The following is a 56,744-nucleotide window of genomic DNA, read 5'->3' as shown; positions in this document are numbered from 1 at the left end:
TCGGCGTCACCACAGTTTTTCATGGGCACTTCCGGCGTCGCGCGCGACATCACCGAACGCAAGCGCACCGAGGAAATGATCACCTTCCAGGCCTTCCACGACCTGCTCACCGGTCTGCCCAACCGCACGCTGTTCACCGACCGGCTGGAACTGGCGCTGACCCAGGCGATGCGGCGCAATCAGCGGGTCGGGGTGATGTTCCTCGATCTCGATCGCTTCAAGCTGATCAACGACACCTACGGCCACCCCGAAGGCGACAAGCTGCTCAAGGATTTCGCCCAGCGCACCCGCAACTGCCTGCGTTCCGGTGACACCCTGGCCCGCCAGGGCGGCGATGAATTCACCGTGTTGCTGCCCGATATCGAGAACCGCGACGACCTGGTCCTGATTGCCAGAAAAATCCTCAACGAATTGAAACAGCCGTTCACCGTCGCCGACCAGGATTTCACCGCCACCGTCAGCATCGGCATTGCGATGTTCCCGGAAGACGGGGTGACGCCGGAGGAGCTGATTCGCAATGCCGACATCGCGATGTACCAGACCAAGGCACAGGGCAAAAACGGTTACCTTGAATTCAATCCGGCGATGAACACGACGCATGTCGAACGGCTGTCGCTGGAAAACGATCTGCGTCTGGCCATCAAGCAGGGCGATCAGTTCGAGCTGCATTACCAGCCGCAGATCAGTCTGTCCCGGCGCCGGGTGGTCGGACTCGAGGCGCTGATCCGCTGGAATCATCCGACCCAGGGATTGATCAGCCCGGATTCGTTCATCCCGCTGGCCGAGGAAACCGGCATGATCGTGGCGATCAGCGACTGGGTGCTGCAGACCGGTTGCGCGCAGTTGGCGAAGTTGCAGCGCCAGGGCTTTACCGATCTGAAACTGGGCATCAATCTGTCGCCCCGCGAGTTCGAGCGCAGCGACTTGTTCGAGCGGATTACCGGCCCGATGGGCGAACATGGCTTGCCGCCGGAATCGCTGGAAATCGAAATCACCGAGAGCCTGCTGATGAAGGATGCCGAAACGGTGATCGCCAAAGTGCGCCAGTTGCGCCGGGCCGGTATCCGGATCTCGATCGACGATTTCGGCACCCGCTATTCGTCGCTCAATTACTTGCGCCGCTTTTCGGTAAACAGCATCAAGGTGGATCAGTCCTTCGTCCGCGATCTCAGCTCGGCACATGGTTCCGGGGCGATTGTGCACGCCATCATGGGCCTCGCTCAAAGCTTCGATCTCGGCGTCCTCGCCGAAGGAGTCGAGACCCCCGCCCAGCTCAAGGCGCTGGCCGACCTCGGCTGCGACCAGATGCAGGGCTACCACTTCAGCCATCCGCTGCCGGTCGGCCGCCTGGAAGAATTTCTCACTGCCAGCCCGATGTTTTGAGGGCGGGCGCCGGCCCAGGCCAACCACGCGCCGCTTAATTCGTGCCGGGAGTTCCCAGCATGGCCGGCAAATCACGCTCCAGCAGCGTATCGACCGCAAGATTCATCTCGATCACCTGCTTGAGCAGTTGCCGGGCGCCATCGCTCAGATCGACGAATTCAAGCCCGACCAGGTTTTCCCTGCGGTAGGCCATGAGGGCTGTCGCACTGCAGAAACCCGATTGACCCGCCTGAAAAATATCCAGGCAGCACATCTGGCCGTCTTCCACGCCAAACAGACTGTCGGCCCTGAACAACGCGCCTTTCAGCGAAACATCCAGGATCATGCCCTGATGCACGCCCCCGGCGACACTCAGGGCCCCTTGGGAATGAAACGGAAAACGGGGAAAGCGACGGCGTTCTGAACTGGGCATCTGACACCTGCAAAAGAAAAATTCCGGAAGCGTAAGCGGCTTATGTTACGAGACTTTTTCAGTGAGGCAAAGTTTGGCCTGCGGGAGAAGAACCACCCGATTAGCTAGCGCTCCATATCACTGACGATGGGCGATCTTTTCGCTACGCGCGAATTTATCGGCAAATTTCTCAAGATCCAGATCAAACGTCCTCCTCAATGCCTTGGCTCGCCTGCGGATAGTCTGCCAGCAAGGGGCAAAATCGCGATTATTGAAAGCAATCGCGATATGGTTGTCATCGCGACCAACCGGGACGGCAAGCGTTCGTTCGTTGAAAAAGTCGCCGAGCATTTTCAGATGCACCTTTCGCTCTTCTCGCCGCCCGGCCAGATTGGCGACAAGCAAACCGTCAGCGGCGAGCAATCGGCGGAGGTTGAAATAGAACTCGCGGTTGCATACCGTACTGGCAAAACCGTCCTTGTCGAACGCATCGGTGACGATCACGTCGAAACTGGCAGCGCAGGAAGCCACATATAGCGCGGCATCGCTCAAGACCACCCGAAACCGATCGCTATCGGGAGGAATTTTGAACTCGTCCCGGAAAGCCACGACATCGGGGTTGATTTCGACCACCGTGATTTGCGTGTCCGGAAAATGGTGATGGCAGAACTTGGCCAGCGAACCGCCGCCAAGACCCAGCATCAGTATGCTTTTCGGCTGCGGCGTAAACAGCACAAAACTCATCATCTTTCGTGTGTAGGCAAGCTCGAGGGAATTCGGCTGACTTAGCCGCATGGCGCTCTGGACAAAGGAAAACGAAAAATAGAGGGCGCGCGAATGACCATCGTCAACGACATAGGGTTTTTCGTAGCGCCCATCGAGCAGGCGATTCAGCAAGATAGACGGATCCGCATCCGGCGCTTCGAGAACCTTGATGACGCCATTTACGGCAAACGGACTCGGAATCGATAAAACCTTGGGGGAAACGGTGTTCAAGTCATCTCCGCCATCAGGCCATGCCATAGCCGGTTTTCCACGGCGAGAACCGGGCACCCCAGGTCGCGGCCAGTTGGGGATATTGAGCCAGGATCAAGGGCAACTCTCGGGACAACAGGCGCTCCGAAACAAAACCGTCAGCCCCCTTGTGATTGGCCCGGGCAAACCCGGCAAACTCCGTCCAGTTGGCGACAACGACTATGCGTATTGCCGGGTGCTTCCTTTTGGCGTCCTTGATCAGGTGGCCCAGTACGCGATCGGGCAAGGGCGCGACAACGAAAACCAGATCCGGCTGCAGATTGGCAATGGCTTTCAAGCCAGTCATGCCGTTATAGCAATCCGCCAGCAGGGAAAAATCCTTGAAGGTCTGCAGGCAGCCATGAATGCTCTGGCGCATTGCCGTATCCGAACTGATGATCAGGGTACGGAATGGCGGCTGAACAGGCGAATCTGTGGCGATTTTTCTACTGAATAACATCGGCTGGCTTTTGGATCATGATTTGTCTGTTTATTTGATACCCGCCCCTACCCTCTGGCTGTTGCGGGCACTACTGCTGGTTTCATTGCTGCTCAGCCACCGCCTCTTTGCCCCGCCAGGAAAGCCGAGGCGACTTGCCGCTGTCGGATCAGAAATCACGCACAGAAGTGCGCATGGTGTTCGTATAGAGTTAGAATTATAGGCGTGCATGGTTATATAGCAATTATCATTTTATTAACATATAACGCACACAACCAGTAGTGAACATCGAACCGCACCCTGCATGGCCTTGATCGACCTGCCCGAGTAGTCGATTCGCAACACAACCAGTCAAGAAGGTTTTCGATGGAGTTTATTTCTCGCATTAGCTTGCGCCGCCATGAAATGGGCGAAGCCGGAGAGGACACCCCGGCTCAAGCGCAGGGGCAGTCTTTGATCATTTTTCGCGTACTCGGCAAGTCGCCAGAGCGCGCTCTCAAATTGCTGCGCACGGAAACCGCCAAGGAACCGGACCGGATCGTCGTTCTGGCCATTGCCGGCAAAACGCTGTCCGAGGACGAGAAACGCATCTGCGAAGTCGTGATGGCCGAAGGTATGCGGCAATCGATCAAAACGATATTTTGCGGCGGCGACCCCGAGCAAATCTTTGGCAAGCTGCCTGTCGCAAGTAACGCATCACGATGGTTTTCCAACATTCCAGCGTTCATTTCAACGCTGGAAATTGGTGGTGGCCGGCAAACCGCCAATCGCCTCTGACAAAGATCTCCGGCATCATTTTTCGAGCAGATAAAAAAAGCCCGGCAAGGCCGGGCAAAAGAGAGAAGCGTATTAACGCCGTTGCCGGCGAATTATTGTGTTTTCTTGCGGCTCTTGTTGCCAACGCTGGGCACCGTCTTTTTCTCCGTGAGGCTTTCGGAAACCTGGCGGATCTCCTGCTCGACTAAATCAACCGCCTGAATCGCCGTATTGCTTATTCCGTGCAAAGTCTGTTCTGCACTTTCAACAGTTGCCCGCACGGCCTTCAATGCAACCATGCCTTCCCAAGGGCTGCCTTTGCTGACACGGTCGATGGCCGAGTAAACCATCGTATCCAAAATACCGACCTGAATCTGGGTAGCCTCGATTATTGCCTTGTGGGTATCACCGGCGATTTCGTAAACCTGATCAATCAAACGCACAGCCAGCGGACTTGTCAGCGCAGACATCCCCGCTTCGCGGTGAGAGAAGGATTCGCTGCGGACATCGGCAAGCAGTTCAAGCAGGCGATGACCCGCATCGAAACAGGCGCTGGAAAAACCAAGAAGATTATTCAGCGAATGCTCGCGAGAGCGCTCTATCTGCGGGGCTGTCAGCAACATCGGGTTCTCCGGCACACAATGAATTTACGCCAGCGTAGCGCGCCACTGTTGCAAAAATATTAAGCACAAGGGTCCTTAAATCAACGGTGATTCAACTGCTCATTTGTAACAATTCTGAACAAGACGACCGAGAAATTCATATGCTAAAAGTCATACGTTTATTCTCGGAGCACTCACCCATGGTTTTCTTTGAACTCTTTGCCAACAACCCGAACATCGTTCATGTCGATGCCGGAAAAGCCCTTTTCAACGAGGGCGAAGACGGACATTTGATGTACGTACTGACGACCGGAACGGCCGACGTCATCGTCAATAACCGCGTCGTGGAAACCCTGCAGCACGGCAATATCGTCGGCGAAATGGGCCTCGTCTCACCCGGGCCGCGTTCGGCCAGCGTGCTGGCCAAAACCGATTGCCAGTTCGTCGCCATCGACGAAAAACGTTTCCTCTATCTGGCGCAGCAGACGCCGTTTTTCGCCACCCAGGTCATGCGGGTACTGGCCGAACGACTGCGCGCCCTCAACCAGATCGTCGCGCCACGCCAAGTGGCCTGACGCTCTTCCACCTACCGATAATGAAGGGATATTCCTGATTTAATCTTTTTGACATGTTGGCTTTCTAGAATGGTCTTTCGGCTGTGACCGCATTCATTCTCAAAAAAGGAAGCTCCTTCGATGTACGCCAACAAAGTTCAAAAGATCCTTCCCCCACTGCTCGGCGCCTTGCTCGTTGTCACGCTGACGGCCTGCGGCGACGACAAGGGCGGCGCCAAAGCCGCGGCGACGCAGGTTGCCGCAAAAGTTAACGGCGCGGAAATCTCGGTACATCAGATCAACGGCTTGCTGGCCAAGGCCACCGGCGTCACCAACGACAACGCCCCGCGCGCCCGCAAGGAAATTCTCGATCGCCTGGTCGACCAGCAACTTGCCGTCGAACAAGCCCTGGCCAAGAAACTCGACCGCAACCCGGACGTGCTGCTCAACATCGAAGCCGCCCGCCGCGAAATCCTGGCGCGCAGCTACGTCGAACAGATCGCCGCCGCCCAGCCCCGCGCCACCGATGAAGAGGTCAAGCGCTATTACGACGAACACCCCGATCTGTTCGCGAAGCGCCGCATCTACAACATCCAGGAACTGGATATTCCGAAGAATGCCGGCTCGCTCGACGAGCTGAAGAACTATGTTTCCTCCGGCAAGTCCTTTGAAGAGATCGCCGGCTGGCTGAAGAGCAAGAACATCCCGGCCCGTGGCAGTGCCGGTACGCGCGCGGCGGAACAACTGCCGATCGAACTGCTGCCCCAATTGGCCGCAATCAAGGATGGCCAGACCGCTTTGATCGAAGGCCCGCAGATGTTCTACGTGATGCGCGTACTCGCCTCGCAGTCCGGGCCGGTCGATGAAACCACGGCCAAGCCGCGGATCCAGCAGTTCCTGCAAAACCAGCGCAACACCAAGGCGGTGGGCGAGGAAATCAAGAAGCTGAAGGAAGCGGCCAAGATCGAATACGTCGGCGACTTTGCGACGGCTGCCGCAGCGCCGGCCAGTCCGGCGCCGGTAGCGGCCGCCCCGGCAGCGGCGAACGAGACCGGCAAAGCCGCCCCCGGTGCGGCGAACGCCCTCGAAAAAGGCGTCGCCGGCCTCAAATAGGCCGCGCTACCCAAACCAAGGAAATCGTCAATGATCAAGGCAATCCACCGTCTGGTGTGCTGTCTCGGCATGCTACTCGCCGTGTCGCACGGCGCAGCTGCCGACAACCAGAGCAAGGTTGATTACAAACTGGGCCAGGGTGATGCCATCCGCATCGTCGTCTTCCAGAACCCTGACCTCACGCTCGACTCCCGCGTTTCCGAAAGCGGCACCATCACCTACCCGTTGATCGGCACCGTCGAAATCGGCGGCCTGTCCATCGAAGCCGCCGAACAGCGCATCGCCAGCGGCTTGAAGGAAGGCGGTTTCGTGCAGAAGCCGCAGGTCAACATCGTATTGATGCAGGTACGCGGCAACCAGGTTTCGGTCCTCGGCCAGGTCAACCGGCCCGGCCGTTTCCCGCTTGAAACGGCCAATACCCGGGTCTCCGACGTGCTCGCCATGGCCGGCGGCATTGCCCCGATGGGGTCGGACACGATCATCCTCACCGGCATCCGCGACGGCAAACCATTCCGTCAGGAAATCGATTTGCCCAGCATCTACATCGGCGACAAGAGCGCCGATGACATTCTGGTGGCCAGCGGCGATGTCTTCTACGTCCACCGCGCCCCGGTCTTCTACATTTACGGCGAGGCCCAGCGCTCCGGCTCCTACCGCATCGAACGCGGCATGACCATTCAGCAGGCGCTGGCCCAGGCCGGCGGCCCCACCCTGCGCGGCTCGGAAGACCGAATCCGGGTGCACCGCCGAATGCCGGGCGGCGAAGTCGCCAAGATCTCACTCGATGCCCACGAGGCCGTCATGCAAGACGACGTGATCTACGTGCGCGAAAGCCTGTTCTGACATGCCGACCTTTGACCTGCCAGAGCAACACCGGGGATGCAGGACAGCAGCCCGGTCTACAAGGATGCATCCATGACCCTGCAACAATTTCTGCTGATTCTCTGGGCGCGCCGCAAGCTCGTGCTCTTCACCTTCCTGGCCACCGTGCTCACCGCCACTGTGGTCAGCCTGCTGCTGCCGGAGGAATACACCGCCAGCACCGCCGTCGTGCTCGACGTCAAGTCGCCCGACCCGATTGCCGGGGTTGTCCTGCCCGGCCTGATGGCGCCCGGCTACATGGCCACCCAGGTCGACATCATCAACAGCGACCGGGTGACGATGCGCGTCATCAAGATGCTGCGCATGGATGAAAACCCCAACATCAAGGAGCAATGGCAGGAATCCACCGAAGGCAAGGGGCAGATTGCCCCCTGGCTGGCGAGTTTGCTGCAGAAGAAACTCGACGTAAAACCCTCGCGCGAAAGCAATGTCATCTCCATCAGCTATTCCGGCAGCAGCCCGGCTTTTGCCGCCGCCATGGCCAACGCCTATGCCCAGGCCTACATCGACGTCAATCTCGAACTGCGCATCGAGCCGGCACGCCAGAATGCCAAATGGTTCGACGAGCAGAGCAAGCAGTACCGCGAGCGCCTCGATACGGCCCAGAACGCCCTCTCCGACTACCAGCAGAAGTCCGGCATCGTCGCCACCGACGAACGTCTCGACTACGAGACCCAGAAGCTCAACGAACTCTCCACCCAGCTGACGATTGCCCAGGCCCAGGGCACCGACGCCAGCAGCAAGCGCCGAAGCAGCGGCAGCGCCGACACCATGCCGGAAGTGATGCAAAGCGGCCTGGTCAGCCAGCTCAAGGGCGACATCGCCCGCCTGGAATCGCGCCTCAAGGAAGTCTCCGGCAACCTCGGACAGAACCACCCGCAATACCTGCGCTCGCAGGCCGAGCTGGAAGAACTGAAAAGCAAGATGAACGCCGAAATCGGCCGCATCACCAGCTCAATCGGCACCGCCGGCAACATCAGCAAGCAAAAGGAGAGCGAACTGGTTGCCGCGGTCAATGCCCAAAAAATGCGGATTCTCGAACTGAAGAAGCAGCGCGACGAGATCAATCTGCTGGTCCGCGAAGTCGAAACCGCCCAGCGCGCCTTCGACGCCGTCGGCCAGCGCACCACGCAGAGCAGGCTTGAATCGCAGAGCATCCAGACCAATGTCGCGGTGCTCAATCCAGCGACGGAGCCACTCAATGCGTCAAAACCCAAGGTTATGCGCAACATCCTGCTGTCGATGTTCGTCGGCATTCTGCTTGGCGTTGGCACCTCTCTCCTGCTTGAGTTCAGCCAACGGCGCATTCGATCCAGCGAAGACCTGATCCAGACATTAGGCATTCCCGTTCTTGCCGTCCTTGAACCAGAACAAAACAACCAACACTGGACAAGCGTCTTTCCGCGCTTGAGCCGCCTGTTCCTGACGCGCCAAGCACGCCCAGCATGAGTGAAAGAGCAATGAACTTCGCCCAACCCAGTGAGACCATCATCACCCGTGCTGCCCAACATCACGGCCTGGCTTCCCGCTCCATCGGCACGATCTTGATGGATGCCGGACGACTGAGCACGGACGCGGCCGAAAGCATCATCAAGCTACAAAAGGAAGGTGGCCTTCGCTTTGGCGATGCGGCCATTCAACTCGGTCTGCTGACCGAAGCGGATGTCCGTTACGCCCTATCCCATCAGTTCGAGTACCCCTACCTGATGCCTGGCGACACCAGTCTCAGCGAAGAGGTCGTCGCCGCTTACAAACCCTTCAGCCCGATAGTCGAAAAACTACGCGCCTTGCGCAGCCAACTGATGCTGCGCTGGTTTGACGGCGAGTCCGGCAACAAAATGCTGGCTGTGACCAGCCCCGAGCGGGGGGAAGGACGCAGCTACATCGCCGCCAATCTGGCGGTCGTATTTTCGCAACTTGGCGAGCGCACCCTGCTCATTGATGCTGACCTGCGCCACCCCCGGCAACACGAAATTTTCAAACTCGGCAATCGCAACGGCCTATCTGCAGTTCTTGCCGCCCGAACCGGGATGGATGAAGCAATCGTCCGCATTCCCGACCTGCTCGGCCTCTCGGTGATGCCGGCTGGCGCAATACCGCCCAACCCCCAGGAACTGTTCAACCGCCCACAGTTTTTAACCTTGCTGGAAAGTGCTCAAAGACAGTTCGACGTCATCCTTTTCGACACATCGATCGGCGGCGCCTATGCCGACGCCCAGATGATCGCCTCCAGAGCGGGGGGGGCCATCGTACTCAGCCGGAAAGACGTCACTCAAGCCGCCCGCCTTCGGGAACTTACCGACTCGCTGCGGCACTCCGGCGCGACGGTGGTTGGCTCGGTTCTCAACGGGAATTAACCGGGGTGAAACTCGTGAATACCTTGAGCAAACCGCTGCCAAGTCCATTCATTCAATGGTTCCCGGTACTCCTGGGCATTGCGATGCTGTTCTTGCCGACCTTTGTCGATTTGGCACGCACTGTTTGGCGAAACGACGATCAGGTTCACGGGCCGATAGTTCTCACGGTCGCCCTCTACCTCTTCTGGAGCCTGCGCCACGACCTCCTGGACGCACCGATTGATCCACTACCCACCATCGGCTGGCCGCTCCTGGTCATCGGTCTAATCATTTACACGCTTGGCCGCTCCCAGGGGCTCGCCCTCTTCGAGATTGGCTCGCTGCTTGTCGTTTTACCGGCGGCAATCGTATTGATGCGCGGCAGCAAGGGACTGAAGGCCGTCTGGTTTCCCATATTTTTCCTCTTCTTCATGATTCCGCTACCCGGCGCCATTGTCGATATGCTGACCATGCCCATGAAGATCGCGGTCTCCTACGTCACCGAAAACATCCTCTACACCGTGGGATATCCAATCTCACGCAACGGCGTCATCCTCTATATGGGTCAGTACCAGTTGCTGGTCGCCGATGCCTGCGCCGGGCTACACACCCTGTTTTCACTGGAAGCGATGGGCTTGCTCTATCTCCACATCATCAAGCATGAATCCTGGACGCGAAATACCGCCCTCGCCGTTCTGATCGTTCCAATTTCGTTCACCGCAAACGTCATTAGAGTCATCACTCTGACCCTGATCACTTACTACTTCGGAGACGAAGCCGGCCAGGGATTCATTCATGGTTTTGCCGGCATGGTTCTGTTCGTTTCCGCCCTGATGCTGATCATTGCAACGGATTCACTGCTGCGCTTCAGCACCCAGAATAAAGGTTTGCAGCCATGAACAAAGCGCCCGCGCTGCCGGCCTTCTGGCCATGGATGAAGTCATTCGCCATCTTGCCGACAGCCATGCTGATCTTTGCCCTGATGGCCTGTGCCGCGCTCGGCAGCATTGCATTGACACCGACCCGGCACCTCGCCGACAGCACACCAAAAATCGACATCGCCAGCAGTATTCCAAAGACGTTTGGCGACTGGAAGATTGACGAAAGCATTGTTCCAATCAACCCCTCACCTGCCCAGCGGGCTACGCTGGAACAGATTTACGACCAGACCGTCAGCCGCACCTACGTCAACAGCAAGGGGCAGCGGATCATGCTTTCCGTTGCCTATGGGGCTTCGCAAACAAGGGAGATGCGAGCCCATAGACAAGAGGTTTGTTATGCCGCGCAAGGCTTCCAGATCAACAACTTGAAGCACGACGTAATTGCCATCAGCGGCGCTCAGATTCCAGTGACACGCATGGTCGCAGTTCATCAATACCGTACGGAACCGGTCACCTACTGGTTCACCATGGGCAACGGCATCGTGCGCAGCTATGTGGACCGCCAGCTGGCCCAGATGAAATACGCCTTCTCCGGCCTGATTCCCGATGGCTATCTGTTTCGTGTTTCCAGCATTGAAACCAACCCCGAAATCGCCTACAGCCGTCAAATCGAATTTGCCAATCAACTACTTCAGGCGACGCCCCCGGAGTTGCGCCAGAAACTACTCGGCAGATCGGCCAACGACTAAGCCAATGAACAATCGACAACTGCTTGATTCAAGACTTACTCACTCAATAGCGTTGTAGCAAATACAGGAAATTTCGACATGGCGAGCCTGATCGCTTCTCAAAAACTCATTGCAGAAGCTTTTCAGCGTTTACCGCCAGCCCGCTGGATATTGCTGAGCCTCGGCTATGCCTTCATGGTCGTCTTTTTCGGGATGGCCATACCCATCGCCGGGATCATTGTCCCCGCCTTTATCGTAGGCCTCATCTTCCTGGCCTGGACAGCACTCGATTACCGGGTTGGTACCGTGCTGGTCCTCGTGCTGATCCACATCTCCGGAACCGTTTTCATCCCCCGCGAGCTGCTCGGCGTACAAGGGCTGAATCCGATCAATCTGCTCATCCTCGGCACCATCTTCAGCTACACCATCAGCCATGCCGGAAAGCTTTCGATCCCGTGGACACCTTCGCTGATCTACGCCTATCTGCTGCCATTCATGCTGGCGGCGCTCCTCGGCACGACCAAGGTGCATCTGATTCCCCAAGCTTTCGAGACCATGAAGCTCGTCAGCTTCAGTTCCGGCTTTGGCTACTTCCGGGACCTGTTCATCAAGCCGAACTTCGTGATTCTCGCAGCCTTTCTGATGGCCCTCGTCATTCAGGAAGCCAGGCACCCGGCCCGTTACGTCCACATCATCTCGGCTGGCTGCGTCATGCTGGCCGGCGCAGTGCTCGGTGCCTTCATCATCTCCGGCGCCTCGATCAGCCTGCTCTCGGGCGCCAACGCCCGCGGCTTCCTGTCGATTCTCGGCATGCATGCCAATGAAATCAGCCTTTGTCTAAACCTCGGCTACGCTCTGCTCATCTTCTCGCTGGCCGGCCACAAGGGCTTTTCCCGCGCCCTGCTCTTCATGGCTCTGATTGCCATAGCCATTGCCGTCCTGATGACATTCTCCCGGGCGGGTATCGCTGCCTTCATTGTCATCAATGCCATCTTCCTCGTTCGCCGCCGGCAAATCGGCACCATGATCGTTTTCCTCATGATCGCCGCCGTTATCGGCCTGGTCTTTTTCGATCCCATCATGGAACGCCTCGGAACCGGTGTCGAAACTGGCAACCGTGCCGAAATATCAGCAGGCCGCCTCGACAAGATATGGCTGCCCTTGCTCGACGATTTCTCGTTGACCTGGCTATTCCCGCATGGCCCCTCGGCCATCATGTGGTCACGCCCCCTGCTGAATGGCACCATGCTTTTAGCCGGTCACACCCACAGTGCCTACCTCGGGCTTCTCTACGATTACGGGATTCTTTTCGGTGCCCTGATCGTCGGCTTCCTCATTTACCTGTTCAGGCAGTTCTTACACTACTCAAAAAATGATCCCGACCCTGGCATGCGCCATCTCTTCGAAGGCGCATGCGTGGCCATGCTGGTCCTAGCCCTGCAAGGGATCAGCGATGACCGCTTTACACCAACCGTTGCCCAAACCCCCCTTTGGTGCGCGGTCGGCATGTTGATCGGGCGTGGCGGACTGAGAGCGCGACCCAAGACTGAATCTCTATCAGAGAACCTGAAACTGCATATCCCGAGCCAAGCGACATGAGTAAAGTCTGTCTCGTAAGCTATTTTGCTTGGCCTGTCCTGTCTGGCGAGCCCGTACCAGGAGTCAGCCCCGGTGGCGAAGAGGTCCAGCACTCACTGCTTGCTAGAGTGCTCGCTCGACGAGGTGCCGATGCCGCCTTGGTAACCGGAGACTTCGGCCAAGCTCAGGAAACGCGAATCGAGAATGTTCGCGTATTAAAAACCTTCCGCGCTGACGCCGGGCTACCGGTACTGCGCATGATCTACCCGCGTTTGACCACGCTCTGGCAAGCCCTAACGACAGCCGACGCAGACACCTACTACGTCAGCTGCGCCGGAAGTATCGTTGGCTATGTGGCGGCATTCTGCGCACGTCACAAACGACGTTTTGTTTTCCGGGTTGCCTCCGATGCAGATTGCTGCCCGGACCGCCTTCTTGTCTCGAATGCCCGTGACCGTTGGCTATACGAATGGGGTATCCGAAAAGCAAGCTGCATACTGGTTCAGACAAGGCACCAGCAAACGCTACTGAAAACCAACTATGGCCTTGATTCGGAAATTGCCGACATGCTGGTTGATATTCCTGATCAACCAGCCCCCCAGGCAAGCCGTGACATAGATGTACTCTGGCTCGCCAACTTGCGTTCGGTCAAACGCCCCGAATGGGTGATCGAATTAGCAAGGTCGCTACCGCAGGTCAAGTTCGTCATGGCAGGCGGCCCGTACACAAACCAATCCGAGTTATTCGACACGACAAAAAAAGAAGCATCACAACTGCCCAATCTCGATTTTCTGGGCAGCATCCCGCATCGCGAAACAGGACAACTGTTCAGCCGTGCCAAGCTGTTTCTCAACACATCCGAACTGGAAGGCTTTCCAAACACCTACCTGCAGGCATGGGCGAATGGAACACCGGTTGTCGCCACCTTCGATCCGGATGGCCTGATTAAAAAAAAGCATCTCGGGAGCGCGTGCGTCACGCAAAACGAGACGGCCTTGGCCCTGCAGGGGCTTCTGCATGACACCACCACCCGCCTGGCAGTTGGACTTCGGGCCCACGCCTTTGTAAATGAGCGCTTTGGTGCTCCTGCTGTCAGCAGCTATGAAAATCACCTATTCAAAACGCACGGGCACAACTCTGACCAGCCCACACAAAGCGCCCCATAGGAGTATTGCTTTGGAACGCACACCCAAGATCAGCGTCGTCATGCCGGTGTACAAGGTTGAGCGCTATGTGGCGCACTCTATTCAGAGCGTTCTCGACCAATCAATGGACGATTGGGAGCTGATACTTGTCGACGATGCATCACCGGATGCCAGTGCCGAAGTCATTGCAAAATTTACTGACCAGCGCATTCGTTACCTCAAGCACGAGAACAACAAGGGGTTGGCCGAGGCAAGAAATACCGGCATCCATGCAGCACAGGGCGACTACATCGCGCTACTCGACTCCGACGACGTTGCATTGCCAGATCGCCTAGCCAAACAAGTTCGTTTTCTCGAAAACAACCCCGGCGTGGGATTAGTGGGCACATGGGCGGAGCTCATTGATGAGGCGGGAAACAAGGCCGGTCTGCGCAGCAATCCATATCCGGACAACCTGCTGCGCCCGATGCTTGTCTTCCGGAACCCCTTTATCGCGTCCTCGCTGATGATCCGAAAAAACGCCCTTCCGACTGATCTGTTCAGAACCATGCTGGCAGAAGATTACGACCTTACCAGCCGCATTGCCGAGAACTGGGATATTGTCTATCTACCAAACTACCTCATTCAATATCGCATCAACACTCAAGGGCTGATGGGCACGCGCTGGCCACAGATCAAGGCAGACTGCTGGACTACTCAGCAACGCCTACTGACGCAAGTCGGTATTTCTGCAAACAACGCAGAAGCCAAACTCCATCAAAAGATCTCCCATGCCACTACCGATGGAATCGAATCGACTGAAGCAAAATGGGCCGGGCGCTGGATGGTAAAAATTCTCCAAGCCAACGAAACCAGCCGTCTCTACGACCAATCCTTACTGCGCAAAGTCTGTGAAGAAGTCCTGTTAAGCCTGTGGCGGGGCGCGGCCAAAGAAGGTATCTCGACGGTTTTCAAGGCGCGAGCCTCCCTGTCTGAGCTAGGTCAAGCACCGAGTCTTAGGCAAATGGCCCGTCTAGCCGGTCGAGCCTTGCGAACACCACGATGATGTTGCCGGGCACCGGTTCGGGCGCTAACTCCAGATGAGTCTCCTCCGCGCATCTATACATTCGCTTGTCCAGACCGCAGCCCGCCTCGGTCTCGGTTTGCTCAATGTAAAAATTGCCGCCATTTACCTTGGCCCAGTGGGCGTTGGCTTGTACGGGCAGTTCTGGAGCCTGTTCAGCGTCTTCAGTGGTCCACTGGTAGCCCCCATCGCGACTGTTCTGACAAGAGAAATTGCACGTATTGACGATACTGCAAAGAGACAACAACTGGTCGGTGAAGCGATCCGTCTCTCATTCCTGATCGGGGTTTTTCTGACCGCACTCACCATCCCCTGGGCTGGCGAAATCTCCGTGTGGCTATTTCACTCGCGAGAATATGCACTACAGGTCGTGTTCGCCGCGCTGGCGCTGCTCCCGGTATTTTTCAATACCACATTCATCGCCACGGCACGCGGCACGCGTCGCTTGAAATCGCTGACAGTTAGCGAATTGCTGATCGCCCTCTCTGGCACGATCTCTGCCGTGATCATGATTCCGCTCTGGGGTATCCACGGCGCTTTTTGGTCGCTGGCGCTGTCGGCAACGCTGGCCAGTCTGCTGCTGCTGGTTCAGTACCGAAACAGCGGTTGGCTGGCTCAGTTTCTTTCATTACGGAGCGATGAAAACTTTCGGCGCAATTTTCTGCATTTTTTTGCCTCTTCGATCATCACTGCGACCACCATTGCCGTTGTTCCCATCCTGCTGCGAAATGCAATCGCCAGCCAATTGGATCTGGAGCATGTCGGCTACTGGCAGGCTGGAACGCGCCTCGCCGATCTCTATTTTTCGGTGTTTTCAGCACTCTTTGCCATGCATTACCTGCCACGCTTCGCCGAAATTCATAGCCGCAAGGAAATGCGCTCCGAACTGCAAAGGGGCGGCACACGGATCATTCCGGTGGTTATGGTAGGCGCGCTACTAATCTATTTCCTCCTCGATCTACTGATTCCCCTGCTCTATACCGCCGAGTTCCTCCCGTTAAAACAAATCATGGGATGGCAACTCGCCGGCGTTGTCATGCAGGCCACTGCCTGGTACATCCGCTACGTGGTCGTTGCCAAGGGATTTACCTGGTGGGTTGCCGCAACCGATATTGGGTTTTCACTAATGTGGCTAGGCATGGCAGTCGTTCTTTTGCCGTTTTTCGGACTGGCGGCAGTCTCAATGGCCTACTGTCTCCGGTATGTACTAGACACACTTTACTCAATAGTGAAATGTCGTCAGGTCATCATTGGCCTACCGAATGCCTAGGTCCCCGCTAATGCATACCCTAAACACCGTTCAGTCATGAAAATTCTATTTATCGCCGACCACCTTAAATTCGGCGGTGCCGAGCGTCATTTGGTCACTGTCGCCACCGGAATGAAGGCTCTTGGCAATGAGGTGGCAGTTGCCTACATGAAGCCTTGCGACGAGCTTTCTAGCGAACTGCATAACGGCGGCGTCAGTCTGGTGATCTGCTGCAATTCAAGAGGTAGCTTCGACCCGGGTGCCATACGCCGCTTAGCAGCACTGATTTGCGAGTTTCGCCCGAATGTACTGATCTCGACATCGCAATACTCGCTCGCCATGGCAGCCCTTGCCCGCCTTTGGGCTAGGCACACCGTGTCATTGCTATTTATTTGTCACAGCATGGATGTTGTGCGGCGCAACCGTAGCGACCGCCTGCGTTTTGCTGTCTACCGCCACTTTTACAGAATGGCCGAGCGCATCGTTTTTGTTAGCGTTATGCAACGGCAGTTTTTTCGGCAGCTTGGCATCCGCCCACGTAGCGACGAGGTTATTCACAACGGTATCGACCTCAACCGCTTTTCAGTCCCCTCTGTGGCAATTGAAGCCAGTCAACTGCGGCGTGCCTTCGGTTTTACTGATAGTGATCTGGTCATCGGTATGTGCGCTGTCTTCCGAGAGGAAAAGTGTCAGATTGACCTACTAGAAGCCTTGCGTCGCCTACGCGACAAGCAGTTGCCAGCCAAGGTTCTGCTAGTCGGCGACGGCATCATGCGCCCGCAAATCGAAGCCCGGCGTGATGAACTCGGGCTCCAGGATGCCGTCGTACTGAGTGGTTTCCAACAGGACGTCCGACCCTACGTTGCTGCCTGCGACATCATGGCGCTGACCTCGCATGCCGAAACCTTCCCGATTGCCACACTGGAATACATGGCTCTCGGCAAGCCGCTGGTCGCCAGCAATGTTGGTGGCCTCTGCGAGCAAATAACAGATGGCCACAATGGATTGATGTACCCCGCAGGAGATATCGACGCCCTTTCGGATCAATTAATGAAGCTCGCTGACAGAAATACACGAACCATTTTAGGTTCGACCGCGCGTGATGTCGTCGAAACAAAATTCTCTCTAGGGAGAATGATTGACTCGTTCCAGGCCACCTGCAAAGCGCTGTCAACCAAGCAATTAATAGGCACTCACACGTGTTGAATGAACGCCAGTGAAAGCACTTTCATTATGAACAAGCTTCAGCGTCTGAGATTGATCGCCATATGGAAATCTGACCTGCACCGACACATGCAGGGAAAAAGTGATCTTCGCACAAGTCTAAAGGCGTATCGATTGCTTCCAGGTTTTCGATTCCTAGTTTGGCTGCGTTTGGCAGCTTCCACCCAGAAATCAGTAGGTCTATGGAGCTTTGTCCATCGCGTGGCACGCATAGGTCACAAGCACTATCTATACAAGTATGGAATTTCGATCCCTTATCCGACAAAAATCGGCTCCGGTTTTTATATTGGTCATTTCGGCGGAATCGTTGTCAACGAGGCCGCTGAGATCGGCCGAAACTGCAACATTTCTCATGGTGTCACGATTGGGCAGTTAAATCGCGGCGAACGTAAGGGAACCCCAAAAATTGGTGATGAGGTCTATATCGGCCCAGGAGCGAAAATCATTGGTGCCATCCGTATCGGCAACGGATGCGCAATAGGTGCCAATGCCGTTGTAACAAAGGATCTTCCTGACAAAGCAGTAGCAGTAGGAATTCCTGCGCGGATTATTTCTTACGCAGGGGCAGAGGGCTATGTCGAGTATTGCGATTACCCACCGATAGAGGCAGGGAAATTATGAAAAAAGCCCTAAAAAAAGCCCTCCCCCACCTGCCCCGCCCCGTCCAGCACTGGTTGCGCTCGCTGGCCGAGAGCAAGCGGCAGGCAGACAAGGCAAAACGCAAGGAGCGAACCCAGGTTCGACTGGAAGACTTGCTGGCCCGGCTGGATGATTTCGGTTTGCAGGGGGATGTCATCCTCCATTCATCCCTTTCAAATATCGGCAAATTCGACTGTTCGCCGCAGCAAATTGCCGCTGCTTTTGCCGAACAGCTGGTCGGCCCCGGCCGCACCCTGCTGGTGCCGGCACTGCCATACAACACGACCATGAAAGAATATCTGGATGGCGTGACGGATTTCGATGTGCGCAGCGCACCGAATGCGATGGGGGCGATACCAAATATTCTGATGGTCCGGGAAGGTGCATTGCGCAGCGTGCATCCCAGCCATTCGATTGTCGCGCTTGGCGAACGGGCGGCCGACTACGTTCGTCATCACGAGCGGGATGCAACGCCATTCGGGGCGAACAGCCCGTACCGCAAGCTCACTGTCGCCAATGGTTCGATTCTGATGCTCGGGGTCGGGTTGAATTCGGTGACCAATTTCCACGTTTATGAAGACTTGCTTGGCGAGGCGATGCCGATCCAGGTCTATCTGCCGTCGCCGCGCAAGGTGCCTTGCGTGCGGGGCGACGGCTCGCCCATTGAGGTCAATGCGGTTTGCCACGACCCCAAGGTTTCGGCGATTCGCGAATGCGAACGGGCGCGGCCTTTCCTGCAAAAGGAAGGGGCGATCCGCAGCGTACCTTTTGGTGAGTCGGAATTGTCGGTAATCGATGCCAAAGGTTTCAGCCGGACCTTGTTGAAGATGCTGCTGGCCGGTCAGTCGATCTACGGCCCGGTAAGCCTGAATAGGGCGCAACAGCAGGCAGTTGGCTCGGCCTTGGAGTTTCTGGCGTGAACTTCCTGATCTCGCTCGACTATGAATTGTTCTTCGGCCGGCGTACCGGCTCGGTGGAACATTGCCTGGTCGAGCCGAGCGAGGCTTTATGCAAAGCGGTTCATCCATACGGCGGCAAGCTGAGCTTTTTTGTCGATGTCGGCTTTTTGTTACGGTTGGCTGCCGAAGCGGGCAAGAGCGACGTGCTACGCCGGGAATACTCTGAGCTTTGCCGGCATTTGGAACGTCTGCAACAACAGGGCCATGAATTGCAGTTGCACATTCACCCGCATTGGGAGGATACGCACTGGGTCGATGGCAACTGGCAGATCGATACGCAGCGCTACCGCCTGCATGATTTTGCCGAGGAGCAAATTACCGAGATTGTCAGCCGCTACTGCAAGGCGCTGGCAGCTTTTTGCCCAGCCGGGTCGATCTGTGCCTTCCGGGCCGGCGGCTGGGTTTTACAGCCTTTCTCGAAGCTGGCCGGGGCGCTGGCTGCGAATGGCATCGAGATCGACAGCACGGTTTTCGAGAACGGCCAGAGCGAAAGCGATACGCATCTTTTCAATTTTTGCGGTGCGCCGCAGAAGTCGTTCTGGCGCTTCGACGATGACCCGCTGCTGGAAGTGGCGCAAGGGCGTTTTCTCGAAGTACCGATTGCTGCTCATCCGGTGACCCCTGCATTTTTCTGGAAACTGGCTTTCCTCAGAAAGCTCGGCCGCCAGACCGACAAGGCTTTTGGTGACGGCACAGCGATCCCGCTCGGCCGCAATGATCTGTTGAAAAAATTGCTATCCCGCACGTGGAGCGTGGTTTCCATCGATGGGCGCAAGGTCGATTTTCTGGAAGCCGCTTTCGAGCGCTATGCCCGGCTCGGGCGTAACGATTTTGTCGTGATTGGTCATCCCAAGGCGCTAACCCGTCACTCGATCAGGCGTCTGGAACAATTTCTGGCCACGCGGCGCGATCTCCGCTTCGTGAATTATCAGGACTACCGGCCGGGTTTCGGAACTCAAGTCCGCCCCACCTACCTCGCGAAAGATTGACGATGCCAATTGAAGACTGGATTCACCCCCTGCTCAAGCATTACACGGCCGCCCCGCAATGGGTCAAATCGTTCGTCGGGACGGCGTATTCGGCAGTACCGGTCGGCATTCGCTACGGCCGGAAAGCACCGGAGTTTCTTGACGAAATCGCGATTACCGACCCGGAGATCTTGCGTCGGCGGGCCGGCGAGAAAATGTTCGCGCTTCTTGATGCGGCAACGCAGCATGTACCGGCGTACCGGCATCTGCGCGATGTCGTCACCAGCCCCGGAAGAACACCTTCGGAAATGCTCCAGGCGTTTCCGCTGCTGACCAAGCAGGAACTGAAAGCGAGCCTGGAGGATTACGTTTCGGCCGGCCTGCCGGAATCGATGCGGATGGCAACATTTACCGGCGGCTCGACTTCGGTGCCAATGAAGCTTTACTGGCATCGCCACGTCACCCGCCCGAAGAGTTTTGCCTACAACGGCGAATTCGACCGGATTGCCGGCATCGGTGACCGGGACGTGACGCTGGCGCTACGTGGCCGGACGGTACCCGGAGCCGGACAGCCCGGGCAGCCGTTGTGGATGTACGACCCGATCAAGCGTTATCTGCATTTGAGTTCCGACCACCTGGAAGCGGAACACATCCCGGCCTATATCGCGGCGATCGAGGAATGGCAGCCAACTTTCATTCACGCATTCCCTTCCGCCATCACGCCGCTGGCGAAATGGCTGGAAGCCCATCCGGTGCCCGCCATTACCGCGCGGATCAAGTGCATCCAGTTGTTTTCAGAGAATATCTACGACTATCAGGTCGAGTTGCTAAAGCGGGTTTTCGGCTGCGAGGTACTGTGCGACTACGGCCATTCCGAGGGCGCCATCAAGTCGATTTCGCTGCCCGGTGACAGCCGCTATTTCTTCTGGCCGCTGTACGGTCATGTCGAATTAATCGACTTCGACGGCAAACCGATTAGCGAACCGGGCGTGCTGGGTGAAATTGTCGCCACCGGCTACGACAATCTGGTGATGCCGTTGATTCGCTACCGTACCGGCGACATGGCGATGTGGACGGCACAGCCGAATACCCTGCGGCCAGGTTTCCAGGTAGTGGACCGCATAGAGGGGCGCTTGCAGGAGTTTCTGGTTTGCCGTGATCATCGCCTGGTTTCGATCTGCACCATTGGCGCCGCCCACTTCGAGCAACTAGCCGACGCCGACCGCATGCAGTTCGAGCAACATGAAACCGGCCGCGCCACGCTCAAGGTAATCTCCCGAGAAGACTTGCCGGCGAACGTCAAGACGGCCCTGGCCGACGGTATCCGCAAAAAAACCCAAGGAGGACTGGAGGTAGAGGTCGTCCGCGTCGATGAAATCCCGCGCACCCGCATCGGCAAACACCGCTTACTCGTGCAGCATCTCGATATTTCCAGCTACCTCGGGGCTGCCCATATCGACAACGAGGAAAGGTCCGAATTATGAAAAGCGTCGTGATGATTGGCCCCTGCCCTGACGCAAAAGGAGGAATGTCTTCAGTGATTGCGGTCTATCGCGCCCACGGACTATTTTCTGAAGGGGACTGCCGTTACTTGATTACGGCAACAGAAGGTAATACCTGGCACAAACTTTGGGTTGCTACTTCTGCTTTTGGCCTATTTGTCAAATTACTGGCTCTAGGCCGCGTCAGCGTGTTGCATGCACATGTCGCTTCGGGTGTTAGTTTCTGGCGCAAATCGCTATTTATAGGGTTAGCTTACCTATTCGGTTGTCCAGTTATTTTTCAACTACACGGTGCAGAGTTCAGAACCTTTGTCGCTCAACGATTAACCGGTTGGCGAAAAAATTTAGCTTTCAAGCTGATGCGAGAATCTTCACTTGTCTTTGTTTTATCCCGTGATGCAGAGGAATTATTGCGCACAAATGTTGGGTTGAGTCGCATCGAGCTATTTCCAAACCCAATTGCGACTCCGAAATGCGTCAATAGGGCTCGAACCAATGACGTCGTATTTCTTGGTCAAATAGGAAATCGAAAAGGAGCGTTCGATTTGATCAAAAGCTTCTCTGAAGTGCACAAAAAAATTCCATCCTCACGGTTAATTCTTGCTGGTAATGGGGAAATCCAAAAAGCAAAAGAATTGGTATCAGAACTAAATCTCGGTCACAGCGTCATTTTTTCTGGTTGGGTTAATGAAGAACAACGTACAAAATTGCTCAGCGAGGCTGGGGTTTTCGTTTTGCCGTCGTACAACGAGCAAATGCCGATGTCTGTACTCGAGGCAATGGCTTCTGAAGTACCAATTATTGCCTCCACTGTCGCCGCAATACCCGACATGTTGGAACATGGAAAGTGCGGAGTATTGATTCCCCCTGGGAATATACAAGCTCTAGGGGAGGCTATTGCTGAATTGCTGGCAGATCCTAAACGTGCATCAGACCTTGCCAAACGAGCTCATCAACGTGTTCATTTGCATTATTCCGCAGATGTAGTACTCAAACGCCTACGCTGGCAGTATGGGCAACTCGCCCGATGAGCCGCTGGCTATACAAATTGCTGCTGTGCGCCCTGCTCGGCCATGCGACGCTCGCCTGTTCGGCTGATGATCCGCGTTTCAGCACTGTCGCAATCGCGTCCGCCCTGAGCGCATTCGAGCAGACCGCAAAAATTGGACACCCGCGGCTGTTTCGGGGAGGGGCAGATCATTCGGGGATTGTCGAGGCGGCTTCGGCAGAGCGGGCCGGAGGGGTAAAGGCCTTGTCCGATTACCTGCATCGGACGTCGGTGCGCGTCGTGGATATGTCGTTTATTTCTGCGGCTGAGCCACTCAACTCACCAACGAACCTGAAGAACTGGTTCAAGCAGGAGCGAACACTGGAAGGACTGGCAGAGTCGGCTGTCAGCTGGTACTTCACCCGTGACAGCTGGTTTCTTGACGAACTGCGCGCGCGCATGGCGATTTTTGGCCCATTGGTGATCGACAACCAGTGTCACGGCGAGTTGATGCAGGCACGGGCATATGCCTGGTATTTTGCGCTGGCTTACGATTTTGCCTACCCGGCGCTAAATGCCGCAGAGCGCGAGCTGGCGCGCAACGTAGTGAAAACTTGCGCTCTTTCGGCGCTGCCGAGCGCGCTCAAGAATGTGAAGGCCAACCCGCGCGATGGCATTGCTTTCCACGCGCTGGGCAAATTCATTGGTGCCTTGACGATAGTGCTGGGCGAATTGCCGGAAGCCCGTGGCTGGCTGGAGCCCGCTTTACAAACCTACCTCGCCACCCTCAGCCCATGGGGTGGCGACGATGGGGGTTACGCCAATGGCAGCAGTTATGTGCTGTGGGATACGGGCGAGTCCTTGCTGATATGGGATCTGATCGAGCGTGCGCTGAGCCTGCCGATATACCAGAAAGCATGGGTTGCACAGTTGCCGCGTTTCATTGCCTACACGCTACCGCCAGGCACCCCGGCCGGGGTTTTCGGGGATGGTGCCGAAGTGAACCGCAAGGAAGAATGGGCGCGCTTCGGCAAGGCGATCATGAGTCGCTATTCGACACCACTGGCCCGCTGGTATGAAAAGCAATTGTTCGGTGAGGATATCGCTCGCCTGCACGTTCTGCTCAGCCCGCGCCAGCCGTCCGGCAGTGCCCCGTGGCCGGAGGGCGAAGCGAATAGCGCCTATTTTCCGTCGGTCGGCTGGGCCGCCCTGCATGATTCGCTGGCCGACCGCGCGCGGGTTTCGGTGTATTTCAAGAGCAGCCCATACGGTTCGCTAAACCACTCGCATGCGGATCAGAACGGATTTCTGCTCTACGCCCACGGCAAGGTGCTGGCCATGGACAGCGGCTACTACGACTACTACAACTCGCCGCACTGGCGAAACTGGTACAAGCAGACCAAGGCCCACAACGCGATTACCTTCGACGCCGGCAAGGGACAAGGCTTGGGAGCCGATGGCCTTGGCAGCGCACAGCTTGCCGGCAAAATCACTCGGTTTGTAACAACCGCCGATTACGATCTAGTAACTGGTGATGCTGCGGCCGCCTACGACGGACAAGTGTCGCTGGCCAAGCGAACCTTGGTCTTTGTGCGCCCGGCGACGCTGGTGGTGATCGATCAGTTGCGCAGCGCCACGCCTCGGCAGTGGGAGTGGAACCTGCACACGACAGCGCCGCTGCAGACCAACGCTGCAGGCTACAAACTAAATCTGGAGGGAGCTGAAATGTGTGCCGAAGTTAGCGCGCCAGATGGCCTAGCGCTGGCGACACAGGCGGGATATACGCCGGCGCCTCAATGGGCAGCAGCTACCACCCCGCATTACTGGAACCGCTTTTTTTACAAAACGCCGAAACCCTCCGCCTATTTTGTTGCGGTATTGCGCATGGATTGCACCTTGCCCCGCGCCCAGGTTTCCTTCCCGGCAGGAAAACCGGTGGTCAATCTGGGCAACCGACAAATATCCCTGGTCGGCACCGAGATTTCGGTCCGTTAATTAACTCAGATCCCTTTCTTCAGAACGCTCATGGCCAATCCACTTATTTACCTCGTCGCCGGTGCCCGGCCGAATTTCATGAAAATTGCCCCCATCGTGCGCGCCATTCAGGCCCACGGCTGGCTTGAGTTCCGCATCATTCACACCGGGCAGCATTACGACCGGGAGATGAACGAGGTATTTTTCGAGGAACTGGGCATCCCCGAGCCGGATGTTTTCATGGCGGCCGGCGGCGGCAGCCATGCACAGCAGACGGCGAAGATCATGGTGGCCTTCGAGGAGCTTTGCCAGGCGCAACGGCCGGATGCCGTGCTGGTGGTCGGCGACGTGAACTCGACGCTGGCCTGCTCGATAGTGGCCAAAAAGCTGAACATTCCCGTCGCCCACGTCGAAGCCGGTTTGCGCAGCGGCGACATGACGATGCCGGAAGAAATCAACCGGCTGGTAACCGACAGCATTTCCGACTGGTTCTTCGTCACCGAACCCAGTGGAGCGACGCATCTGCGCCGCGAAGGCAAGGCCGAGTCGGCGATCCATTACGTCGGCCATGTGATGGTGGACAACCTGCTCTATCAGGCCGAAAAGCTCAAGGATGCGGACACTGCCGGCTTCGAAACATCGGCCTTGAAGGCCGCCCAGCGCAGCTACGGCGTGGTGACGCTACACCGGCCCAGCAACGTCGACAGTGCCGAGATGATGGCGCGCATCGGCGGTGCGCTGCGCGAGATTGCCGCCGAATTGCCGCTGATCTTCCCGGTCCATCCGCGCACCCGGGCCAATCTGGAAAAATTCGGCGTCGATCTCGGGCCCAATGTGACGCTGACCGGGCCGCAGGCTTACATGGCATTCCTCAACCTGTGGAAGGACGCGGCGGTCGTATTGACCGACAGCGGCGGCTTGCAGGAAGAAACCACGGCGCTCGGCGTGCCCTGCATCACCATCCGCGAAAATACCGAACGGCCGGTGACAGTGGATGAAGGCTCCAACGTGCTGGCCGGGACGGACCCGGTACGCATCGTCGCGGAAGCCCGCAAGGTGCTGCGCGGCCAAGGCAAACAAGGTCGCCGGCCGCAGCTGTGGGATGGCAAGGCGGCGGAACGCATTGTCGAGATTCTGGCCAAGGAGCTTTCCCGATGAATCGCCGCATTGAAATGATGGGCTGCCAGGTAGATAACCTGTCGATGGAAGAAAGCTTGCAGACGATCGAGGGTTTCATCCACAGCGGCAAGCCGCACCAGCACGTGGTGGTGAATGTAGACAAGCTGGTCAAGGCCAGCCGCGACCCGGAGCTACGCCAGATCATCAATGACTGTGCGCTGATCAACGCCGACGGCATGCCGGTGGTGTGGGCCTCGCGCCTGCTCGGCAAGGGGCTGAAAGAGCGCGTCGCTGGCGTCGATCTGTTCGAGTCGCTGATGCAGCGCGCGGCGCAGAAAGGCTGGCGGGTTTTCCTGCTCGGCGCCCGAGAGGAAGTGGTTTCCGGCGTCAGCAATATTTACCAGAAGAAATACCCGGGCCTGACACTCGCCGGTTACCGCAACGGCTACTGGAAGCAGGAAGAGGAAGCCGGCGTCGTCGAGCAGATCAAGGCGGCGCGCGCCGACCTCCTGTTCGTCGCCATCAGCTCGCCGAAAAAGGAACAGTTCCTCGGCAAATACCAGGCCGAAATGCGGATTCCCTTTGCCATGGGCGTCGGCGGCACCTTCGACGTGGCGGTCGGCAGGGTAAAACGGGCGCCGGTCTGGATGCAGAAAAGCGGGCTGGAGTGGTTCTACCGCTTCCTGCAGGAGCCGCGCCGCATGTTCAAACGCTATTTCATCGATGACATGGCGTTCTTCTGGCTGCTGCTGCGCGAGGCGACGGCGCGTCGTTAGGTCTTGCTGCTTGGCCTCCACCAGCAGCAAACTATGGACAAGCCCGCAGCCGGCCTTCGAGGTACTGGTATGAGGCTGCGGAATCGATCTGCTGCTGATCGGCGACGATGCCATCCTTGAGGTTCTTGAGCAGCGGCGCGATCAGTTGGTCGGCCTGCCGCCGCAAGGTTTCGTCGGCTTCGGCCGGGGTCCTGAAATAGGCGGTCTCGCCGAGTTTCCTTCGCAACCGCGCCTCCAGCATCCGCGCCGCCACCCGCAAGTGATTGCGCCATACCGCGACATGCTCCAGCTCGTGCTCTTCGACCATGCGCCGACGGCAGGAATCCCGGAGTTCGCTGGCCAGGTACACCTGCAGGGCGGAGAAACCGAGCCTCAAGCGCAGTGAGGAAACGCCGCAAACCTGGCCATCGACATCGGTCAGGATGCGGGGCATGACGTCCAGGCTGGCCGTCGGTTCGGCTTGAGTCAGTCCGAGCACGCTGTGATAAGGGTTGGTGCCGGCGCCGGACAGCCGCTTCAGGACATCGAGCTGGCGGCTATCGTCGCGGCTGACTGGCCGATCCTCGAAAACCACGCGGATTACCGCTTCGCTGGCCAGCTTTTCGCAGGCGGCCTCAAAACCGGTGCCGCCGATCACGGCCGGCGGCAGAAAAAACAGCAGTGTAGCGACAACAATGTTCCGGGCCGGTTGCCCGACCGGGGGGCCACCCGCTATTGCAGGTCTCAGACCGGAACGACGTCAGACATCGAAACCGTCAGCCGCAAGTCCCAGCCGTAACAAACCAGCTTGCGCATTTGCCGGCTGACCGAAGCAACCAGAAAATAGTTTTCCACGAACTTGCCTGAGCGATCCGCCTGTTCCTTGATCTTCTGGAAAGCCGCCTTGTTCAGGCGCACGACACATCCCACGTACTCTTCGAGCTGTTTTTTCATCTTCGGCTTCCGGTTGTCTCACTCTCATCTCCCACGCCACTCGCAATGCTTCGCGGCGGGAGGCCAATACTATATGTAGTACGCGGGGCGGAATTATCGAGAACTATCTTTACAGTTTCGTGAAAATTTCCATCGCCCGCACCAGCTTTCACATTATGCACTATAGATAAATTGCGGACAAAAGTTGGTTTTTGCCCGGCCATCGAGCACCAGTAAAAAGAGCCGGGAAATTCCCGGCCCTTTTGATCTTCAGTTACCGCCAGATCAGCCGCGCTTGGTACGCCGGCGGGCCACCGCCCCCAGCATGCCGAGGCCGGCCAGCAGCATGGCGTAGCTTTCCGGTTCGGGAACCGGCTGGGTATAGGTCAGGTTGTCGAGCACCACGCCGTCACCGGCGATGGTGACGCGGGCGATATTGGCCGTGTCGCTGACATAGCCGAAGCTCTGGAACTGGTCGTAGGTGTCGGCACCAAACGGCGAGAAGATGAACTTGGTGGTCTTCAGCAGCTTGTTGTTCAGATCGTAGTAGCGCGCCGTCAGGAAGGCCGAGCCGTCGAGATCCTGTTCATAGATGCTGTAGTCGAAGGCAAAGCCCTTGGTGGTCTGGCCGTTGAAGCTGATGTCCAGCGTCATGCCGCCGACGTAGTCGAACGACAGGAAATGGTTGCCAGCGCCCCAGATGCCGTTTTCGCCGAGATCGGCAATGGTCTGGCCGACGGTGAATTGCTGGTTGGCGGTGATCGACAGGCCGCCGGAGTTGAAGGTGGCGGCGTCGAAAATCTGGCCGTCGTAGCTCTCGAAATCGAGCACGCTGGCTGCGGCCGGCACATCGGCCCGGTCGACAATGACTGCCGCCTGGGCAGTGGCGGCGCCGGCGGCGAACAGCAGGCCGGCGATCAGGTTGAGTTTGTTCATGTGAAATATCCTTTCAGATTGAATGCTCCCCGGCGCACCGCCGGGGAGTGGCAGGTATCGATCAGGCGCCGACGATGCCGCCATCGTTCTTGGTAATGACCACCACGCCGCTACGCGGACGACCGGCCGGCAACGGGGTCACGCCGTCGGCCCGGGTCGCCCACTGGCTGGACGGCCAGTTGGAGAACTGGGTCGGGTTCGCCGCCAAGGCATCCTCACCCGGGTGCTGGATGCCGACGAACAGGGTCTTGCCATCCGGCGCCATGGTGATGCCGGTGACTTCGCACTTGTTCGGGCCGGTCAGGAAGCGGCGGAACTGCTTGGTCACCGGGTCGGCACAGGACAGACTGTTGGCGCCGAGATTGACCCAGTCGCCGGTGGCATTGCCAAGCTGGTCGGTCTGCACCCACAAACGGCCGAACGGGTCGAACCACAGGCCATCCGGCGCGCCGATATCGGCCGAGCCGTCCGGCGTGTCGTTGATGTTGCCCTTGTAGTCGTTGGTCGGCTTGGCGGCCTTGCTGGTCGCGGTATCGCCGCACTGGGCGAAGATGTCCCAAGTGAAGCCGGTGGCCAGAACCGACTGGCCGTTTTCGCGCCAGCGGATGATGTGGCCGTAGATGTTGTCTTCCATCGGGTTGGCGGCATCGACCGGCGGACGGGCCGAGGCGGCGGTCGTCGAACCGTCGATCTTGTTGGCCGAGGCGGTGGCGGTCCCGCGCCGGTTGTTGTTGGTCAGCGTGCAATAGACTTCGATCTCGTCGTTGCCATTGACGCGCGGACGCGCCCCGGTCCATTCCGGACGGTCCATCATCGTGGCGCCCACAGCGTCGGCGGCCATGCGGGTCTTGATCAAAATCTTGGCCAGCACTTCGGCATCGTCGGCCCCGACGAAGTTCGGGTTGTCGCGCAGTGCCACGCCATTCACCCCGATGGTTTCCGGGCGCAAGGCCAACCAGGTGCCGCTCAGGTCGGCATCGAAACGCGCCACGTAGAGCGTGCCTTCGTCGAGCAGGTTGCGGTTGGCGGCATTGTTGCCGGGGTTGTACTTGCCGTCGCAAACGAACTTGTAGATGTATTCGTTGCGCTCGTCGTCACCCATGTAGAAGGCCAGGTGATTGGCGCGGTCGACCACGTACTGGGCGCTTTCGTGCTTGAAGCGGCCGAGCGCGGTGCGCTTGACCGGCACCGACTTGGGATCGAGCGGGTCGATTTCGACAACCCAGCCGAACAGGTTGGTTTCGTTCGGATTGACCGCCAGATCGAAGCGCGGATCGACGGTGTGCCAGCGATAGCCGGCGCCGGCGGCCGCCACACCGTAGCGGTTATAGAGCTTGCCCGCCTCGGTCGTGGCGTTCGGCAGCGCGGCGGTCGCCCCGAAGTTGCCGTTCCAGTTTTCTTCGCAGGTCAGATAGGTGCCCCACGGCGTAACACCGTTGGCGCAGTTGTTGACGGTACCGTTGGCGGTCGTGCCGTCCGTGCTCTTGCCGGTGGCAACGGAGCCCGTCGGGGTGACGTTGTACTCGTTGCTCTTCAGCAGCGCATGGCCCGCCGCCGGGCCGGCAACGCGCATCGGCGTATTGGCGGTGATCCGGCGGCCGTAAACCGAACCGGGCACGACCGTCCATTTGCCATTGACCCGGCGGATTTCGGTGACGGAAACGCCATGCGCCGACTGGGATTTGCGGCACTTTTCGATGGTGTAACCGGCGCCGAGCACGTCGCTGCCGGTCTGGCCGGCCGGGAAGAGCACTTCCTCGTGGGTATATTCGTTGTTGGCGCACAGGATGCCGCGATCACTGAGGATCTGGCCACGGCTCGGGAACGGGAAGAAGTGCATGCCGTCGGTGTGCATGCCGTACTGCTTGGTTTGTTCGGCGGCAGTGTTGCTGGCGTCGGACTTGAAGGCAACGCCACCCGGCATGATCGGATCGCCCCAGGCGACGAGCAGCTTGGCGGTGTAGCCGGCGGGCACGGTGACCACGTCGGCCACCGGGGCCAGGCTGGCCGGGACGGGCTCGAAGCCGATGCCGACGACCGGTGCGGCTGCGGCGGCTTCGACGGTATTGACGATGCCGGACAGCGTGATGCCGCCGGCGGCGGCCAGCATGCCGGCGCTGGCGCTGCCCTGGACGAAGCGGCGACGGCTGACATCGAGACGGCTGATGACATCGAGAATGGACTCGTTACCGGACGGGTTGAGCGTCAGGTCGTTCCGGGGGTGGCTTTTGCCTTTCATGGGAACCTCTCAGTGGGTAGTGATCGAATGGTCGTGATTGATGTATCCGCAGGTAAATCGCTGCAGCTCAGGACTGGCGGCGCAGATGCAGATCGGTCTGCAGGCCGGCAGGGAAGCGGCACGAAATCCATGGCAGACGGCCGGGCGATGTTGCCATTGGCGTATTACAGAAAACCCATCGCCAGCGATGCCGGTTTGTAGTCCGATCGGATCAGTGCGCGGCGGCCGGTTTTCACAGTCCGCCGCGCCGGCTGCTCACGGCGCCAGCCAGGCATCCACGTCGACGGCCAGCAGCGGCCGGGCAAAGAAGTAGCCCTGCCCTTCCAGGCAGCCGAGTTTCTTGAGGATCTCGTGCTCGCTGCTTTTCTCGATGCCTTCGGCCACCACCTCGAGCGACAGGCTTTCGGCAAGGGCGATGATCGAGCGGGTGATCGATTCGTTGGCCGGCGTGTTTTCGATGTCGCGAACGAAGGACTGGTCGATTTTCAGGCGGTCGATGGGAAAACGGCGCAGATAGTTGAGGCTGGAGAAGCCGGTGCCGAAATCGTCGATGGCCAGCCGGATGCCCATGCCCTTGATGCGTTTCAGGCTGGTCAGCACGCCCTCGACGTTGTGCATCAGCACACTCTCGGTCAGTTCCAGTTCGATCAGGCAGGGATCGACCTCGTAATCGGTCAGGGCATCGGTCAGCACATCGGTGAAGTTGCTCTGGTGAAATTGCACGGCGGAAATGTTGATCGCCATGCGAATTGCCGGCAGCCCCTTGGCTTTCCACTCGCCGAGCTGGCAAAAGGCACGGCGCATGACCCATTCGCCGAGCTGGACGATATAGCCGCTCTCTTCGGCGACCGGAATGAACTCCATCGGCGAAATCGCCCCGCGTACCGGGTGCTGCCAGCGCAGCAGGGCTTCGACGCCCTGAATCCGGCCGCTGGCGAAATCGACCTGGGGCTGATAGACCAGCGACAACTCGTCGCGGTCGATGGCCTGGCGCAGATCGTTTTCCAGCGACAGCCGGGATGGATTGTAGCCGGCGCTGGCTTCGCTATACATCCGGAAGCCGTTGCGCCCGTTGGCCTTGGCTTCGTACATCGCGGAATCGGCCTTGGCCAGCAGGCGGCTGAGATCGCGGTCGTCGTGCGGATAGACGGCGATGCCGATGCTGACCGTGACGATCAGCGCATGACCGAGCAATTCGAAGGGCGGCAGCATCGATTCGACCAGACGCTGCGCGACATCGTTGGCATGGTCGGGGTCGGCCACGTCTTCCATCATGATGATGAACTCGTCGCCGCCGATCCGCGCCACGGTATCGGTTTTTCGGGCGGCCATCTTGAGCCGGCCGACCAGCGCCCGCAACACGGCATCGCCGGCGCGGTGGCCGAGCGAATCGTTGATCTGCTTGAAACGGTCGACATCGACGAACAGCAGGGCGACCGAACTCCCCTTGCGGTCGGCATCGAGACAGGCCTGGCTGATCCGGTCATTGAGCAGGGTGCGGTTGGGCACCCCGGTCAGCGGATCGTAATGCGCCAGGAAATACAGTTCGGCCTGTTTGCGCTGGGTAATCAGGTTGAGCAGGTCATGGCCGTTGGCGACGCCGATGTAGCGTTCGTGACTGGTCACCATGAAGCCGGTGACCAGATGCTCGATGCCCGAGGCAATGATGATCTGGGCGGCATCTTCGACGCTGCAATAATCCTCGACGACAATCGGGATCGAGGCATGGTAATGGCCCGAGTTCAGGAAGGCGTGAATGCCATCCCGGCCGAAAATCTCCCGGCTGTAGGGCTTGGTGAAAAACTCGATGTAGCCCTTGCGGTCGACCAGCGCCACCGGCCGGAATTCCGCATCGACGACAGGCAAGGCATAGATCGCCGAATCGCCGAGAAACCGGCTCATCACTTCCTCGCAGGTGGTCTCCGGCAAGGCCGGAGACATCGAACGGAGCAGGCTGCGGACGGTCGGCGCCTCCTGCAGACGGTCGTCCTTGATAAAGACAAATTGCCGCCCGACCTTGCTGGCCGGCGTATCGACGAGATTCGAGATGTTTTCTGCCTGCATCAGAATTTCCATATGCCAAAGGTCATATCGTCGAGGGTACGCCGGCCAAATGACAGGTTTGTGACCGGCCGGGAAAACCCTTCGACCGCCAGAGCCAGCGGAATTCCCCCGCCGCGCGGCAGGCCGCCTGATCCGTTCGGCATAACTCGGCGGCAGTCTTGCTGTAACAAACACTATCGATACTGCCCGACAGGCCAACATGGCACGGCGCGTCGTGCCGGCATTTCACTTTCAGGGAGAAATCATGTCAGTCGTTGCAGTCATCGGCCTCGGTTATGTCGGCCTGCCGCTCGTCGTCGAGTTCGGAAAAACCGGGCGCACCATCGGCTTCGATATCAGCGTAGACAAAGTGGCGAAGTGCCGGGCCGGCAGCGATCCGTCGCGGGAACTCGACGACTCGGCGCTGGCCGCCGCCGTGCATGCCGAATATACCGACGACCCGGCCAGGCTGGGCGAAGCCGACATCATCATCGTCGCCGTGCCGACGCCGGTCGATGCGGCGCACATCCCCGACTTCAAGCCGCTGATCGGCGCCAGCATGTCGGCTGGCCGGCACATGAAGACAGGGGCTATCGTCGTCTATGAATCGACGGTCTATCCCGGTGCCACCGAAGAAGTGTGCATCCCGGTGCTCGAGCGTGAATCCGGCCTGGTCTGGCAGCGCGATTTCTTCGTCGGCTATTCGCCGGAACGCATCAATCCAGGCGACAAGGAACACACGCTGACCAGCATCCTCAAGGTGGTTTCGGGCGACATGCCGGAAACGCTGGCCCGGGTGGCCGCCCTCTACGAGCGCATCGTCAAGCCGGGCGTCCATCGCTGCCGCAGCATCAAGGCGGCCGAAGCCGCCAAGGTGATCGAGAACACCCAGCGCGACCTGAATATCGCGCTGATGAACGAGCTGGCCATCATTTTCGACCGCCTCGCCATCGATACCAGCGAGGTGCTCGAGGCGGCCGGGACCAAGTGGAATTTCCTCAAGTTCAAGCCGGGCCTGGTCGGCGGCCATTGCATCGGGGTCGATCCGTACTACCTGACGCACAAGGCCGAGATGGTCGGCTACCACCCGCAGGTCATCCTGGCCGGCCGGCGCATCAACGACGGCATGGCCAAATTCGTCGCCGAGCAGACGGTCAAGCAGATGATCGCCGGCGGCAGTTACGTCAAGGGTGCCCGCGTCAATGTGCTCGGGCTGACCTTCAAGGAGGATTGCGCCGACCTGCGCAACTCCAAGGTGGCGGACATCATCGGCGAACTGAAGAGCTACGGCGTCGAGGTCTTCGTCCATGACCCGGCGGCCGACCCCGAAGAAGCGCTGCACGAATACGGTGTACAGCTGTCGGCCTGGGACGACCTGCCGCGGGCCGACGCGGTGATTGCCGCCGTGGCGCACAGCGAATACCTGGCGCTGGGCAGCGAAGATCTGGCCCGCCGGATGGTCAAGGGCGGCTGCTTCATCGACGTCAAGGCAATGTTCGACAAGGCCATGCTGGAAGCTGCCGGGGTGCGGGTCTGGCGCCTGTGACCGCGCAGACCGGCCAGCAGCGGGGCACTGACGATCCTTGGCGAACGAATGCGTCGGCTTTCACAAATATTTAATGAACGCGGAATAAGCTGGCCCGGTTCCCGTTCTTCGTTGACCGCCAGTCAGACCGGCCCCGTCGCCGCCCCGCAATGACCAGCTGGTTTACCTGAGCGACATCCAACAGCCGGCACTTGCACTCTTGCCTCGGCAGAAACGAATCATGACCGCCATTGCCTCAACCACCTGCCCACCACCAGCGACCACGGCCCCCGCACCGTATCTGGGCAGCACCTCGCGCTTCAACCGGGTCGCCAGTCTGCATATCGGCCGCGACAACCTGATCAACGTCATCGAGGTGGTCCTCGATCCGATCGTCCTGACCTTTTCGGTGTGGATGATCAGTTTCATCGAGGAAGGCGAACTCACCCTGCCCTACCTGATTGTCTCGCTGATGGCCTTCTCGCTGACCTTCCCGGCCCAACCGCGGCTCGAGGAATCGTTCGTGCGCAGCCTGCTGAACATCGTCACCGGCTGGCTGTTTCTCGCTTCGCTGATCGTCATTTTCGGCTATGCGACGAAAGCCCTGAGCCTGTATCCGGCGCGGGCGATCATCACCTGGCTATGGGCGGCGCCGCTCTGCCTGATCGTCGCCCATACCCTGTTCCGCCTGGCTGCGCCGATGCTGCTCCGGGCCCAGGGCGCCAAGCGGGCAGTGATCATCGGCATGAACGAGCAAGGCGCGCAACTGGCCAGCCGGCTGGCCGAGAGCCCGTACAGCGACCTGCAGGTGCTAGGCTTTTTCGACGACCGCAATATCGAGCGCCTGCATGCCAGCGGACATGGCCGCCCGCTGCTCGGCCGGATCAGCGAGGCGGCCGAATACGTCAAGCAGGCCCAGGTCAACCTGATCTACATTTCGCTGCCGATGGCCACCCAGCCGCGCATCATGCGCCTGCTCGACGAACTGCGCGACACCACGGCATCGATCTACTTCGTGCCCGACCTGTTCGTCACCGACATCATCCAGAGCCGTATGGAGACGATCTGCGACATGCCGGTCGTTTCCGTCTGCGAAACGCCGTTCACCGGGACCAACGGATTGACCAAGCGGCTGTCCGACATCGTGCTGTCGCTGCTCATCCTGCTGCTCATTTCGCCCATCCTGCTGGTCGTCGCGGCCGGCGTGAAACTCTCGTCGCCGGGACCAATTATCTTCAAACAACGCCGCTACGGGCTGGATGGCCAGGAAATCGTCGTATACAAATTCCGTTCGATGACGGTCTGCGAAGATGGTGGGCAGATCGCCCAGGCGCGCAAGGGCGACCAGCGGATCACCCGCCTCGGCGCCGTCCTGCGCAAGACCTCGCTCGACGAGCTGCCGCAGTTCGTCAACGTGCTGCAGGGCCGCATGAGCATCGTCGGCCCCCGCCCGCATGCCGTGGCGCACAATGAGCAGTACCGCAAGCTGATCAACGGCTACATGGTCCGCCACAAGGTCAAGCCGGGCATCACCGGCTGGGCGCAGGTAAACGGGTTGCGCGGCGAAACCGAAACGCTGGACAAGATGAAGGCGCGCGTCGAATGCGATCTCGACTACCTGCGCCACTGGTCGCTGGGCCTTGATCTTTACATCATTCTCAAGACGGTCGGCGTCGTCTTCAAGGATCAGTATGCCTACTAGCCCGGCCTGCCGCCGGCTGGCGCGGTGGTTCGGCAGCATCGTGGTACTTGCGATTCTTGCCCTGCTTTTCGGCTTCGGCAGCACGCCGGGCTCGGCCAACCTGATTTCCCATCCGTGGGACAAACTGCTGCACTTGGCCATTTTTGCCGTACTGAGCTTCGGGCTGCGCCTGGCGCTGCCCAGGATCCCGCTCTGGATGCTTATCGGCCTGGCCCTGGGCATCGCGCTCGCCGACGAATTGCACCAGTTCTTCGTACCGCAGCGCCAACCGGGCTGGGATGACGGATTGGCCGACGCCATCGGCGTCCTGTGCGGGCTCTACGTCTGGCACCATCTCCGGCGCACCTGGCCGGGGCAAAGCCCATGCGGCACCTGATCGCCCTCGCAGCCGGCTGGCTGATCCTGCTGCCGCAGGCCAGCGCGCTCGACCCCGAGAGCTATCGCCTGCAACTGGGCCATGGCCAGCAATACCGCCTGGCAGCCAAGCCATCGACCCTGGCCCACCCGGCGCTGGCCGCCAAGCCCTACGCCGAAGAAATTACCGCCGCGGCCCGCCAAGCCGGACTTGACCCGGCGCTGGTCCATGCGCTGATCCAAGTCGAATCGGCCTACCGGGCCGATGCCGTCTCGGAAAAAGGGGCACGCGGCCTGATGCAGTTGATGCCCGACACCGCCCGCCGCTTCGGCGTCGCCGATGCCGCTGAAGCCCGCCCCAACCTGCTGGCCGGCACCCGCTATCTGCGCTACCTGCTCGACCGTTACGACCAGCGCACCGACCTGGCCCTAGCCGCCTACAACGCCGGCGAAGGCGCGGTAAGCAAATATGCCGAGACGATCCCACCCTACCCGGAAACCCAGCGTTACGTACCGGCGGTGCTCGAGCGCTTCAACGAATGGCGCAACGCGCCAGCCAGGGCCATCGATTACGTCGCCGGCACCCGCCTGATCTCCGGCGAAAGGCCGCCGCAGGGCCGTGCCGCGAGTTCGGCCGCCAGCGCGACCAAATACGTTGCCGCATCCCGGATGTAGGCTCAGTCGCCCGAACTGCCACAATCATCAGGCCGAAAATGGAAAGGCGAAAAAGAAAGACCCGCTCACGCGGGTCGGTATGTGCTATTTGCTGCCTTGCTCGGTGCAGGCTTGCCTATCGCTCCATCAGCGGCAGCGGCTCGAGATCCGAACCGCACAAGCCAGCCAGTTCGGCAACGACACGGTTGATGCCATTGCCAATCAGCCACCAGACGTGACCATAAGGGTGTACCGCAATACCGCGAGCGGCGCAGAGCTTGATCGCCTGGTCTCTCAACTGTTCAGTTTGCTCATTCATATAATCCTCAACGCTTTGACTTGCTACATTTATTCTTCAACGTGGCCTCGGTCTGCCTTGGCCTATATCAATCGGACTCATTGGATGCCGTTGTATTCTCATCGCGTCCCATTGCAGTTTTATTAAGCGAGTTGGTTGGCAAGCGAAATATTCGGTTTGCCGGAGCGCTCGCCATCCTGCCGCCCGAAATTTTCCAACCCAGACCAGTGCTGTGGACCTAGCGCCAGCGTAGACTCGTCATATGAATTCAAAATTTCTCCCTTGGGTTTCGCTGAAGACCCGGGTTACCTTATTTACCCTGGCGATCTTTCTGATCAGCCTGTGGTCGCTGGCTTTCTATGCCAGCCGGATGCTGCGCGAGGACATGCAACAGCAGCTGGGCGACCAGCAGTTCTCGGTGGTTTCCTTGATCGCCAAGGCAGTCGACGACTATCTGGGCGATCGCACCAAGGCCCTGGAGCAATTCTCGAACAGCATCAGTCCGCAAACCTTGGCCGATACGGCCAGGCTGCAGAAGCTGCTGGTCGGCCAGCCGGTACTGCACACGCTGTTCAATGGCGGCTTGTTGATCACCAACCGGAGTGGCACGCCGATTGTCGAAGCGCTCCACAATCCGGGACAGGTCGGTTTCTCGGTCATCGATCGCGAGGTGATAGCCAGCGCACTGGAGGATGGCCGGTCGGTGATCGGCTCCCCGGTGATGAGCCAGCAGCCCGGTGTGCCGATCTTCGGCATCGCCGTGCCGATCCGCGATGCGGATGGTCGGGCGAGCGGCGCTCTGGTCGGGGTAATTGCCCTGCAAAATCCGGACTTCCTCGACCATCTGACGCAAAGCCAATATGGCAAGACCGGCAGCTATTTCCTGGTGGCACCGCAGGAGCGGCTGATTATCGCGGCGACCAGAAAAGAACGGGTCATGCAGCAGCTGCGCCCACGCGGCGCTATCCCGGCCATTGACCGCTTCATCGATGGCTTTGACGGCTCGCAGATCTATCTGAATCCGCAAAGGGTCGAGGTACTCAACTCGGCCAAGAGGCTCCAGTCCGTCAACTGGGGGATTTCGGCATCGATCGCCACGGCCGAAGCCTTTGCCCCTATCCAGGCGATGCAGCAGCGGATGATCGTGGCGACGCTGTTACTCACCCTGGCGGCCGGCTTGATCACGCTGTGGATGCTCAGGCGCCAGCTGTCGCCAATACTCGAGACCGCCGACATGCTGGCCCGCATGTCGGCTTCCGATGCGCTGCGCCAGCCCCTGCCCATCGTCAGAGAGGATGAAATCGGCCAACTGATCGGCGGTTTCAATCATCTGCTCGGCACCCTGGCGCAACGCGAAGCGGAACTAAAAAGACAGGTCACGCGCTTCTCCGCCTTCCTCGACGCCCTGCCCAATCCGATTTTCGTCAAAGGCAACGACACCGTCTTCATCGCTTGCAATACGGCTTATGAGGAGGCTTTCGGCATCAGTCGCGAGACGTTCGTCGGCCGGACGGTGCTTGACCTCGACTATATCCCCCAGGCGGAACGCGAGGCATTTCAGGCGGCCGATCTGAAATTGATCCGCGAAGGCGGCCAGACCAACGAGGAAATCAGCATCGCCTTCGCCGATGGCGTACGCCGCACGGCGCTCTATCAGCGACGCACTTTCGACCCGGGCGATGGTGAGGGCGGCGGCATGCTCGGCCTGATCGTCGACATTTCCAGGCGGAAACAGGCCGAGGATTACGAGCGTTTTCGCAACCACATCCTCGAAATGCTGGCCGGTGGTGCTGCCCTTCGGATCATTCTGCTGGCCATCGTCCGGGGGATCGAAAAACTGCATCCGGCGATGCGCTGCAGCATCCTGCGGCTCGATGACGAGGGCAGGCATCTCGGCCGGGGGATCGCCCCGAGCTTGCCGGATTTCTTCAATGCCGCGATCAACGGTGTCGAAATCGGCGTCGGCGTCGGTTCGTGCGGTACGGCCGCATTTACCGGCGAGCGGGTGGTCGTCGAGGATATCGCCACGCATCCCTACTGGGTGCTGTACAAGGATCTGGCGGCACGGGCCGGTCTGGGGGCCTGCTGGTCGCAGCCGATCCGTTCCGGGTCGAACCGGATTCTTGGCACTTTTGCGATCTACCACCACGACACCGACCAGCCGACCGAGGCCGACATTGCCTTGATCGAGCAGTCGGCCAGACTCGCCAGCATCACGATCGAGAAATGTCTGGCCGAAGAACGCTTGCGCGATGGCCAGGCTTTCATCCAGGGGGTGCTCAATTCCATCTCGAGTCAGATCGCGGTCATCGATGAAACCGGCGTCATCGTCTCGCTCAACGAGGCATGGCGAATGTTTTCACGGGAAAACAGCATCGAGCCAGGCCATCGGGCAGCGCACACCGACGTCGGAACAAACTACCTTGAGATGTGCGACACCGCGAACGCCACCGGTCTGGACGGCGCGATCAATGCCAGAGCGGGGATTCAAGGAGTGCTCGACGGTCGTCTGCCGAGTTTCAGCATGGAGTACGCCTGCCATTCACCAAACGAGCAGCGCTGGTTCTTCATGACGGTCACCCCGTTGGGAACGGGGGACAAAGGGGCTGTCATCGTTCATACCAACATCAGCGAACGCAAGCGGGCCGAAGAGCAAATCCGCAACCTGGCCTATTACGACAGCCTGACCCTGCTGCCCAATCGCCGCCTGTTAAATGACCGGCTGGCCCAGGCCCTGGCCAACGGCAAGCGGACGGGACTGCATGGTGCGCTGATGCTGCTCGACCTGGACAACTTCAAGCCGCTCAATGACGAGCATGGCCATGCGGCTGGCGACCAGTTGCTGATCGAAGTGGCGCGGCGGCTCAGTTCCAGCGTTCGTCAAATCGACACCGTGGCGCGTCTGGGCGGCGACGAATTCGTGGTCATTCTGGGCAGCCTGAATTCCGCACCATCGGCCTCGCGGGAGCAAGCCCTGGCGATCGCCGAAAAAATACGCACCATCCTCGCCCAACCCTACTTCCTGAGTTCATCCGAGGGCGACGACCAGGAATCGACAGTGGAGCATCATTGTTCGGCAAGCATTGGCGTCACCTTGTTTAATGGCCAGCAAGCCGGTCAGAACGAGATCCTGAAGCACGCCGACATCGCGATGTATCAAGCCAAAGAGGCTGGCCGCAACACGATCCGCTTCTTTGAAGGAAGCGGTTAGCCGGAAGAATACTCAGGGCGAAGCGCCAGACCGGCCTTGAGTTCTTCAATCAGCAGGCGCACCTTGGGCAGCGAATAACGGCGTTGCGGATAGACGGCCCAGACGGCGGCGTTGGGCGGCTGGTTCGTTTCGAGAAGAGCAACCAGTTCGCCCTTCTGCAGCAGATCGAGAACGTAGTAATCGGGCAACTGGCTCAGGCCAAAGCCGCGCAGCGTCGCATCCAGCACCGCCTGGCCGCTGTTGCAGCGCCAGTTGCCGCTCGGCCTGAACTGGAATTCACGGTCGCCTTGGCGGAACGACCAGACATCGCTGGTGCCGATCAGGCAGTTATGCTGCCCCAACTCCGAAAGCGTGTGCGGGCGACCATAGCGCTCGAGATAGGCCGGCGCGGCGCACAAATACATGGCGCGCGGGGCGATCCGGGTCGCCACCAGGCTGGAATCGTTCAACCGGCCAAGGCGGATGGCCAGATCGAAGCCTTCATGAACCATATCGAGCGTGCGATTGGTCAATTCGATATCGACTCGCAACTGCGGATACCTGGCCATGAAGTCATTGACCAGCGGCACGATGAAGCGCTCGCCATAAGCCACGGCAGCGGTCATGCGCAGCAAGCCGGTCGGCGCGCTTTGCAGATCGCCCATGGTCAGGAAGGCCTCGTCACGCTCTTCAATCAGCCGCTGGCAACGCGCGAAGAAACTCTGCCCGGCTTCGGTCAGCGACACTCGCCGGGTCGTCCGGTAGAGCAATCGCGCCTGCAGGCGCTCTTCAAGAGCCGCCACTTGCCGACTGACGTGCGACGACGAAACACGCAGCCCCTCGGCGGCGCGGGCGAAGCTGCCGCTCTCGGCAACGGCAACGAACTCATCCAGTCCATCCCAGCGACTCATTGCTCAGCCTCCATCGGCAATCGTTCGAATGATTATCCCTACACGGCAACAATCAATTGCACGGAATCGATTTATCGACCACGGGGCACTAATTATACTCAGCCCCATTACTCCTACCGCCAGAGAACCCTCATGACCATCAAGTCCCGTGCCGCCGTCGCTTTCGCTGCCAACCAGCCGCTGCAAATCGTCGAAGTCGATGTCGAACCGCCGAAAGCCGGCGAAGTGCTGGTCCGTATCGTCGCTTCCGGCGTCTGTCATACCGATGCCTTCACGCTGTCCGGCGACGATCCGGAAGGTATTTTTCCGGCCATTCTCGGCCATGAGGGCGGCGGCATCGTCGAAGCCATCGGCGAAGGCGTCACCTCGCTGGCCGTCGGCGACCATGTGATTCCGCTGTACACCGCCGAATGCGGCGTCTGCAAATTCTGCAAATCGGGCAAGACCAACCTCTGCCAGGCGGTCCGCGCCACCCAGGGCAAGGGCCTGATGCCCGACGGCACCAGCCGCTTCTCCTACCAGGGCCAGCCGATCTATCACTACATGGGTTGCTCGACCTTCTCCGAATACACCGTGCTGCCGGAAATCTCGCTGGCCAAGATCGCCAAGGATGCGCCGCTCGAAAAGGTCTGCCTGCTCGGCTGCGGCGTTACCACCGGAATCGGCGCCGTGCTCAACACCGCCAAGGTCGAAGCCGGCGCCACGGTCGCCATCTTCGGCCTCGGCGGCATCGGTCTGGCGGCGATCATCGGCGCGACGATGGCCAAGGCTTCACGCATCATCGCCATCGACATCAACCCCGGCAAGTTCGAGATCGCCCGCCAATTGGGCGCCACCGACTGCATCAATCCGCAGGATCATGCCAAGCCGATCCAGGAAGTCATCGTCGAGATGACCGATGGCGGCGTCGATTACTCCTTCGAGTGCGTCGGCAACGTGAACCTGATGCGGGCGGCGCTCGAGTGCTGCCACAAGGGCTGGGGCGAATCGACCATCATCGGCGTGGCCGGCGCCGGCCAGGAAATCAGCACCCGCCCCTTCCAGCTGGTCACCGGGCGCGTCTGGCGCGGCTCGGCCTTCGGCGGCGTCAAGGGCCGCACCGAACTGCCGGGTTATGTCGAGAAAGCGCAAAAAGGCGAGATTCCGCTCGACACCTTCATCACCCACACCATGCCGCTCGAAGATATCAACAAGGCCTTCGACCTGATGCATGAAGGCAAGAGCATCCGCACGGTCATCCACTTCTGAGCAGGGAACAGCGCAATGAGCATCGAGAACATCTCCTGCCAGAAAAGCTTCGGCGGCTGGCACAAGCGCTACCGGCATCGCTCGACGGTGCTGAATTGCGACATGACCTTCGCCGTCTATCTGCCGCCCCAGGTCGAACTGGGTGAAAAGCTGCCGGTCCTGTACTGGCTGTCGGGACTCAGCTGCAGCGACGAGAATTTCATGCAGAAGGCCGGCGCCCAGCGCCTGGCCGCCGAACTCGGCATCATCATCGTCGCCCCCGACACCAGCCCGCGCGGCGCCGAGGTGCCGGGCGATCCGGACGGCGGTTGGGATTTCGGGCTGGGGGCCGGCTTCTACCTGAATGCGACCCAGACACCATGGGACCGGCACTATCGGATGCACGACTACGTGGTGCATGAGCTTCCCGCCCTGATCGAGGCCAGCTTCCTGGTCTCGGACAAGCGCGGCATCAGCGGCCACTCGATGGGCGGCCATGGCGCGCTGGTTTGCGCCCTGCGCAACCCCGGGCGTTACCAGTCGCTTTCCGCCTTCGCGCCGATCGCCAACCCGATGACCGTGCCGTGGGGCGAAAAAGCCTTTTCCCGCTACCTCGGCGAAGACCGCTCGACCTGGCGCGAGTGGGATGCCAGCCTGCTGATCGCCAAAGCCGCCGAGCAACTGCCGATCCTGATCGACCAGGGCGACCGCGACGATTTCCTGCTCACGCAACTCAAGCCGGAAACCCTGCGCTCGGCGGCTACGGCGGCCAACCACCCGCTGACGCTGCGTCTGCAAGCCGGCTATGACCACAGCTACTACTTCATCGCCAGCTTCATCGACGACCACTTGCGCCACCATGCCAAGGCTCTGAAAGCCTAGGCGCGGTGCGTAACCCGGAGAGCCTGCCGTGAACAACGCCGACCTCAAAATCAACGCCGACTTCGCGCAACGCGTCGTCGTCCCGCCAGTCGATGCTGAGGATTGGGCGCCCTCCCCCTGTCCGGGCGTCTGGCGCCACCGGCTTGACCGGATCGGTGGCGAGATTGCCCGGGCCACCAGTATCGTTCGGTATACCCCCGGCGCGGCGTTCAGCCGGCACACGCATGACGGCGGAGAGGAATTTCTGGTTCTCGACGGGGTATTCTCGGACGAGCACGGCGATTACCCGGCCGGAACCTACGTTCGCAATCCGCCCGGCTCGGCGCACACGCCATTCACCCGCGCCGGCTGCACGATTTTCGTCAAGGTCTGGCAGTTCTCGCCAGGCGACCAGCAGAAGCTGGTGCTCGACACCGCCTCCGCCAGTTGGCGACCGGGTCTTGTCCCAGGCCTGGCGGTGATGCCGTTGCACGAGTTCGACGGGATCAGTTCGGCACTGGTCAAATGGGCACCCCACACGCAATTCAATCCGCACACCCATCCGGGCGGCGAGGAAATTCTCGTACTGCAAGGCGTGTTCTGCGATGAACGGGGTGACTATCCGGCCGGTACCTGGCTGCGCAGTCCGCGCTGGAGCCGGCACGCCCCATTCACCGGCGCCGAGGGCGCGATCATCTACGTCAAGGTCGGGCACCTCGGCGCCCCGCTGCTGCAACCGGCATGATCAGGCGTCGTTCCCGCTAGCGCGGGAACGACCCAAGCGAACACCCGGCGTTCGCTTATCGCCGAATCAGACCGGTGTCAGCCGGCGATTGGCGGCGCCCGGCAAGGTGCGCAGCGATTTGCCGGTGAAGGCGGTGTAATCGACAGCCTTGACGGTGCTTACGAAATGCCAGTCGCTGCGACATTCGCGCGCCGTCGCGGTGATCACCATGTAGCCGCGGTCGCCGGTATTGGCGTACTTGAGGGGGCCGATGATGCTTTCCAGTCCGGCCGCGACGAGGGCCGGATTTTCCGTCGGGAAATAGGCCTCGAAGCCGGGCGACGAAACGGAAGACACGGCGAATTCGACGCCGACCGGATTGCCCTGGTAGTCGAGCAGGTCGCTGGCCCAGGCGTTGTGCGTGTCGCCGGCCAGCACGACGAGGTTCTTGTCGAGGCTCCGGGCCATGCCGAGGACCATTTCACGGGCCATCGCGTAACCGTCCCAGGCGTCCAGGTTGTAGGGAATGGCCGGCTGGGCGAGGATGGCGCGCTCGCCGGCGCTCAGGGCGGCCGGGTTGGTCTGGGCCTTGGCGACCAGGGCCGAATAGGCCGAGAAGCCGATTTGGCCGAGGACCAGTGGCGCCGGGATGTTCATGCGCGCCATCAAGACCTGCTGGCCGAGCACTTGCCAGGTGGCACCGGAACCGGCCATTTGCTGCTGCAGCCAGAGCAATTGTTCGGCGCCGAGCAATTGCCGGCCGGTATCGGCCAGATCGGCGGCAAAGCGGGCGCCGTCGAAACTGCCGTCGCTGCCGAAGTAATTGGCGTAATCCAGTTGGCGGTCGCGGGCAATGACGCGGGTATCCAGCATGTGCAGGGCCAGCAGATTGCCGAAGGCGAAGGACCGGCTGATCAGTTCCGGCCGGCGCGGGTCCGGGCTGCGAATCGGCAGCCATTCGTGAAAGGCCTGCAGGGCGGCGGCCCGCCGGGTCGAGAAGGAACCTTCGCTGCTTTCGTCGTGGTTTTCGGCACCATCCTTGTAGGTGTCGTTGGCGATCTCGTGGTCGTCCCAGACGTTGATGAAGGACATCGCGGCATGCGCCGCCTGGAGATCCGGATCGCTGCGGTACTGGGCATAGCGCTGGCGGTAGTCGGCGAGGCTGAGCAGTTCGCCGGCCGGTTCGACTTCGCGGCCGAGCGCGGCGGCGTCCTCGGAAGCGTACTGGTCGCGGCCGTATTCGTAGATGTAATCGCCGAGATGGACGGCGAAGTCGAGGTCGTCGCGCTGTGCCGCCTCGGCGTAAACGTGGAAATAACCGGCCGGATAATTGGAGCAGGTGAACACCGCCAGCTTGACCTGGGCGACCCGCCCGACCGGCAGCGTGCGGCCACAGCCGACCGGCGAAACCGTCCGCCCGACAACGAAGCGGTAGTAGTAGCGGGTATCCGGGCGCAGGCCGCGGACATCGACCTTGACCGTGTAGTCGCGGTCGCTGCCGGTACGGCTGATGCCGTTGCCGACGACGCGCCGGAAATGCCGGTCGGTGGCGACTTCCCAGAGGACGGGCACGATCCCGCCGCGCTCCGTGCTGACCCGTGTCCAGATGATCAACTGGCGCGCCAGCGGATCGCCACTGGCCACGCCGTGATCGAAACTGACCTTGAGGCGATGGCCATGTTGCACCATGACCTTATGCTCGGCTTCGGAGAAACGCTCGCCTTCCATTTCATGGGCCAGGGCGCGGAGCGGCAGAACCGAGCCGGCGGAAGCAACGGCACAGCCGAGCGAGAGGTGACGGAGGAAACGGCGGCGCGGGGCAAGAATTCGGGAGGTCATGGGGTCGATACCGGAAGTGGGACAAGTCTTCCGAGCTTAATGACACGGAGTTACACCGACGTGTCCGAAATATCTCACCAGCATTGCCAACGGCTCATGAGCCGTTCTGGCGAAATGGGCAAACTGCGCGGCGATTATTCGCTGGCGAAATTCAGCGCCAGGCCGTGGCCGGCCGACAGACTGGAGTCGAAAACCTCGTCCTGCAAATAACAATCGAACGGCGGCTCGGCCGCGTCATCTTCGATATCCAGACCCAGGCCGCGAATTTCCGACTTCAACTGACGATCCGTGAAATTGCGAAAGCCGGGAAAGCCCTCTTCGAGCAGGTTGCCAAGCTGTATATGGCGGTCGATATCGTCGCCGGACGTCAGCCGGGCCAGCACCAGCTGACGAATCATTTCCTCGCGCGTCATGGGATTCTCCCGATCAACAAAAATCCGAATCTAACCGGGGTTTGTTACCACCCAATGAAGCATAAATGACCAGCGCATGGGTGGCCGGCCGCTTGCCAGCCACCCATTACGGTGCCTTCCGAGCCGCTTCAGTTACCGCGCTGGCGACGGACCCGCCAGGCCACGCCGAGCAGGCCGGCCAGCAGCATCGCGTAGCTTTCCGGTTCGGGCACCGCGGTCAGCACGAAGAGCTTCGAGTTCGGCGTGCCCGAGTCTTCGGCGACGAGGTAGATCACGCCTTTCTCATCGACGGTGACGCCCTCGATGGCCTGAGTCGTAATCCCGGAGAGATCGAAGCTGCTCAGTACCTGGCCGCTCCGGTTGATCTCGATCAGCTTGCGCGAATCGAGGCTGAGGATCAGCAGGTTGTCGGCTGCCGCCGTACCGATCAGCGAATCGACCGGCGACAGCGTCTGGACATCGGACAGGCTGGCTAGGCCGAGCTTGGCATCGGCATTGAACAAGGCTTGCAGCGACGATACGCCGCCGCCCGCCGCGAAGCTCAGGTTGCCGGCCAGCACGGCCTGCGGGTTGTCCTGCTTGACGGTGACGAAACTGCCGTTGCGCGGATCGTAGCTGATGCCTTCGGTGCCGACATTGCCGACGGTGCTGCCGAACGAAACCGACGTCGCGTTGGCCAGCGCGACGCTGCCACCAGCCTGATAGGTGAATTTGTAGGCATCCTGCAGGCGTTCTTCGGCGACCACCAGGACGCCGTTGCCGAGGTAGGTCAGGCCCTCGGCATCGTGGTTGGAACTGGCCGACGGCCAGTTGCTGAAGCTCATCGAACCGAGCGTCTGCCCGGTCCGCGAGATTTCGACGACGCCCGTCCCTTCGTCGCCGACGAAGAACAGCGTGCCGCGGTCGCGGGCGTAGGTCACCGCCGAAGCTTCCAGCCCCATGCCGCCCAGGGTGTCGAGCTTATAGCTGGCGGCCAGCTGGTAGCGCGAAAGATCGAGCGAATCGGCAGCCTGAGCGGCGGCACAAAATGCGGTCGCCACGGCCAGAATCAGGTGTTTGATGTTCATTTGAATAAGCTCCGAAGATCACTTGCTCTGGCGACGGGCAAGGCCGCCGATCATCAGCAGGCCGGCGGCGAACATCGCATAGCCGGACGGCTCGGGCACCGCGGCCAGGACGAACTGGCCGGGATTGCCGAGATCGCTGAGAGTAGACGCACGGGAACCGTAGCGGTCGCCGGCCTCGGCGAGAACCCAGCCGGTGGTCACGGTGCTCGATGCGAGTTCGGCCAGGGTGACGGGATTGCCGCTGGCATTCTGGGCCCGCACGGTACCGACAAAGGTCTGGTCGCTGTAGGTCAGGCGGTCGACCAGCTGTCCACCGGCGTTATAGAGATTGATCTCGTCGCTACGCCCCAGGTTGTTGCTATTGCCGCCGATCACCTTGACGCTGTCGGTCAGGCCCCAGGCTGCACGAAAGTCGCTAGCCTGTGCCTCGGTGAGGATCACCGATTGGCCGGCCGCGACCATGCCGAAAGCCGACAGGCTGACCGAGCCGGCCGCGCGCGAACTGTCGTCGAACGACCAGCCGGAGAAGTCCACCGCCGAATTGCCGAGGTTGGTGAATTCGATGCACTCGCCGGTGGCGTCGTTGCCGTTGTACATCCATTCGGTAATCTGGACATTGGGGGTGGCGGCGAATGCCACCAGCGGGCTGGCAATGAGCAGCGCCGCAACAACAGCGCGCGGGAACTTCGTCATGGGATTACTCCATAGGGGTTGGGGGTCGGAAGGGCCGGCCCCGCCCGCGAGCGTCAGCGATGCAGTCGTCTGGCGCGGCGTCGGCAGAGCACCTTTCGCTTTATACCGGCGGCGAATTGCATGCTTGTGACATCGCCCGTAGCAAAACCTGAGCCGATCGGCTCATCGGGGCGGCGGTGCGGCAGGCTTGTCCGACCGGGCAAGCGCTGCCGCAGACATTCCGGGAATGGCTCCCGGCCGAACTCAGGGCGCCAGCAGTTCGGCGCAATGGCCCGGCTGGGCGGGGGTCGCGCCGATGCTCTGGCCGCGCCCGATGCACTGATCGGGCGGCAGCGCCCTGCCCTGCTCGACATGGCCGACCAGCAGATCGAAAGCCCGCTGGGCGTGCGGCTGGATCAACTCCAGTTGCGGCAGGGTCAGCTTGTAGGTCTCGATGTGATTGCCGTTCTGCACCTCATAGAGCCGGTAGGCCGGCTGGCGTTCGGGGTGGTGGCGATGCCGATGCTCATCGCCATCGGCTTCCTGACGACTGGCCGCAGCAACCTTGCGGGCATAGGCCCGGGCGTGGTGGTCGATCGGCAGCAGCGCATCCATGGTCCCGGCCACGGTGATCAGCGGGCGTTGCAGGCGGCCACTGGTGGAAAAATCGGCGACGTTGTCGCCAACTTCGGAAACCGATTGCCGGGCGCTGTAATTGTAGTTTTCCGGGCCGCTGCCATAGGTGTCGTAGGCCGGATCGAGGCGCTTCTGCCACTGGCACAGCGTCACTTCCCAGAACGACGCGGAATTCATCGACCACAGCGACGTGGCACCGCTGCCGAGATCGGGCGGAAAACCGGCGGCCCGGATGTTCCGGGCGGCGAGACTAGTTGCATCCATGCCGCCATCGACATAGTCGGGGAAATTCAGCACCGCCGCCGGCAAATCGGTCAGCAGATTGGCGGCATTGGCATCGACGAAAGTGCCTTCCCAATCGACGCCGCCAGCGAACCATTCGGGGGCCGACTCGACCGCCCGGCGGACCTGGTAGCCGCCGTTGGACGTCCCGACCGCGTAGGTGTAGCGCGGTGCCCGGCCGTAATGGGCGGCAGCCCCCTGGTGGGCCAGTTTCGAGGCAAGCACCATGAAATCGCGCCAGCGGGTGAATTCCTGGCCCGGATCGTTATCGTAGAAATGCGCCCAGGTCGGCGAGGTCGGGTTAAGACGGCAGGCCAGCGGGTCGCTGCCATCGCTCAGCTTGAGATTGAGCACCCCCTTGTTCTGCGAGGCGTAGGCATAGCCTTTCTGGACGACATAATCGCTCCAGGCGAAATCGCCGTTGAACTCGCTGCGCGTACCGGACGCCCCGGCCACCACCAGACGGCCATTCCAGTTGGCCGGCAGGCGCAACAGGAAGCGGGCCTGGCCGGTCGGGTCGCTGGCGATCCGGGCGTTGAGTTGGAGGCCGGGCACCGGCCCCTTGATCGGCGTCCGGTTGGCCGGGTCCGGGGCAATCGTCGCCCGGTCGCTCTGCGGCGTGAAGGCGAAGGGCGGCAGGCCGGGTAGCGAATTGTTGGCCGGCGTCGTCGCCGGGTTGGCCGTGGTCAGATCGGCGCTGTCGACGCAGCTGACGTCGGCCAGCCGGTTGCCGAAAGCCTGAACCAGGTTGGCGCAGCGGTCGGCATGCGCCGCGCCGGCACCGAGCAGCATGATCAGCGCGCCGAGGCAGCGCACCGCGGGTAACGATAATGGGTTGGTTACGGACTTCATGGTTTGTCTCCTGTCGTTATTGTTTGCCCGGCCGGGGCGACCGGAGCATGCCGTCCCTGACCATAACGCCTTGCCAGCCCGACGGCATATCGATCATCGGCTCGAATTATTTCAATTCAAAGCAGAAAACATGAGCCGTTCGGCTCATCCGCGCCAGACCAGGCCGCCGGCCGGCGCCCGATTAGCGCTCGCTGCCAATGGCCAGGGTCTGCGTTTCCTGCAACGGCTGATAGCGGAAAATCATCTGCCCGCCAGCGATATCCTCGACGCTGTAGGTGCCGTTGATCACGTCGCCGACCTTGGCGATCAGGTGCTTGCCCTGATGATTGAGGAAGACGCGGGTTTCGCCGTCCTCGCTGAGCTTGCCGAGGTACTGGAAAGGTAGCGGCGGCGCCGTCGGTTTGGGTGGTGGCGGCGGCGGTGGCGCGACATACCAGCTCTTGTTGCGGAACGGGTCGATGACCTCGCCCTCCTCGCCCTTCCCGGCCGCCGGTTCGGGGAAGCTGAGCGGCGGCGCGGCCGTTTCGGCCAGTTTGTCGGGGCCGGCCGCCCGACGCGGCTGGCCGGCCGGGGCGGCGGTCTGGCGCTTGCCGGTGGCGGCCGGGGCCTCGTCCTCGGCCATGTAGGCGGCGGCGAGCGTGGCGAGCAGCAGGCCGCCGATAATCAGCCAGCGCTGTTTCGCCTTCATGCCGCTTTCCTCCGGCCGAACAGGACGAAACGCAGTTGCGCCTCGACCTCGGTGCTGGCGATGTTCTCGCGGCGCAGCGCGATGTCGTCCACGGCCAGATCGGGAAATTCGCTGCGTACCGCCTGCACGTAGCCGCGTATCTTCCGGTAATCGCCCTTGACCGGGAAATTCAGCACATAACGGTCGAACAGGCCGTCCTTGGCCGGCATCAGCCGGTAGTCGCCGCTCACGATAGTCAAACCCGCCGTGGCCGCCATCTCGAGCAGGCGCCCGAGTTCGGCATTGAGTTGGTCTTCGCCGGGAAAGCGGTCGAGCAAGCGTTGCCGGGTATCTTCCGGCGAGACCTGGACGCTCTGGCGCTCGATCGCGGCGCGCCGGGCGTTGCGTTCGAGGCTGGCCAGACGGTGCTCGCTGGCTTCGATGGCCGCTTCCTGGCCGGGCAACAGGAACAACTGTGCAAGCGCCGCCGCGCCGACCAGCAGCAAAGCGAGCACCGGCAGCACCGGCAGGTTGGCGGCGGCAAAGCGCAGGCGGGCCAGCAGGAGCTTCAGGAACCGGTCAGCCATGTCGCGGCAATCTCGAAAATGATGGGATGTTGCGGATCGTTCTGCTTGACCTGGTGCGACAGCAAGACCACCTGGGCCAGCGGGGCGCGGCGCAGTGCCTCGACGAAAGCCAGGGCCGCCGCCATGTCGCGTGCTTCGCCGGAGATCTGCACCGCTTTGCCGGCCGCGCTGGGACGGATGGCGAGCAGACTGACCTCCTCGCTGACCGCCTGGTCGATGCTGTGGTAGAGCCCTTCCCAGTCGATGCGGATGGCGGCGATTGCCTGACGCAGGGCCTTGCTTTCGTCGGCCGTGAAGACATTCTCCGGCCGACTGTCGCGGCGCCCAGCATCAAGTCGTTCGGCCCGCCGCTCGGCCTGCTGGAGGCGCGATTCGGCTGCCGTGAGCTGGTCGCGCAGCCCGCTGTATTCGAGCCAGACATCGGCCGCGAGCAGCGCACCGACGAGCAGCAGGACCACCGGCAGCAGACCGGGACGCCGCGGCTGAAAATCGAGTTCAATTTCACGCATGCGCATCACCACCAATAGCAGCGGGCCAGCTGGTCGTCTCCCAGCCCCCGGTGAGGATCGGCACGGCCACCTGGCGGCTGGCGATGAACAGTTTCTTGCCGGCCACTGCCCCTGGCGGGGCGGCGCTTTCCGCCGCCAGCAGGCCGGCCAGTTCGCCGGCCAGCAGCGCCGGATCGCCGGTACTGGCGCGATGGTTGCGCAGGCTGGCGATTTCGCCACCGCGCAGGCCGGCCAGGGTCAGCCATTCAGCGTCGAGGCAGGCGAACCAGCCATCGGCCAGTTGCCGGTGCCGGGCCGCCAGTTCGGCGATCAGCCGCGGTTGCAGCGTCGTCAGGCGGAGCTGCCGAGTCTTGGCGGCGGCACGCAGGCCGGCCAGCAGCTGGCGGTCGATACCGGCGGCCAGGCCATTCTTGCCAAAGGCCGGACGGTCGAGCGCAATCTCCAGCGTTTCCGCCTTGTCGCCCAGCGTGTTCTTGAGCAACGCCCGAGCCATGGCCAGCCGCGCCGCCCGGCCGGTGATGTTTTCGCTCCACGGCAACAGCGCGTAGCGGACAAAATGGTCGGCGACGACGATGCGCAGTGCGCTCCCCCGCCTGCCTTCCGCCTTGAGCAAGGCTTCGGCGGCGGCCAGTGCCGGCTGCCAGTCGGCTTCGCCGCTGGCCGGCGGCGCCACGTCGGCCGACTGACGGGTGGTCGTGCCGCGCCAGGGCTGCCGTTCGAGGACGACGCGTTGCGGGTGGATGAACAGGGTCAGGCGATCAAGCCACGAAAGTGACACGGTTGGCCTCCTCCAGGCTGGTCGCGCCGTCGCGCACGAGATCGAGGGCGCTTTCGCGCAGCGAGCGGGTGCCGCCGCGCCGGGCGGCTTCCTTGAGCTGGCGGATCGGCGCCCGGCTGATGATCAGTTCGCGGATTTCGTCGTTGAGGACGAGCAATTCGGCAATCGCCCGCCGACCACGGTAGCCGGTGCCGCGGCAGGTGCCGCAGCCGACCGCCTGCTGAAACTGCCAGCCGCTGCTGGCAGCCAGATCGATATCGGCGTCGCTCAAGGCTTCCGGGTTCGGCACCACCGGCTTCATGCAGGCCGTGCACAGCGTGCGGATCAGCCGTTGGGCGATAACGCCGTTGAGCGCGGAAACCAGGTTGTACGGATCGACCTCCATGTGCAGGAAGCGGCCGATCACGTCGAACACATTGTTGGCATGCACCGTGGTGAAGACCAGGTGGCCGGTCAGGGCAGCCTGGACGGCGATCTGCGCGGTTTCCGAATCGCGGATTTCGCCGACCATGATCTTGTCCGGGTCGTGGCGCAGGATGGAGCGCAGGCCGCGGGCGAAAGTCAGGCCTTTTTTCTCGTTGACCGGAATCTGCAGCACGCCGGACAGCTGATACTCGACCGGGTCTTCGATGGTGATGATCTTGTCCTCGCCGCGATTGATCTCGCTCAACGCAGCGTACAGCGTGGTCGTCTTGCCGCTGCCGGTCGGCCCGGTGACCAGCACCATGCCGTAAGGTTCGCTGGCCAGCCGACGGATGCGCGCCATGATGTCGGCGTCGAAACCCATCGCATCGAGGCGCAGGCCCTGCAAGTGGTCGGTCAGCGCCTGCTTGTCGAGAACCCGCAATACCGCGTCCTCGCCCCAGATGCTCGGCATGATCGAGACGCGGATGTCGATTTCGCGGCCCTGCCAGCTGACCTTGAAACGGCCGTCCTGCGGCACGCGGCGTTCGGAAATATCGAGATCGGAGAGCACCTTGACCCGCGAAATCATCTGTTCGGCGGTATCGCTGCCGTCGATCGAACCGGCGTAGTTGAGCACGCCGTCGATCCGGTACTTGATCGCCAGGCCGCGGCTGTGGGCCTCGATATGGATGTCGCTGGCCCCGGCTTTCAGGCCGTCATGCAGCGTCGAACGGAGCAGCCGGACGACCGGGCTGCCGTCTTCCGAAATGCGTTGCAGCGACAGGTCTTCCGCCACCGAACCGATGGCGATCTGGCCGCCTTCGCCGCCCAGGCTGCCATCCAGCGCCCGCACCCGGGATTCCTCGCGGGTCAGGTAGGCGCTCAGCACCGAAGCCGGTGCCAGGCGCCAGTGCAGTGGCCGGCCGAGCGACACTAGGCCTTCGAGCCAGTCGCGCAGCACCGTGTCGAACGGATTCGGCGTCGCCACCAGGTAGGCCTCGCCGATGTCGAGAACCAGCGCCTGCCGCCGGATGAATTCGGCAAAAGGCGCCAGATCCAGGGCCAGCGAATAGTCGGACAGTTCGGCCAGACTGATCGCCGACAGCCCGAAAGCCGCCGCCGTCAGTTCGCCGGCCGCTTCCTCGCTCTGCCCGAAATCGGCCTGCAAGCCGGCCATCACTCCCGCCAGCCCACCGCCGGCCGTGGCCAGCCGGCGGGCCTCGGCGAGCAGCGCATCGCGTTCGAAGCTGTCGATCAGCAGCCGTTCTTCGGTAGGTGAATTCATCGCCACGCCTATTGGAAATTGCCGGCCAGTTCGAAAATCGGCATGTACAGCAGCAACACGATGCCGCCGACAATGCCGCCGATGATCGTCATCAGCAGTGGCTCGAACAAACGGGTGAAGGTGTCGACGAAGCGGTTGATTTCCTCGTCGTAAAAGGTGGCGACGGCTTCCATCATGTCGCCGAGCTGGCCACTGCGCTCGCCAACGGCGATCATCCGCAGAGCCACCGGCGTGGTCAGCCCGCCGCCCTCGGCGGCCCGCGAAAACGGCCGGCCCTGCTCGATCTCGACGACCGCCCGCAGCAAGCCTTCGCGCAAGGCGGCCGGCAGGATGTCGGCAACCATGCCGAGCGTCGTCTTGAGCGGGATGCCGGCGCGCAGCAGCATGCCGGTGGTGCGGTAGAACCGCGCCAGATAGACCAGCCGGATGCGCTCGCCCATGCCCGGAAAGCGCCACGCCGCGCGGGCCGCAGCAGCCCGCACGGCGGGCAATCTGAACAGTGCGACGAGGCCGAGCACCGCCACCAGCGCAGCGATCGCCAGTTCGCCAGCGTGCTGGTTGATGAAGCCGCCCCAGGCGAAGAGCAGGCTGGAAACGCCTTGCGGGTCGCGGCCGCTGTCGGCGAAGACCAGGCTGAAGCGCGGCACGACATAGCCGAGCAGGAACAGCGTGACGATGCCGCCGACCGACATCAGCATCACCGGGTAGATGGCGGCGCTGACAATCTTCTTTTTCAGGTCGGCCAGCTTTTCATGGAAGACGATATAGCGTTGCAGTGCTTCCGGCATGTCGCCGGTCTGTTCGCTGGCCTTGACGGTGGCGACATAGAGATTCGGAAAGGCCTCCGGCTGGCGTTGCAAAGCCGCCGACAGCGACTGGCCTTCGCGCAGATCGGTCAGCAGGCGGCCGATCACCTCGGAAGTGATCGAACCCTGATCCTGGGCGGCCAGGGTATCGAGCCCTTCGACCACGGTCAGTCCGGCCTGGAGCAGCGCCAGCAACTGGCGGGTAAACAACGGCAGCGGAAACTTGCCGCGCCGCCCGCCGCCTTTTTGCTCGCCTAGTACGCGCAGCGAGACGACGAGGCCGCCCTGCAAGGCCGGCGCTGCCGCCACCGCTTCCGGCGAATCGGCAGCCACCCGGAGCAGCGAAACGCCCTGCCCGGGGAATACCGCGGTCACTTCGTAATCCATTGCGGCGCAACTCACCAGTTGGTGATGTCGGCAGCCTCGCCCTCACCACCGGGCTTGCCATCCTTGCCGTAGGAGAACAGGTCGAGTTCGCCATGTTCGCCCGGCTGGCGGTACTGGTAGGCATTGCCCCACGGGTCAGCCGGCACATCTTTTTTCAGGTACGGCCCCTGCCAGCGGTTCTCGCCGGCCGGACGCTTCATCAGCCCGGCCAGTGCCTGTTCGGTGGTCGGATAGTGGCCGACGTCGAGGCGATACTGGTCGAGCGCCTTTTCCAGCGCGTCGATCTGCGCCCGCGCCGCCTTGACCTCGGACTTGCCGATCTGCGAGAAGTATTTCGGCCCGACATAGCCGGCGAGCAGGCCGATGATGACCATCACGACGAGCAGTTCGAGCAGCGTGAACCCACGCTGGCGCAAGCCGGCAGCCGGGGAAAGACGCATGGTGAGGCGGGAGAACAGGTAGCGCAGCACGAGATCGCCAATAGTCGTTGAAAGTACCGGCCATGCTAGGTATCGCGCGTTACAGGAGAATGACGAACGAGAGATTGTTTGGCGCCGGGTCATGCCATGGTCAATCTGCTGTAACACGCGACGGGTAGGCTGCGCCGATGCCCCTGCGCCCCGCCCTGTTCTGTCTCGCCATCGTTGTTTCGGCCCCGGCCCTGGCGGCCGGCGGCATTTTCAGCTTCGTCGATGAAGACGGCGTCGAGCACCTCAGCAACATCCCCGACGACCGGCGTTACCGGCTGATCCTGGCCGACCGCTTCGAGCCGGCCCGTGCCGCCTTGCGCGCGCCACGCGGCGTGCTCGCCCTGCCCTTCGGCGAGCGGCCGTTTCACGATGCCGTGCTGCGCGCCAGCAGCGACACCGGCGTCGACGCCGCGCTGCTGCACGCGGTGATCACCGTCGAATCGGGCTACAACCGGGGTGCCGTGTCGCCCAAGGGGGCGACCGGGCTGATGCAATTACTGCCGGCGACGGCCAGCCGCTACGGCACGGTCAACCTGCTCGACCCCGGCGAAAATATCCGCGCCGGCGCCCGCTATCTGCGCGACCTGCTGGCCCTCTTCGACAACAATCTGGAATTGGCGCTGGCCGCCTACAACGCCGGCGAAGGCGCGGTCATTCGCTACGGCCGGCGCCTGCCGCCCTACGCAGAGACGCGGCGCTACGTGCCGCTGGTCGTAGCCCATTACCAGCGGCTGGGCGGGCGCTGAATTAATCAGAAGTTCAGGCGGGCATTGACGCTGAGGATGTTGGTACTGAAATCGAAATTGTCCCGGCTCGATTTCCGGCTGTCGCGCTGAATGCTGGTCGTCACCGTGGCCCAGCGGGCCGGCAGCCAGTCGATCCCGAGGCGGATCGACTGCAGCGTGTCGCGCCGCTCGGCCAGACCGGCGATCAACTCGCCGTCGAAGCGCCGGCGCTGCCAGTCGTAGTTCAGGCGCATCACCGTCCGGGCGCTGATCTGCCAGGTCGGCTGCAGGTTCACCCCGTCACCCAGGTAATAGCTGCTGGCGTAATCCTGATAGGCCGCCACTTCGCGGCGCAGCGAGCTGTTCAGCGCAAGTTTGCCGGTCGGTTGCCAGCTATAGTCGAGCCGCCCGACGTAAACATCGTAGTCGCGCTGGCTGAAGTGCTGGTGCTCGCGCGCCTGCTTGGCGAGCTTGGCGGAGAGCGTGGATTTTCCGGTAAACGGCACGAACAGCCGCGCCTCGGTC

General features: G+C 60.8%; 55 protein-coding genes (2 of these 55 only partly in view). 31 read left to right on the top strand and 24 right to left on the bottom strand.

The window, feature by feature from the left end; translation table 11 throughout:
* Positions 1 to 1,383, top strand: partial view of an EAL domain-containing protein gene (locus KI611_RS09820; RefSeq protein WP_226419637.1) — the 3' portion only. 789 nt of this gene lie to the left of the window's left edge; the window shows 1,383 of its 2,172 coding nt (coding positions 790–2,172); its start codon lies off the left edge, out of view; its stop codon occupies positions 1,381 to 1,383.
* 34 nt (positions 1,384 to 1,417) lie between these two features.
* Here the strand turns inward: KI611_RS09820 and KI611_RS09815 are convergent, their stop codons facing one another.
* The 3 genes from KI611_RS09815 to KI611_RS09805 form a co-directional block, all read right to left on the bottom strand.
* Positions 1,418 to 1,795 carry a PilZ domain-containing protein gene (locus KI611_RS09815; protein ID WP_226419636.1) on the bottom strand — a complete coding sequence of 126 codons (378 nt, stop codon included), beginning with the start codon at positions 1,793 to 1,795 and terminating at the stop codon, positions 1,418 to 1,420.
* A 117-nt stretch (positions 1,796 to 1,912) separates the two neighbouring features.
* Positions 1,913 to 2,770, bottom strand: a complete 858-nt coding sequence (locus KI611_RS09810) for a fused MFS/spermidine synthase (protein WP_226419635.1) — start codon at positions 2,768 to 2,770, stop codon at positions 1,913 to 1,915.
* Positions 2,771 to 2,783: 13 nt separating this feature from the next.
* On the bottom strand, positions 2,784 to 3,167 hold the full coding sequence (locus KI611_RS09805) for a response regulator transcription factor (RefSeq protein WP_226419634.1): 384 nt from the start codon (positions 3,165 to 3,167) through the stop codon (positions 2,784 to 2,786).
* A gap of 426 nt (positions 3,168 to 3,593) precedes the next feature.
* On the opposite strand from KI611_RS09805, the gene KI611_RS09800 reads away from it, so the two are divergent.
* Complete coding sequence (locus KI611_RS09800; protein ID WP_226419633.1) at positions 3,594 to 4,004, top strand: hypothetical protein; 411 nt, start codon at positions 3,594 to 3,596, stop codon at positions 4,002 to 4,004.
* A gap of 92 nt (positions 4,005 to 4,096) precedes the next feature.
* Here KI611_RS09800 and KI611_RS09795 read toward each other — a convergent pair whose 3' ends face one another.
* On the bottom strand, positions 4,097 to 4,606 hold the full coding sequence (locus tag KI611_RS09795; RefSeq protein WP_226419632.1) for a hypothetical protein: 510 nt from the start codon (positions 4,604 to 4,606) through the stop codon (positions 4,097 to 4,099).
* Positions 4,607 to 4,785: 179 nt separating this feature from the next.
* Between KI611_RS09795 and KI611_RS09790 the strand changes: the two genes are divergently transcribed.
* The 20 genes from KI611_RS09790 (at position 4,786) to KI611_RS09695 (ending at position 26,263) form a co-directional block, all read left to right on the top strand.
* Complete coding sequence (locus tag KI611_RS09790; RefSeq protein WP_226419631.1) at positions 4,786 to 5,160, top strand: Crp/Fnr family transcriptional regulator; 375 nt, start codon at positions 4,786 to 4,788, stop codon at positions 5,158 to 5,160.
* 120 nt (positions 5,161 to 5,280) lie between these two features.
* On the top strand, positions 5,281 to 6,252 hold the full coding sequence (locus KI611_RS09785) for an EpsD family peptidyl-prolyl cis-trans isomerase (RefSeq protein ID WP_226419630.1): 972 nt from the start codon (positions 5,281 to 5,283) through the stop codon (positions 6,250 to 6,252).
* A gap of 30 nt (positions 6,253 to 6,282) precedes the next feature.
* Positions 6,283 to 7,095 carry a polysaccharide export protein EpsE gene (gene epsE, locus KI611_RS09780; protein ID WP_226419629.1) on the top strand — a complete coding sequence of 271 codons (813 nt, stop codon included), beginning with the start codon at positions 6,283 to 6,285 and terminating at the stop codon, positions 7,093 to 7,095.
* A gap of 72 nt (positions 7,096 to 7,167) precedes the next feature.
* Positions 7,168 to 8,583 (top strand): chain length determinant protein EpsF, encoded by a 1,416-nt coding sequence (gene epsF, locus KI611_RS09775; RefSeq protein WP_226419628.1) that lies wholly within the window; start codon positions 7,168 to 7,170, stop codon positions 8,581 to 8,583.
* Positions 8,580 to 9,491, top strand: coding sequence for a chain length determinant protein tyrosine kinase EpsG (gene epsG, locus KI611_RS09770; protein ID WP_226419627.1), 912 nt, complete (start codon positions 8,580 to 8,582; stop codon positions 9,489 to 9,491). Before epsF ends, epsG begins: the two co-directional genes overlap by 4 nt.
* A 14-nt stretch (positions 9,492 to 9,505) precedes the next feature.
* Entirely contained in the window at positions 9,506 to 10,369 is an 864-nt protein-coding gene (gene xrtB / locus KI611_RS09765; RefSeq protein WP_226419626.1) for an exosortase B, read from the top strand.
* Positions 10,366 to 11,100: an exosortase-associated protein EpsI, B-type gene (epsI, locus tag KI611_RS09760; RefSeq protein ID WP_226419625.1), complete on the top strand. Its 735-nt coding sequence runs from the start codon at positions 10,366 to 10,368 to the stop codon at positions 11,098 to 11,100. Before xrtB ends, epsI begins: the two co-directional genes overlap by 4 nt.
* Before the next feature lie 78 nt (positions 11,101 to 11,178).
* A complete protein-coding gene (locus tag KI611_RS09755) occupies positions 11,179 to 12,678 on the top strand; it encodes an O-antigen ligase family protein (protein ID WP_226419624.1) in 1,500 nt (499 codons plus the stop codon).
* The gene (locus KI611_RS09750; RefSeq protein WP_226419623.1) at positions 12,675 to 13,823 is read left to right on the top strand and encodes a glycosyltransferase family 4 protein; all 1,149 of its coding nucleotides are present in this window, start codon (positions 12,675 to 12,677) and stop codon (positions 13,821 to 13,823) included. The genes KI611_RS09755 and KI611_RS09750 overlap by 4 nt, the downstream gene beginning before the upstream one ends.
* Before the next feature lie 10 nt (positions 13,824 to 13,833).
* A complete protein-coding gene (locus tag KI611_RS09745) occupies positions 13,834 to 14,847 on the top strand; it encodes a glycosyltransferase family 2 protein (protein ID WP_226419622.1) in 1,014 nt (337 codons plus the stop codon).
* Between the two features lie 34 nt (positions 14,848 to 14,881).
* A complete protein-coding gene (locus tag KI611_RS09740) occupies positions 14,882 to 16,135 on the top strand; it encodes an oligosaccharide flippase family protein (RefSeq protein ID WP_226419621.1) in 1,254 nt (417 codons plus the stop codon).
* Positions 16,136 to 16,171: 36 nt separating this feature from the next.
* Positions 16,172 to 17,320, top strand: coding sequence for a glycosyltransferase (locus KI611_RS09735; protein WP_226419620.1), 1,149 nt, complete (start codon positions 16,172 to 16,174; stop codon positions 17,318 to 17,320).
* The gene (locus tag KI611_RS09730; RefSeq protein ID WP_226419619.1) at positions 17,321 to 17,959 is read left to right on the top strand and encodes a serine O-acetyltransferase; all 639 of its coding nucleotides are present in this window, start codon (positions 17,321 to 17,323) and stop codon (positions 17,957 to 17,959) included.
* Positions 17,956 to 18,897: an AAC(3) family N-acetyltransferase gene (locus tag KI611_RS09725; RefSeq protein ID WP_226419618.1), complete on the top strand. Its 942-nt coding sequence runs from the start codon at positions 17,956 to 17,958 to the stop codon at positions 18,895 to 18,897. The genes KI611_RS09730 and KI611_RS09725 overlap by 4 nt, the downstream gene beginning before the upstream one ends.
* Positions 18,894 to 19,925 carry a hypothetical protein gene (locus KI611_RS09720; RefSeq protein ID WP_226419617.1) on the top strand — a complete coding sequence of 344 codons (1,032 nt, stop codon included), beginning with the start codon at positions 18,894 to 18,896 and terminating at the stop codon, positions 19,923 to 19,925. The genes KI611_RS09725 and KI611_RS09720 overlap by 4 nt, the downstream gene beginning before the upstream one ends.
* A 2-nt stretch (positions 19,926 to 19,927) precedes the next feature.
* Positions 19,928 to 21,388, top strand: a complete 1,461-nt coding sequence (locus tag KI611_RS09715) for a hypothetical protein (RefSeq protein ID WP_226419616.1) — start codon at positions 19,928 to 19,930, stop codon at positions 21,386 to 21,388.
* Positions 21,385 to 22,437 (top strand): glycosyltransferase family 4 protein, encoded by a 1,053-nt coding sequence (locus KI611_RS09710; RefSeq protein WP_226419615.1) that lies wholly within the window; start codon positions 21,385 to 21,387, stop codon positions 22,435 to 22,437. Before KI611_RS09715 ends, KI611_RS09710 begins: the two co-directional genes overlap by 4 nt.
* Positions 22,434 to 24,389 (top strand): heparinase II/III family protein, encoded by a 1,956-nt coding sequence (locus KI611_RS09705; RefSeq protein ID WP_226419614.1) that lies wholly within the window; start codon positions 22,434 to 22,436, stop codon positions 24,387 to 24,389. Before KI611_RS09710 ends, KI611_RS09705 begins: the two co-directional genes overlap by 4 nt.
* A 30-nt stretch (positions 24,390 to 24,419) precedes the next feature.
* Positions 24,420 to 25,526: a non-hydrolyzing UDP-N-acetylglucosamine 2-epimerase gene (wecB, locus tag KI611_RS09700; protein WP_226419613.1), complete on the top strand. Its 1,107-nt coding sequence runs from the start codon at positions 24,420 to 24,422 to the stop codon at positions 25,524 to 25,526.
* Entirely contained in the window at positions 25,523 to 26,263 is a 741-nt protein-coding gene (locus KI611_RS09695; protein WP_226419612.1) for a WecB/TagA/CpsF family glycosyltransferase, read from the top strand. Before wecB ends, KI611_RS09695 begins: the two co-directional genes overlap by 4 nt.
* Positions 26,264 to 26,294: 31 nt before the next feature.
* Here the strand turns inward: KI611_RS09695 and KI611_RS09690 are convergent, their stop codons facing one another.
* The 5 genes from KI611_RS09690 to KI611_RS09670 form a co-directional block, all read right to left on the bottom strand.
* Positions 26,295 to 26,900, bottom strand: coding sequence for a hypothetical protein (locus tag KI611_RS09690; protein ID WP_226419611.1), 606 nt, complete (start codon positions 26,898 to 26,900; stop codon positions 26,295 to 26,297).
* An 86-nt stretch (positions 26,901 to 26,986) separates the two neighbouring features.
* Complete coding sequence (locus KI611_RS09685; protein WP_226419610.1) at positions 26,987 to 27,196, bottom strand: hypothetical protein; 210 nt, start codon at positions 27,194 to 27,196, stop codon at positions 26,987 to 26,989.
* Positions 27,197 to 27,460: 264 nt separating this feature from the next.
* Positions 27,461 to 28,111 (bottom strand): PEP-CTERM sorting domain-containing protein, encoded by a 651-nt coding sequence (locus KI611_RS09680; RefSeq protein ID WP_226419609.1) that lies wholly within the window; start codon positions 28,109 to 28,111, stop codon positions 27,461 to 27,463.
* 61 nt (positions 28,112 to 28,172) lie between these two features.
* Positions 28,173 to 30,350, bottom strand: coding sequence for a PhoX family protein (locus KI611_RS09675; protein WP_226419608.1), 2,178 nt, complete (start codon positions 30,348 to 30,350; stop codon positions 28,173 to 28,175).
* 255 nt (positions 30,351 to 30,605) lie between these two features.
* Positions 30,606 to 32,414, bottom strand: coding sequence for an EAL domain-containing protein (locus tag KI611_RS09670; RefSeq protein WP_226419607.1), 1,809 nt, complete (start codon positions 32,412 to 32,414; stop codon positions 30,606 to 30,608).
* A gap of 244 nt (positions 32,415 to 32,658) precedes the next feature.
* Here KI611_RS09670 and KI611_RS09665 point away from each other — a divergent pair, with 244 nt between their 5' ends.
* The 4 genes from KI611_RS09665 (at position 32,659) to KI611_RS09650 (ending at position 36,649) form a co-directional block, all read left to right on the top strand.
* Positions 32,659 to 33,939, top strand: coding sequence for a nucleotide sugar dehydrogenase (locus KI611_RS09665; RefSeq protein WP_226419606.1), 1,281 nt, complete (start codon positions 32,659 to 32,661; stop codon positions 33,937 to 33,939).
* Positions 33,940 to 34,159: 220 nt separating this feature from the next.
* The gene (locus KI611_RS09660) at positions 34,160 to 35,620 is read left to right on the top strand and encodes an undecaprenyl-phosphate glucose phosphotransferase (RefSeq protein ID WP_226419605.1); all 1,461 of its coding nucleotides are present in this window, start codon (positions 34,160 to 34,162) and stop codon (positions 35,618 to 35,620) included.
* Positions 35,610 to 35,996 carry a VanZ family protein gene (locus tag KI611_RS09655; protein WP_226419604.1) on the top strand — a complete coding sequence of 129 codons (387 nt, stop codon included), beginning with the start codon at positions 35,610 to 35,612 and terminating at the stop codon, positions 35,994 to 35,996. Before KI611_RS09660 ends, KI611_RS09655 begins: the two co-directional genes overlap by 11 nt.
* The gene (locus KI611_RS09650; protein WP_226419603.1) at positions 35,984 to 36,649 is read left to right on the top strand and encodes a lytic transglycosylase domain-containing protein; all 666 of its coding nucleotides are present in this window, start codon (positions 35,984 to 35,986) and stop codon (positions 36,647 to 36,649) included. The genes KI611_RS09655 and KI611_RS09650 overlap by 13 nt, the downstream gene beginning before the upstream one ends.
* A 115-nt stretch (positions 36,650 to 36,764) precedes the next feature.
* Here the strand turns inward: KI611_RS09650 and KI611_RS09645 are convergent, their stop codons facing one another.
* A complete protein-coding gene (locus KI611_RS09645) occupies positions 36,765 to 36,947 on the bottom strand; it encodes a hypothetical protein (RefSeq protein ID WP_226419602.1) in 183 nt (60 codons plus the stop codon).
* Positions 36,948 to 37,188: 241 nt separating this feature from the next.
* Here KI611_RS09645 and KI611_RS09640 point away from each other — a divergent pair, with 241 nt between their 5' ends.
* Complete coding sequence (locus tag KI611_RS09640; protein ID WP_226419601.1) at positions 37,189 to 40,137, top strand: diguanylate cyclase domain-containing protein; 2,949 nt, start codon at positions 37,189 to 37,191, stop codon at positions 40,135 to 40,137.
* Here the strand turns inward: KI611_RS09640 and KI611_RS09635 are convergent.
* Complete coding sequence (locus tag KI611_RS09635; RefSeq protein ID WP_226419600.1) at positions 40,134 to 41,027, bottom strand: LysR family transcriptional regulator; 894 nt, start codon at positions 41,025 to 41,027, stop codon at positions 40,134 to 40,136. The two genes, KI611_RS09640 and KI611_RS09635, sit on opposite strands and share 4 nt — an antisense overlap.
* A gap of 132 nt (positions 41,028 to 41,159) precedes the next feature.
* Between KI611_RS09635 and KI611_RS09630 the strand changes: the two genes are divergently transcribed.
* The 3 genes from KI611_RS09630 to KI611_RS09620 are packed head-to-tail and all read left to right on the top strand — an operon-like array spanning position 41,160 to position 43,860.
* Positions 41,160 to 42,275 (top strand): S-(hydroxymethyl)glutathione dehydrogenase/class III alcohol dehydrogenase, encoded by a 1,116-nt coding sequence (locus KI611_RS09630; RefSeq protein WP_413464012.1) that lies wholly within the window; start codon positions 41,160 to 41,162, stop codon positions 42,273 to 42,275.
* 15 nt (positions 42,276 to 42,290) lie between these two features.
* Positions 42,291 to 43,136, top strand: a complete 846-nt coding sequence (fghA, locus tag KI611_RS09625) for an S-formylglutathione hydrolase (RefSeq protein ID WP_226419599.1) — start codon at positions 42,291 to 42,293, stop codon at positions 43,134 to 43,136.
* A 28-nt stretch (positions 43,137 to 43,164) separates the two neighbouring features.
* Positions 43,165 to 43,860 (top strand): cupin domain-containing protein, encoded by a 696-nt coding sequence (locus KI611_RS09620; RefSeq protein ID WP_226419598.1) that lies wholly within the window; start codon positions 43,165 to 43,167, stop codon positions 43,858 to 43,860.
* 66 nt (positions 43,861 to 43,926) lie between these two features.
* Here KI611_RS09620 and KI611_RS09615 read toward each other — a convergent pair whose 3' ends face one another.
* The 12 genes from KI611_RS09615 to gspG form a co-directional block, all read right to left on the bottom strand.
* A complete protein-coding gene (locus KI611_RS09615) occupies positions 43,927 to 45,678 on the bottom strand; it encodes an alkaline phosphatase D family protein (RefSeq protein WP_226419597.1) in 1,752 nt (583 codons plus the stop codon).
* A gap of 134 nt (positions 45,679 to 45,812) precedes the next feature.
* Positions 45,813 to 46,091, bottom strand: a complete 279-nt coding sequence (locus KI611_RS09610; RefSeq protein WP_226419596.1) for a hypothetical protein — start codon at positions 46,089 to 46,091, stop codon at positions 45,813 to 45,815.
* Between the two features lie 128 nt (positions 46,092 to 46,219).
* Entirely contained in the window at positions 46,220 to 47,158 is a 939-nt protein-coding gene (locus KI611_RS09605) for an SdiA-regulated domain-containing protein (protein WP_226419595.1), read from the bottom strand.
* Positions 47,159 to 47,176: 18 nt separating this feature from the next.
* Complete coding sequence (locus tag KI611_RS09600; RefSeq protein ID WP_226419594.1) at positions 47,177 to 47,851, bottom strand: lamin tail domain-containing protein; 675 nt, start codon at positions 47,849 to 47,851, stop codon at positions 47,177 to 47,179.
* 243 nt (positions 47,852 to 48,094) lie between these two features.
* Complete coding sequence (locus KI611_RS09595) at positions 48,095 to 49,600, bottom strand: 3-hydroxybutyrate oligomer hydrolase family protein (RefSeq protein WP_226419593.1); 1,506 nt, start codon at positions 49,598 to 49,600, stop codon at positions 48,095 to 48,097.
* 181 nt (positions 49,601 to 49,781) lie between these two features.
* Positions 49,782 to 50,288: a hypothetical protein gene (locus KI611_RS09590; protein ID WP_226419592.1), complete on the bottom strand. Its 507-nt coding sequence runs from the start codon at positions 50,286 to 50,288 to the stop codon at positions 49,782 to 49,784.
* The gene (locus KI611_RS09585) at positions 50,285 to 50,854 is read right to left on the bottom strand and encodes a hypothetical protein (protein ID WP_226419591.1); all 570 of its coding nucleotides are present in this window, start codon (positions 50,852 to 50,854) and stop codon (positions 50,285 to 50,287) included. The genes KI611_RS09590 and KI611_RS09585 overlap by 4 nt, the downstream gene beginning before the upstream one ends.
* The gene (locus tag KI611_RS09580; RefSeq protein ID WP_226419590.1) at positions 50,836 to 51,363 is read right to left on the bottom strand and encodes a hypothetical protein; all 528 of its coding nucleotides are present in this window, start codon (positions 51,361 to 51,363) and stop codon (positions 50,836 to 50,838) included. The genes KI611_RS09585 and KI611_RS09580 overlap by 19 nt, the downstream gene beginning before the upstream one ends.
* Positions 51,356 to 52,141 (bottom strand): hypothetical protein, encoded by a 786-nt coding sequence (locus tag KI611_RS09575; RefSeq protein WP_226419589.1) that lies wholly within the window; start codon positions 52,139 to 52,141, stop codon positions 51,356 to 51,358. The genes KI611_RS09580 and KI611_RS09575 overlap by 8 nt, the downstream gene beginning before the upstream one ends.
* Positions 52,122 to 53,831: a GspE/PulE family protein gene (locus KI611_RS09570; RefSeq protein ID WP_226419588.1), complete on the bottom strand. Its 1,710-nt coding sequence runs from the start codon at positions 53,829 to 53,831 to the stop codon at positions 52,122 to 52,124. Before KI611_RS09570 ends, KI611_RS09575 begins: the two co-directional genes overlap by 20 nt.
* An 8-nt stretch (positions 53,832 to 53,839) precedes the next feature.
* Positions 53,840 to 55,012 (bottom strand): type II secretion system F family protein, encoded by a 1,173-nt coding sequence (locus tag KI611_RS09565; protein WP_226419587.1) that lies wholly within the window; start codon positions 55,010 to 55,012, stop codon positions 53,840 to 53,842.
* A 23-nt stretch (positions 55,013 to 55,035) separates the two neighbouring features.
* The gene (gspG, locus tag KI611_RS09560) at positions 55,036 to 55,464 is read right to left on the bottom strand and encodes a type II secretion system major pseudopilin GspG (protein WP_226419894.1); all 429 of its coding nucleotides are present in this window, start codon (positions 55,462 to 55,464) and stop codon (positions 55,036 to 55,038) included.
* A gap of 167 nt (positions 55,465 to 55,631) precedes the next feature.
* Here gspG and KI611_RS09555 point away from each other — a divergent pair, with 167 nt between their 5' ends.
* A complete protein-coding gene (locus KI611_RS09555) occupies positions 55,632 to 56,240 on the top strand; it encodes a lytic transglycosylase domain-containing protein (RefSeq protein ID WP_226419586.1) in 609 nt (202 codons plus the stop codon).
* Between the two features lie 5 nt (positions 56,241 to 56,245).
* Here KI611_RS09555 and epsL read toward each other — a convergent pair whose 3' ends face one another.
* Positions 56,246 to 56,744, bottom strand: the end of a protein-coding gene (gene epsL, locus KI611_RS09550) for an XrtB/PEP-CTERM-associated polysaccharide biosynthesis outer membrane protein EpsL (protein WP_226419585.1). It continues 707 nt past the right edge of the window; 499 of the gene's 1,206 nt are visible here — the last part of the coding sequence; the start codon falls outside the window, past its right edge; the stop codon is at positions 56,246 to 56,248.

This window comes from Dechloromonas denitrificans (assembly GCF_020510685.1).
Classification (GTDB): domain Bacteria; phylum Pseudomonadota; class Gammaproteobacteria; order Burkholderiales; family Rhodocyclaceae; genus Azonexus; species Azonexus denitrificans_A.
This window is presented reverse-complemented; position numbering and strand designations above follow the sequence as displayed.

Bases quoted from the DNA above. Each gene is read 5' to 3' on its own strand.
- KI611_RS09705 (WP_226419614.1), top strand. From the start codon at position 22,434: ATGAGCCGCTGGCTATACAAATTGCTGCTGTGCGCCCTGCTCGGCCAT.
- gspG (WP_226419894.1), bottom strand. From the start codon at position 55,464: ATGCGTCTTTCCCCGGCTGCCGGCTTGCGCCAGCGTGGGTTCACGCTG.
- KI611_RS09800 (WP_226419633.1), top strand. From the start codon at position 3,594: ATGGAGTTTATTTCTCGCATTAGCTTGCGCCGCCATGAAATGGGCGAA.
- KI611_RS09740 (WP_226419621.1), top strand. From the start codon at position 14,882: ATGAGTCTCCTCCGCGCATCTATACATTCGCTTGTCCAGACCGCAGCC.
- wecB (WP_226419613.1), top strand. From the start codon at position 24,420: ATGGCCAATCCACTTATTTACCTCGTCGCCGGTGCCCGGCCGAATTTC.
- fghA (WP_226419599.1), top strand. From the start codon at position 42,291: ATGAGCATCGAGAACATCTCCTGCCAGAAAAGCTTCGGCGGCTGGCAC.
- KI611_RS09685 (WP_226419610.1), bottom strand. From the start codon at position 27,196: ATGAAAAAACAGCTCGAAGAGTACGTGGGATGTGTCGTGCGCCTGAAC.
- KI611_RS09585 (WP_226419591.1), bottom strand. From the start codon at position 50,854: ATGGCTGACCGGTTCCTGAAGCTCCTGCTGGCCCGCCTGCGCTTTGCC.
- KI611_RS09600 (WP_226419594.1), bottom strand. From the start codon at position 47,851: ATGACGAAGTTCCCGCGCGCTGTTGTTGCGGCGCTGCTCATTGCCAGC.
- KI611_RS09795 (WP_226419632.1), bottom strand. From the start codon at position 4,606: ATGTTGCTGACAGCCCCGCAGATAGAGCGCTCTCGCGAGCATTCGCTG.
- KI611_RS09680 (WP_226419609.1), bottom strand. From the start codon at position 28,111: ATGAACAAACTCAACCTGATCGCCGGCCTGCTGTTCGCCGCCGGCGCC.
- KI611_RS09640 (WP_226419601.1), top strand. From the start codon at position 37,189: ATGAATTCAAAATTTCTCCCTTGGGTTTCGCTGAAGACCCGGGTTACC.
- epsE (WP_226419629.1), top strand. From the start codon at position 6,283: ATGATCAAGGCAATCCACCGTCTGGTGTGCTGTCTCGGCATGCTACTC.
- KI611_RS09715 (WP_226419616.1), top strand. From the start codon at position 19,928: ATGCCAATTGAAGACTGGATTCACCCCCTGCTCAAGCATTACACGGCC.
- KI611_RS09590 (WP_226419592.1), bottom strand. From the start codon at position 50,288: ATGAAGGCGAAACAGCGCTGGCTGATTATCGGCGGCCTGCTGCTCGCC.
- KI611_RS09570 (WP_226419588.1), bottom strand. From the start codon at position 53,831: ATGAATTCACCTACCGAAGAACGGCTGCTGATCGACAGCTTCGAACGC.
- KI611_RS09735 (WP_226419620.1), top strand. From the start codon at position 16,172: ATGAAAATTCTATTTATCGCCGACCACCTTAAATTCGGCGGTGCCGAG.
- KI611_RS09695 (WP_226419612.1), top strand. From the start codon at position 25,523: ATGAATCGCCGCATTGAAATGATGGGCTGCCAGGTAGATAACCTGTCG.
- KI611_RS09725 (WP_226419618.1), top strand. From the start codon at position 17,956: ATGAAAAAAGCCCTAAAAAAAGCCCTCCCCCACCTGCCCCGCCCCGTC.
- epsG (WP_226419627.1), top strand. From the start codon at position 8,580: ATGAGTGAAAGAGCAATGAACTTCGCCCAACCCAGTGAGACCATCATC.
- KI611_RS09710 (WP_226419615.1), top strand. From the start codon at position 21,385: ATGAAAAGCGTCGTGATGATTGGCCCCTGCCCTGACGCAAAAGGAGGA.
- epsI (WP_226419625.1), top strand. From the start codon at position 10,366: ATGAACAAAGCGCCCGCGCTGCCGGCCTTCTGGCCATGGATGAAGTCA.
- KI611_RS09655 (WP_226419604.1), top strand. From the start codon at position 35,610: ATGCCTACTAGCCCGGCCTGCCGCCGGCTGGCGCGGTGGTTCGGCAGC.
- KI611_RS09580 (WP_226419590.1), bottom strand. From the start codon at position 51,363: ATGCGTGAAATTGAACTCGATTTTCAGCCGCGGCGTCCCGGTCTGCTG.
- KI611_RS09665 (WP_226419606.1), top strand. From the start codon at position 32,659: ATGTCAGTCGTTGCAGTCATCGGCCTCGGTTATGTCGGCCTGCCGCTC.
- KI611_RS09750 (WP_226419623.1), top strand. From the start codon at position 12,675: ATGAGTAAAGTCTGTCTCGTAAGCTATTTTGCTTGGCCTGTCCTGTCT.
- KI611_RS09630 (WP_413464012.1), top strand. From the start codon at position 41,160: ATGACCATCAAGTCCCGTGCCGCCGTCGCTTTCGCTGCCAACCAGCCG.
- KI611_RS09645 (WP_226419602.1), bottom strand. From the start codon at position 36,947: ATGAATGAGCAAACTGAACAGTTGAGAGACCAGGCGATCAAGCTCTGC.
- KI611_RS09605 (WP_226419595.1), bottom strand. From the start codon at position 47,158: ATGAACATCAAACACCTGATTCTGGCCGTGGCGACCGCATTTTGTGCC.
- KI611_RS09815 (WP_226419636.1), bottom strand. From the start codon at position 1,795: ATGCCCAGTTCAGAACGCCGTCGCTTTCCCCGTTTTCCGTTTCATTCC.
- KI611_RS09670 (WP_226419607.1), bottom strand. From the start codon at position 32,414: ATGCAGGCAGAAAACATCTCGAATCTCGTCGATACGCCGGCCAGCAAG.
- KI611_RS09785 (WP_226419630.1), top strand. From the start codon at position 5,281: ATGTACGCCAACAAAGTTCAAAAGATCCTTCCCCCACTGCTCGGCGCC.
- KI611_RS09660 (WP_226419605.1), top strand. From the start codon at position 34,160: ATGACCGCCATTGCCTCAACCACCTGCCCACCACCAGCGACCACGGCC.
- KI611_RS09730 (WP_226419619.1), top strand. From the start codon at position 17,321: ATGAACGCCAGTGAAAGCACTTTCATTATGAACAAGCTTCAGCGTCTG.
- KI611_RS09790 (WP_226419631.1), top strand. From the start codon at position 4,786: ATGGTTTTCTTTGAACTCTTTGCCAACAACCCGAACATCGTTCATGTC.
- KI611_RS09615 (WP_226419597.1), bottom strand. From the start codon at position 45,678: ATGACCTCCCGAATTCTTGCCCCGCGCCGCCGTTTCCTCCGTCACCTC.
- KI611_RS09650 (WP_226419603.1), top strand. From the start codon at position 35,984: ATGCGGCACCTGATCGCCCTCGCAGCCGGCTGGCTGATCCTGCTGCCG.
- KI611_RS09610 (WP_226419596.1), bottom strand. From the start codon at position 46,091: ATGACGCGCGAGGAAATGATTCGTCAGCTGGTGCTGGCCCGGCTGACG.
- KI611_RS09555 (WP_226419586.1), top strand. From the start codon at position 55,632: ATGCCCCTGCGCCCCGCCCTGTTCTGTCTCGCCATCGTTGTTTCGGCC.
- KI611_RS09755 (WP_226419624.1), top strand. From the start codon at position 11,179: ATGGCGAGCCTGATCGCTTCTCAAAAACTCATTGCAGAAGCTTTTCAG.
- KI611_RS09805 (WP_226419634.1), bottom strand. From the start codon at position 3,167: ATGCGCCAGAGCATTCATGGCTGCCTGCAGACCTTCAAGGATTTTTCC.
- KI611_RS09635 (WP_226419600.1), bottom strand. From the start codon at position 41,027: ATGAGTCGCTGGGATGGACTGGATGAGTTCGTTGCCGTTGCCGAGAGC.
- KI611_RS09675 (WP_226419608.1), bottom strand. From the start codon at position 30,350: ATGAAAGGCAAAAGCCACCCCCGGAACGACCTGACGCTCAACCCGTCC.
- epsF (WP_226419628.1), top strand. From the start codon at position 7,168: ATGACCCTGCAACAATTTCTGCTGATTCTCTGGGCGCGCCGCAAGCTC.
- KI611_RS09595 (WP_226419593.1), bottom strand. From the start codon at position 49,600: ATGAAGTCCGTAACCAACCCATTATCGTTACCCGCGGTGCGCTGCCTC.